The 56688-nt window shown below is 33.4% G+C and carries 64 protein-coding genes, 1 tRNA gene and 2 other annotated features (2 of these 67 only partly in view); of the genes, 54 read left to right on the plus strand and 11 right to left on the minus strand.

Annotation, left to right across the window (positions count from 1 at the left end):
- Together MN581_RS04380 and MN581_RS04385 are read left to right on the plus strand one after the other, a co-directional pair.
- Positions 1-2429: the 3' portion of a YhgE/Pip domain-containing protein gene (locus tag MN581_RS04380; RefSeq protein ID WP_117972478.1), read on the plus strand. 274 nt of this gene lie to the left of the window's left edge; 2429 of the gene's 2703 nt are visible here — the last part of the coding sequence; its start codon lies beyond the left edge, outside the window; the stop codon is at positions 2427-2429.
- Positions 2430-2664: 235 nt separating this feature from the next.
- The gene (locus MN581_RS04385) at positions 2665-3426 is read left to right on the plus strand and encodes a (S)-acetoin forming diacetyl reductase (RefSeq protein WP_117972479.1); all 762 of its coding nucleotides are present in this window, start codon (positions 2665-2667) and stop codon (positions 3424-3426) included.
- A 98-nt stretch (positions 3427-3524) separates the two neighbouring features.
- On the opposite strand, the gene MN581_RS04390 is transcribed toward MN581_RS04385, so the two are convergent.
- Positions 3525-3884 carry a PepSY domain-containing protein gene (locus MN581_RS04390; RefSeq protein WP_117972480.1) on the minus strand — a complete coding sequence of 120 codons (360 nt, stop codon included), beginning with the start codon at positions 3882-3884 and terminating at the stop codon, positions 3525-3527.
- A 175-nt stretch (positions 3885-4059) separates the two neighbouring features.
- Between MN581_RS04390 and pepA the strand changes: the two genes are divergently transcribed.
- The 9 genes from pepA (at position 4060) to MN581_RS04435 (ending at position 8423) form a co-directional block, all read left to right on the plus strand.
- A complete protein-coding gene (gene pepA, locus MN581_RS04395; protein WP_117972481.1) occupies positions 4060-5136 on the plus strand; it encodes a glutamyl aminopeptidase in 1077 nt (358 codons plus the stop codon).
- A gap of 7 nt (positions 5137-5143) precedes the next feature.
- Positions 5144-5455 carry a thioredoxin family protein gene (locus MN581_RS04400; protein ID WP_117972482.1) on the plus strand — a complete coding sequence of 104 codons (312 nt, stop codon included), beginning with the start codon at positions 5144-5146 and terminating at the stop codon, positions 5453-5455.
- A gap of 14 nt (positions 5456-5469) precedes the next feature.
- The gene (locus MN581_RS04405; protein ID WP_117972483.1) at positions 5470-5925 is read left to right on the plus strand and encodes a universal stress protein; all 456 of its coding nucleotides are present in this window, start codon (positions 5470-5472) and stop codon (positions 5923-5925) included.
- Between the two features lie 28 nt (positions 5926-5953).
- On the plus strand, positions 5954-6571 hold the full coding sequence (gene ytpR / locus MN581_RS04410; RefSeq protein ID WP_117972484.1) for a YtpR family tRNA-binding protein: 618 nt from the start codon (positions 5954-5956) through the stop codon (positions 6569-6571).
- Between the two features lie 91 nt (positions 6572-6662).
- Positions 6663-6932, plus strand: a complete 270-nt coding sequence (locus MN581_RS04415; RefSeq protein ID WP_117972485.1) for an IreB family regulatory phosphoprotein — start codon at positions 6663-6665, stop codon at positions 6930-6932.
- Complete coding sequence (ruvX, locus tag MN581_RS04420) at positions 6929-7348, plus strand: Holliday junction resolvase RuvX (protein WP_117972486.1); 420 nt, start codon at positions 6929-6931, stop codon at positions 7346-7348. The genes MN581_RS04415 and ruvX overlap by 4 nt, the downstream gene beginning before the upstream one ends.
- A gap of 68 nt (positions 7349-7416) precedes the next feature.
- Positions 7417-7740, plus strand: a complete 324-nt coding sequence (locus tag MN581_RS04425; RefSeq protein WP_117972487.1) for a DUF1292 domain-containing protein — start codon at positions 7417-7419, stop codon at positions 7738-7740.
- A gap of 87 nt (positions 7741-7827) precedes the next feature.
- The gene (locus tag MN581_RS04430) at positions 7828-7974 is read left to right on the plus strand and encodes a hypothetical protein (RefSeq protein ID WP_158559366.1); all 147 of its coding nucleotides are present in this window, start codon (positions 7828-7830) and stop codon (positions 7972-7974) included.
- A 38-nt stretch (positions 7975-8012) separates the two neighbouring features.
- Positions 8013-8423, plus strand: a complete 411-nt coding sequence (locus tag MN581_RS04435) for a GNAT family N-acetyltransferase (protein WP_199500884.1) — start codon at positions 8013-8015, stop codon at positions 8421-8423.
- Between the two features lie 30 nt (positions 8424-8453).
- Here the strand turns inward: MN581_RS04435 and MN581_RS04440 are convergent, their stop codons facing one another.
- The gene (locus MN581_RS04440) at positions 8454-10643 is read right to left on the minus strand and encodes an amidase family protein (RefSeq protein WP_241699272.1); all 2190 of its coding nucleotides are present in this window, start codon (positions 10641-10643) and stop codon (positions 8454-8456) included.
- A gap of 172 nt (positions 10644-10815) precedes the next feature.
- Complete coding sequence (gene rnhC, locus MN581_RS04445; protein ID WP_241699273.1) at positions 10816-11742, minus strand: ribonuclease HIII; 927 nt, start codon at positions 11740-11742, stop codon at positions 10816-10818.
- Positions 11743-11894: 152 nt separating this feature from the next.
- Between rnhC and zapA the strand changes: the two genes are divergently transcribed.
- The 7 genes from zapA to MN581_RS04480 all read left to right on the plus strand — a co-directional run bounded on the left by zapA (position 11895) and on the right by MN581_RS04480 (position 19322).
- Positions 11895-12365: a cell division protein ZapA gene (zapA, locus tag MN581_RS04450; protein WP_158559368.1), complete on the plus strand. Its 471-nt coding sequence runs from the start codon at positions 11895-11897 to the stop codon at positions 12363-12365.
- 20 nt (positions 12366-12385) lie between these two features.
- Positions 12386-12937: a CvpA family protein gene (locus tag MN581_RS04455; RefSeq protein ID WP_117972491.1), complete on the plus strand. Its 552-nt coding sequence runs from the start codon at positions 12386-12388 to the stop codon at positions 12935-12937.
- Positions 12938-13000: 63 nt separating this feature from the next.
- On the plus strand, positions 13001-15373 hold the full coding sequence (locus tag MN581_RS04460) for an endonuclease MutS2 (protein WP_241699274.1): 2373 nt from the start codon (positions 13001-13003) through the stop codon (positions 15371-15373).
- An 85-nt stretch (positions 15374-15458) separates the two neighbouring features.
- The gene (gene trxA, locus MN581_RS04465) at positions 15459-15770 is read left to right on the plus strand and encodes a thioredoxin (RefSeq protein WP_117972493.1); all 312 of its coding nucleotides are present in this window, start codon (positions 15459-15461) and stop codon (positions 15768-15770) included.
- 102 nt (positions 15771-15872) lie between these two features.
- A complete protein-coding gene (gene uvrC / locus MN581_RS04470; RefSeq protein WP_241699275.1) occupies positions 15873-17654 on the plus strand; it encodes an excinuclease ABC subunit UvrC in 1782 nt (593 codons plus the stop codon).
- 69 nt (positions 17655-17723) lie between these two features.
- On the plus strand, positions 17724-18017 hold the full coding sequence (locus tag MN581_RS04475; RefSeq protein WP_117972495.1) for a hypothetical protein: 294 nt from the start codon (positions 17724-17726) through the stop codon (positions 18015-18017).
- Between the two features lie 96 nt (positions 18018-18113).
- Positions 18114-19322, plus strand: a complete 1209-nt coding sequence (locus tag MN581_RS04480) for an NAD(P)/FAD-dependent oxidoreductase (protein ID WP_117972496.1) — start codon at positions 18114-18116, stop codon at positions 19320-19322.
- Between the two features lie 52 nt (positions 19323-19374).
- On the opposite strand, the gene sdaAA is transcribed toward MN581_RS04480, so the two are convergent.
- Positions 19375-20250 (minus strand): L-serine ammonia-lyase, iron-sulfur-dependent, subunit alpha, encoded by an 876-nt coding sequence (gene sdaAA / locus MN581_RS04485; RefSeq protein ID WP_117972497.1) that lies wholly within the window; start codon positions 20248-20250, stop codon positions 19375-19377.
- Between the two features lie 13 nt (positions 20251-20263).
- Entirely contained in the window at positions 20264-20923 is a 660-nt protein-coding gene (gene sdaAB / locus MN581_RS04490; RefSeq protein WP_117972498.1) for an L-serine ammonia-lyase, iron-sulfur-dependent subunit beta, read from the minus strand.
- A 143-nt stretch (positions 20924-21066) separates the two neighbouring features.
- Between sdaAB and MN581_RS04495 the strand changes: the two genes are divergently transcribed.
- The 9 genes from MN581_RS04495 (at position 21067) to MN581_RS04535 (ending at position 32640) form a co-directional block, all read left to right on the plus strand.
- Positions 21067-22281, plus strand: a complete 1215-nt coding sequence (locus MN581_RS04495) for a CinA family nicotinamide mononucleotide deamidase-related protein (RefSeq protein WP_158559370.1) — start codon at positions 21067-21069, stop codon at positions 22279-22281.
- Positions 22282-22377: 96 nt separating this feature from the next.
- The gene (recA, locus tag MN581_RS04500; protein ID WP_117972500.1) at positions 22378-23436 is read left to right on the plus strand and encodes a recombinase RecA; all 1059 of its coding nucleotides are present in this window, start codon (positions 22378-22380) and stop codon (positions 23434-23436) included.
- Between the two features lie 249 nt (positions 23437-23685).
- Positions 23686-25242, plus strand: coding sequence for a ribonuclease Y (gene rny / locus MN581_RS04505; RefSeq protein ID WP_117972501.1), 1557 nt, complete (start codon positions 23686-23688; stop codon positions 25240-25242).
- Positions 25243-25620: 378 nt separating this feature from the next.
- The gene (gene nrdD, locus MN581_RS04510) at positions 25621-27813 is read left to right on the plus strand and encodes an anaerobic ribonucleoside-triphosphate reductase (protein WP_117972502.1); all 2193 of its coding nucleotides are present in this window, start codon (positions 25621-25623) and stop codon (positions 27811-27813) included.
- A gap of 44 nt (positions 27814-27857) precedes the next feature.
- Complete coding sequence (nrdG, locus tag MN581_RS04515; RefSeq protein WP_117972503.1) at positions 27858-28436, plus strand: anaerobic ribonucleoside-triphosphate reductase activating protein; 579 nt, start codon at positions 27858-27860, stop codon at positions 28434-28436.
- Positions 28437-28540: 104 nt separating this feature from the next.
- On the plus strand, positions 28541-29317 hold the full coding sequence (locus MN581_RS04520; protein WP_241699276.1) for a hypothetical protein: 777 nt from the start codon (positions 28541-28543) through the stop codon (positions 29315-29317).
- Between the two features lie 309 nt (positions 29318-29626).
- Positions 29627-30712 carry a M42 family metallopeptidase gene (locus MN581_RS04525; RefSeq protein ID WP_117972505.1) on the plus strand — a complete coding sequence of 362 codons (1086 nt, stop codon included), beginning with the start codon at positions 29627-29629 and terminating at the stop codon, positions 30710-30712.
- Positions 30713-30885: 173 nt separating this feature from the next.
- Positions 30886-31620 carry an MBL fold metallo-hydrolase gene (locus tag MN581_RS04530; protein WP_241699277.1) on the plus strand — a complete coding sequence of 245 codons (735 nt, stop codon included), beginning with the start codon at positions 30886-30888 and terminating at the stop codon, positions 31618-31620.
- 12 nt (positions 31621-31632) lie between these two features.
- Entirely contained in the window at positions 31633-32640 is a 1008-nt protein-coding gene (locus MN581_RS04535) for a lipoate--protein ligase (protein ID WP_117972507.1), read from the plus strand.
- 49 nt (positions 32641-32689) lie between these two features.
- On the opposite strand, the gene MN581_RS04540 is transcribed toward MN581_RS04535, so the two are convergent.
- The 3 genes from MN581_RS04540 to MN581_RS04550 form a co-directional block, all read right to left on the minus strand.
- Entirely contained in the window at positions 32690-33736 is a 1047-nt protein-coding gene (locus MN581_RS04540; RefSeq protein WP_241699278.1) for a peptidylprolyl isomerase, read from the minus strand.
- Positions 33737-33868: 132 nt separating this feature from the next.
- Complete coding sequence (locus tag MN581_RS04545; RefSeq protein WP_117972509.1) at positions 33869-34249, minus strand: YtxH domain-containing protein; 381 nt, start codon at positions 34247-34249, stop codon at positions 33869-33871.
- Between the two features lie 2 nt (positions 34250-34251).
- A complete protein-coding gene (locus MN581_RS04550) occupies positions 34252-34674 on the minus strand; it encodes an HIT family protein (RefSeq protein WP_241699279.1) in 423 nt (140 codons plus the stop codon).
- 147 nt (positions 34675-34821) lie between these two features.
- On the opposite strand from MN581_RS04550, the gene MN581_RS04555 reads away from it, so the two are divergent.
- From MN581_RS04555 to trmB, 4 genes are all read left to right on the plus strand, one after another.
- The gene (locus tag MN581_RS04555; RefSeq protein ID WP_117972511.1) at positions 34822-35556 is read left to right on the plus strand and encodes an ABC transporter ATP-binding protein; all 735 of its coding nucleotides are present in this window, start codon (positions 34822-34824) and stop codon (positions 35554-35556) included.
- Complete coding sequence (locus tag MN581_RS04560) at positions 35556-36785, plus strand: ABC transporter permease (RefSeq protein ID WP_117972512.1); 1230 nt, start codon at positions 35556-35558, stop codon at positions 36783-36785. The genes MN581_RS04555 and MN581_RS04560 overlap by 1 nt, the downstream gene beginning before the upstream one ends.
- Before the next feature lie 104 nt (positions 36786-36889).
- A complete protein-coding gene (locus tag MN581_RS04565) occupies positions 36890-37669 on the plus strand; it encodes a phosphotransferase family protein (RefSeq protein ID WP_117972513.1) in 780 nt (259 codons plus the stop codon).
- 54 nt (positions 37670-37723) lie between these two features.
- Positions 37724-38368 carry a tRNA (guanosine(46)-N7)-methyltransferase TrmB gene (gene trmB, locus MN581_RS04570; protein ID WP_117972514.1) on the plus strand — a complete coding sequence of 215 codons (645 nt, stop codon included), beginning with the start codon at positions 37724-37726 and terminating at the stop codon, positions 38366-38368.
- A gap of 39 nt (positions 38369-38407) precedes the next feature.
- On the opposite strand, the gene dhaS is transcribed toward trmB, so the two are convergent.
- On the minus strand, positions 38408-38947 hold the full coding sequence (dhaS, locus tag MN581_RS04575) for a dihydroxyacetone kinase transcriptional activator DhaS (RefSeq protein ID WP_117972515.1): 540 nt from the start codon (positions 38945-38947) through the stop codon (positions 38408-38410).
- A gap of 165 nt (positions 38948-39112) precedes the next feature.
- On the opposite strand from dhaS, the gene dhaK reads away from it, so the two are divergent.
- The 10 genes from dhaK to rplT all read left to right on the plus strand — a co-directional run bounded on the left by dhaK (position 39113) and on the right by rplT (position 45597).
- Entirely contained in the window at positions 39113-40102 is a 990-nt protein-coding gene (dhaK, locus tag MN581_RS04580; RefSeq protein WP_241699280.1) for a dihydroxyacetone kinase subunit DhaK, read from the plus strand.
- A 15-nt stretch (positions 40103-40117) separates the two neighbouring features.
- On the plus strand, positions 40118-40696 hold the full coding sequence (gene dhaL / locus MN581_RS04585) for a dihydroxyacetone kinase subunit DhaL (protein WP_241699281.1): 579 nt from the start codon (positions 40118-40120) through the stop codon (positions 40694-40696).
- The gene (gene dhaM, locus MN581_RS04590; protein ID WP_117972518.1) at positions 40697-41065 is read left to right on the plus strand and encodes a dihydroxyacetone kinase phosphoryl donor subunit DhaM; all 369 of its coding nucleotides are present in this window, start codon (positions 40697-40699) and stop codon (positions 41063-41065) included.
- A 15-nt stretch (positions 41066-41080) separates the two neighbouring features.
- Positions 41081-42214 (plus strand): glycerol dehydrogenase, encoded by a 1134-nt coding sequence (locus MN581_RS04595; protein WP_241699282.1) that lies wholly within the window; start codon positions 41081-41083, stop codon positions 42212-42214.
- Positions 42215-42317: 103 nt separating this feature from the next.
- Positions 42318-43307, plus strand: a complete 990-nt coding sequence (gene dhaQ / locus MN581_RS04600) for a DhaKLM operon coactivator DhaQ (protein ID WP_117972520.1) — start codon at positions 42318-42320, stop codon at positions 43305-43307.
- 182 nt (positions 43308-43489) lie between these two features.
- Positions 43490-43690: a cold-shock protein gene (locus tag MN581_RS04605; RefSeq protein ID WP_071456381.1), complete on the plus strand. Its 201-nt coding sequence runs from the start codon at positions 43490-43492 to the stop codon at positions 43688-43690.
- 202 nt (positions 43691-43892) lie between these two features.
- Positions 43893-44084 (plus strand): hypothetical protein, encoded by a 192-nt coding sequence (locus MN581_RS04610; protein WP_158559372.1) that lies wholly within the window; start codon positions 43893-43895, stop codon positions 44082-44084.
- A 177-nt stretch (positions 44085-44261) separates the two neighbouring features.
- Positions 44262-44398: a sequence feature (ribosomal protein L20 leader region), on the plus strand.
- 25 nt (positions 44399-44423) lie between these two features.
- Entirely contained in the window at positions 44424-44945 is a 522-nt protein-coding gene (gene infC, locus MN581_RS04615) for a translation initiation factor IF-3 (protein WP_117972522.1), read from the plus strand.
- 25 nt (positions 44946-44970) lie between these two features.
- A complete protein-coding gene (gene rpmI, locus MN581_RS04620; RefSeq protein ID WP_071456384.1) occupies positions 44971-45171 on the plus strand; it encodes a 50S ribosomal protein L35 in 201 nt (66 codons plus the stop codon).
- A 66-nt stretch (positions 45172-45237) separates the two neighbouring features.
- Positions 45238-45597, plus strand: coding sequence for a 50S ribosomal protein L20 (gene rplT / locus MN581_RS04625; RefSeq protein WP_071456385.1), 360 nt, complete (start codon positions 45238-45240; stop codon positions 45595-45597).
- A gap of 100 nt (positions 45598-45697) precedes the next feature.
- Here rplT and MN581_RS04630 read toward each other — a convergent pair whose 3' ends face one another.
- On the minus strand, positions 45698-47617 hold the full coding sequence (locus MN581_RS04630; RefSeq protein WP_117972523.1) for a fructose-1,6-bisphosphatase: 1920 nt from the start codon (positions 47615-47617) through the stop codon (positions 45698-45700).
- A gap of 141 nt (positions 47618-47758) precedes the next feature.
- Between MN581_RS04630 and MN581_RS04635 the strand changes: the two genes are divergently transcribed.
- Positions 47759-48460, plus strand: coding sequence for an O-methyltransferase (locus MN581_RS04635; protein WP_117972524.1), 702 nt, complete (start codon positions 47759-47761; stop codon positions 48458-48460).
- A gap of 74 nt (positions 48461-48534) precedes the next feature.
- On the opposite strand, the gene MN581_RS04640 is transcribed toward MN581_RS04635, so the two are convergent.
- Positions 48535-48608 (minus strand) — tRNA-Arg (locus tag MN581_RS04640).
- Between the two features lie 270 nt (positions 48609-48878).
- Between MN581_RS04640 and MN581_RS04645 the strand changes: the two genes are divergently transcribed.
- The 12 genes from MN581_RS04645 to MN581_RS04700 form a co-directional block, all read left to right on the plus strand.
- A complete protein-coding gene (locus MN581_RS04645) occupies positions 48879-49493 on the plus strand; it encodes a TetR/AcrR family transcriptional regulator (RefSeq protein WP_158559374.1) in 615 nt (204 codons plus the stop codon).
- A gap of 75 nt (positions 49494-49568) precedes the next feature.
- Positions 49569-49639, plus strand: a sequence feature (ribosomal protein L21 leader region).
- Positions 49640-49659: 20 nt separating this feature from the next.
- Positions 49660-49968: a 50S ribosomal protein L21 gene (gene rplU, locus MN581_RS04650; RefSeq protein WP_071456389.1), complete on the plus strand. Its 309-nt coding sequence runs from the start codon at positions 49660-49662 to the stop codon at positions 49966-49968.
- Between the two features lie 22 nt (positions 49969-49990).
- A complete protein-coding gene (locus MN581_RS04655; RefSeq protein WP_117972526.1) occupies positions 49991-50338 on the plus strand; it encodes a ribosomal-processing cysteine protease Prp in 348 nt (115 codons plus the stop codon).
- Positions 50332-50616 carry a 50S ribosomal protein L27 gene (gene rpmA, locus MN581_RS04660; protein WP_071456391.1) on the plus strand — a complete coding sequence of 95 codons (285 nt, stop codon included), beginning with the start codon at positions 50332-50334 and terminating at the stop codon, positions 50614-50616. The genes MN581_RS04655 and rpmA overlap by 7 nt, the downstream gene beginning before the upstream one ends.
- 118 nt (positions 50617-50734) lie before the next feature.
- Entirely contained in the window at positions 50735-51799 is a 1065-nt protein-coding gene (locus tag MN581_RS04665; RefSeq protein ID WP_117972527.1) for a Xaa-Pro peptidase family protein, read from the plus strand.
- Positions 51800-51836: 37 nt separating this feature from the next.
- The gene (gene efp / locus MN581_RS04670) at positions 51837-52394 is read left to right on the plus strand and encodes an elongation factor P (protein WP_117972528.1); all 558 of its coding nucleotides are present in this window, start codon (positions 51837-51839) and stop codon (positions 52392-52394) included.
- A gap of 24 nt (positions 52395-52418) precedes the next feature.
- On the plus strand, positions 52419-52847 hold the full coding sequence (locus MN581_RS04675) for an Asp23/Gls24 family envelope stress response protein (protein ID WP_117972529.1): 429 nt from the start codon (positions 52419-52421) through the stop codon (positions 52845-52847).
- Positions 52843-53292, plus strand: coding sequence for a transcription antitermination factor NusB (nusB, locus tag MN581_RS04680; protein ID WP_117972774.1), 450 nt, complete (start codon positions 52843-52845; stop codon positions 53290-53292). Before MN581_RS04675 ends, nusB begins: the two co-directional genes overlap by 5 nt.
- Positions 53293-53624: 332 nt before the next feature.
- Positions 53625-54488, plus strand: a complete 864-nt coding sequence (gene folD, locus MN581_RS04685; RefSeq protein ID WP_117972530.1) for a bifunctional methylenetetrahydrofolate dehydrogenase/methenyltetrahydrofolate cyclohydrolase FolD — start codon at positions 53625-53627, stop codon at positions 54486-54488.
- The gene (xseA, locus tag MN581_RS04690; RefSeq protein ID WP_117972531.1) at positions 54485-55834 is read left to right on the plus strand and encodes an exodeoxyribonuclease VII large subunit; all 1350 of its coding nucleotides are present in this window, start codon (positions 54485-54487) and stop codon (positions 55832-55834) included. Before folD ends, xseA begins: the two co-directional genes overlap by 4 nt.
- Positions 55831-56058 (plus strand): exodeoxyribonuclease VII small subunit, encoded by a 228-nt coding sequence (locus MN581_RS04695; protein ID WP_117972532.1) that lies wholly within the window; start codon positions 55831-55833, stop codon positions 56056-56058. Before xseA ends, MN581_RS04695 begins: the two co-directional genes overlap by 4 nt.
- A gap of 2 nt (positions 56059-56060) precedes the next feature.
- On the plus strand, positions 56061-56688 hold the 5' portion of the coding sequence (locus MN581_RS04700) for a polyprenyl synthetase family protein (protein WP_158559376.1). The gene runs 272 nt beyond the window's last position; 628 of the gene's 900 nt are visible here — the first part of the coding sequence; the start codon lies at positions 56061-56063; its stop codon lies off the right edge, out of view.

Here is a 56688-nt window from a genome sequence, read left to right on the forward strand (position 1 = left end):
GCTGGCAATTTGTGTCATCAAAGCAAGAGCTTGATGATAAAGTGAAAACTGGTAAGTATTATGCAGGAATTTATTTACCAAAGAACTTCACTGAGAATCTTTTAAGTTTTACTAAAGGTGAAATTGATTATCCAGAAATTGAATATCAAGTGAACCAAAAAATTAATGCCATTGCACCAAAAATATCTGATAAAGGTGCTGGGACCATTCAAGATACTATTTCAACAGAATTTATTGAAACAGCTAGTAAAACATTATTAGAAGTATTTAATGAGATTGGGTTTAACCTTGATGCCAATTTACCTTCTATTAAAAAAATTACGTCAAAAATTATCAAAGTAGATGAAAATCTTGATGAGATAGATGGCTATACAAAAGAAGTTTTGGAATTACAAACTAAAATGCCAGAATTTAAACAAAAACTAGCATTGGCTAATGAATTTGTTGATTATATTCCTGAATTAAATAAAACAACGGACAAAGTTGTGGCATTAAATGGAAAATTACCTGAGATAGCCCAATATGGTCAAATCGTTTATGATGTTCAAGGAAATATTCCAAAAATTAAAAATGCCGGAACTCAGTTAAACAAAGCTGACAATGACATGGATAAAATTGTGAAGATGATGGATGAGGCCATTAATGAAGCAACAAAAGGGTTAGAAGTCATTGGAACAGCACAAAAAGTGTTACCAGACGTGACAGAGTTGATTAACACAGCTGATGGCATGATTCCGGATTTACAAAAACAATTACAAGAGATAGCAAATGTGTTGCCAACAGTGACAGAAGGATTGACACAAGGATTGGAAGTATTAGATACCTTGTCTAAAGTGTCAGCTAAATTAGCAGCTGATATTGCGGCATTAGATACTGAAACACATACAGCACAAATTCATGCTCAACTTGTAAAACTGGATAACCAATTAAGCACACAACTACAAATTATTCAGTCATTAAAAGAAACATTGACTCAATTATCTACCTTACCAAATGCACCTGATTTTTCTAATGCATTGGCACAATTAGATGATTTAGAATCACATGTGAGTCATGCTCAGGCAAACGTTCAATCTATTTTAGATAATTGGGAAAGCTACGCAGACGCACCTGCTCAATTACAAGCAAAATTAACTGAAATCAGCAATACATTAAATCAGATTGTTGTATCAATCAACCCACAAGAAATTGAAGCACAAGTTGATCAAACATTAAAAAATGTTCAACACATGTTAACGTCAGCCGGAAACATTACTGGTACAATTATTGATAACAATACAATGAAAACGTTGGATAGTTTATTAACAAATACAACAGGTATTATTAATGAAGCAATAGGATTCTTGAAGGATTATCAAAAAGAGATGCCAGCTATTCAAGATGAGATTCATACAGCTAATGTTATGCTAAATGGCAATATGGATTTAATTATTAATGGTATTAATCAAGGTGCTGATTTTTTTAAAAATGATTTTCCTGTTGTTCAAAGTAAAATGAATAAGGCAACATTATTTATTAAAAATGATTTACCTGGAATTGAAAATGATGTAAAAGAGACCATGTCCAAAGTTAATGAAAAGGCACCTAAATTGGAAACAGCTTTAAATGCAGCAGAAGTGATGATTAAAGAAGACTGGCCGAATGTTAAAGAAGGTGTTCAAAAGGCAGCAAATGCCATTAGAAAAGGGGAAAAGGACATTGATTTAGAGGAGGCAGTGAAGTATCTTAAGGGAGATGCTAATGCTGAGAGTAAGTTTATTTCTAGTCCGGTCAAACTTAAAACGAAAGATGTGTATCCTGTTCCAAACTATGGATCAGCAAGTACGCCTTTTTATACAGCACTTTGTTTATGGGTTGGGGCAGTCTTATTTTCAAGTATTGCATCAACTAAATTCCATTTAGACGAGGAACACGTAGGGCGTTTTTCAAAACGTCAACAGTTTTTAGCTCGTATGGGAACATTCTTGGTAGTAGGTTTCTTCCAAGCGTTAATTGTAACAGTTGGAAATCAATTACTCCTTGGAACCTATACAAAAAATCCAGTATGGAATGTGATATTTGCTTTAATTATTGATTTAGCCTTTATGATGATGGTGTATGTGCTAGTTGCTTTATTTGATAATCTTGGTAAAGGAATTGCCATTATTATCTTGGTTCTTTCTATTTCAGCAGGTGGAGGAAACTTCCCAATTGAAATGTCAGGACCGTTCTTTAGAGCAATTAACCCTTATATTCCTTTTACCTATGCTGTAAACTTATTAAGAGAATCAGTGGGTGGTATTTATTGGCCGTCAGCACTTAAAGCTATCACTATTTTGATTAGTATAACAATCGGATTCTTCATTGTTGGGTATATTTTGTATCCAAAAGCAGAGAGAATCTTTAAAAAAGTAGGAGATAACCTTAAAGAAGGACGAATTCTTCATTAACATTAAATTATATAAAAAAGAATCTAGAATAACTCTAGGTTCTTTTTTGTTATAAATAAAACAATAATGTATTTATGAAAAGGTTGACAAAGCATAAAATGTGGGTATTTAGCAATAAATTAAATAACAATAAAAAGTAATTTGCAACAAATTAATAGTAGCAGTATACTAAACAAGAAAAAATAAGGATTGTTGATTGTCACAATAGACAACCCGCTAAAGGGGAGATAGAATTATGAGTAAAGTTGCGATAGTTACAGGAGCAGGACAAGGAATTGGTTTTGCTATTGCAAAACGATTATATGACGATGGCTTTAAAGTAGGTGTGATTGATTATAATAAGGACATCGCACAAAAAGCGGTTGAACACTTAGGAGAGAATGCTTTTGCTGCAACAGCTGATGTTTCTGATAGAGAACAATTAGCTTCAGCTATTCAAGTGATTGTTGAAACATTTGGTGATTTGCATGTTATGGTAAATAATGCTGGGATTGCTCCAACAACACCAATTGAAACCATTACGCCAGAACTTTTCAAAAAAGTTTATGACATTAATGTTGGTGGAGTATTATGGGGAACTCAAATCGCAACAGAAATGTTCCGTAAATTTGGTCACGGCGGTAAAGTGATTAACGCAACATCTCAAGCCGGTGTTGTAGGAAACCCTAATTTAATGCTTTATAGTTCATCAAAATTTGCGGTTCGCGGAATGACTCAAATCGCGGCACGTGATTTAGCTGAAGAAGGAATCACAGTAAATGCTTATGCTCCAGGTATTGTTAAAACACCTATGATGTATGACATTGCTCATCAAGTTGGTAAAAATGCAGGAAAAGATGATGAATGGGGAATGCAAACTTTTGCTAAAGATATTGCAATGAAACGTTTATCTGAACCAGAAGAAGTAGCAAGTGTGGTATCATTCCTTTCAGGACCAGACTCAAATTACATTACTGGTCAAACAATTATTGTAGATGGTGGAATGCAATTCCATTAATATCTAGTCATAAATTAAACTCTCTCGGGAACATTTCTGAGGGAGTTTTTTTATACGAAAAAAAGAGTGCTGATAAAAAATCAACACACTCTTATCTATTAATCTTCAATTTTATGGATATCAATGATTGAACCAGTATGAGCATCTGCTGTAAATTCATATTGAACAAGTTGTCCTTCTTCAACACGAGAAATACCACCTGTATAGACATCTGTTTTAATAGCAAATTTGTCTAAAGGTTCCTTTTTAAAGTGAATCCAAGAGCCTTCGATTGGGCCATCTTGTAGAAAATCAGATTTTACTTGCTCTAAAATATCGTCTGCTGAAAGAACTTTATTTTCTTTGTACCATTTTGTGACTAAAGCACCAGCAACGGCACCCATTGCTAAACCAATACCTAAACCAGTCGTTAATCCATGATGATAAACTTCTTTTGTTTTTTGTTTTTTATGAAACATGTCGTTACCTCCTATGGTAATACTGATGTTATTATTGTAGCATAAATGATTAAAATGGAAAGAAAAAAGAAGTTAAAAAATCAAGTGATTGGTTTTTGACTAAGCTTTGCTTATGTTATAATTAAGTGAAGAAGAAAGAGAGGTGAACTACTAATTATATAATTAGTAGATAATCATGGATGATAAATTATTTAATCGTATAAAAACATTAACTGAAATTCAAAGTGTCAGTGGCTTTGAAGACAACATGCGACGGGTTATGGCTAAAGAAATGACACCATTTGTTGATAAAGTAGAATATGATGGATTAGGTGGTGTGTTTGGTATTCGTAAAAACAAATCAAACGAAGCACCACGTATCATGTTAGCGTCTCACATGGATGAAGTTGGTTTTATGGTGAGTCAAATTTTAGAAAATGGATTGTTTAGAGTCGTCCCTTTAGGTGGATGGAATCCTTACACTGTATCGGCACAACGATTTACGTTACAAACAAAAAAAGGTGACTATCCAATTATTTCGACATCAGTTCCACCGCATTTATTAAGAGGAGCAAATAAGCAAAAGGGAATAGATGTTGCGGATATTTTATTTGATGCAGGATTTGTATCAAAAGAAGAAGCAGAAGAATTTGGCGTACGTCCAGGAGACGGGATTGTTCCTCAAGCTGAAACAATTAAAACAGCAAACGGTAAACGACTCATTTCAAAAGCGTGGGATAATCGCTATGGTTGTACACTGGTGTTAGATGTTTTAGAAGAATTATATGGTCAAGAATTACCAAATACCTTAATTGCAGGAGCAAACGTGCAAGAAGAAGTTGGGTTACGTGGAGCAAAAGTATCGACTCACAAATTTAAACCTGATTTATTCTTTGCAGTGGACTGCTCACCAGCTGATGATATGTCAGGTAAAAAAGATGCAAACGGTCAATTAGATGAAGGATTCTTATTAAGAATATTTGATCCAGGAATGATTATGTTAGGTCGCATGCGTGAATATATCCTTGAGTTAGCAGAAGATAATAACATTCCCTATCAATACTTTGTTTCAAAAGGTGGAACAGACGCAGGTGCAGCACACTTAGTCAATGACGGGGTTCCAAGTGCGGTAATTGGTGTGCCAGGTCGTTATATCCATACTCATCAAACCATGTTTAGTATCAAAGACTATGAAGCTGCAAGAGAAATGGTCTTGAAATTAATCACAACATTAGATAAAACAGAAGTTGATACAATAATATACGGAAAGTAGTGAAGAGATGTTAATCCCAACAACGTATGAAGAATTAGCTAAACCACTTGAAGAAGGAAAAACCATGCTATTTTTTACAGCTGATTGGTGTGGTGATTGTGTCTTTATTAAACCAGACATGCCAGAAATTGAAGCGAGTTTTCCTGAATACACGTTTGTCCAAGTGGATAGAGATGTGTTTATCGATATTTGCCAAAAATGGGAAATACTAGGCATTCCAAGTTTTGTAGCAATCAAAGACGGTAAAGAGCTAGGTCGTTTTGTTAGTAAAGACCGTAAAACGAAAGAAGAAATTATGACGTTTATCAGTGAATTATAAAAGGAGGAGATAGTATGTTAGAATCACAAGAATATCGTTCAATATTAGTTGGAACAGATGGTAGTGAACAAGCCCAACAAGCATTTGAAAAGGCTGTCGCTGTGGCAAAACGTAATAATGCAGATATCGTTGTAGCACATATCATCGAAAATAAATTATACGGCGGGACTATGGCGTTTTCTACTTTTTCTCCAGATATTGTTCAAGAAGAAACTAATCAAGCAAAAGAGTTGCTCGAGAGCTATCTCCAGATAGCAAACGATTTAGGTTATGACCGAGTAAAAGCAACCTTAGAGTTTGGTTCCCCTAAAGTGATGATGGCAACAGAACTGCCAGAAAAATATGATACAGATTTAATTATGGTTGGACAATCAGGATTAAATGCGGTAGAACGATTAGTTATGGGAAGTGTGAGTGATCATATTATACGAACAGCACCATGTGATGTCTTAGTTGTTCGACCTGAGTAAAACAAAAAGAATGGTGAGGAAAAAATTAATGATTGTTAGTTATAATTTAGAAGCAGTTGGTGACACGCTGATTATTGTTGTAGCAAAAGGAAATAGTAAAGAAGTATCTGTTGTTAAAAAAGATAATGTAGCTTGTATTATAGAAAATGAAACAGATCACATTTTGGGTTGGAATATTTTTGATGCGTCAGATCATATTACTAATTTAAATGGAAATGGCCAAATCGAGTTATCATCATCACAAATTACTGAGCTTAATTTGACATTAAAAGAGGCAGGATTTTCTCATGAGTTTGAAGTAGATCATTCGCCAAAATTTGTTGTGGGATATGTTCATACATGTATACCACATGAAGATTCTGACCACTTAACGGTAAACGACATTGAGGTTGATAATGGTGAACATCTACAAATTGTATGTGGTGCACCAAACATTAAAGCTGGTTTAAAGGTAGTTGTTGCAAAAGTAGGTGCTATGATGCCTGATGGCTTAATTATTTGGCCTGGAGAATTACGTGGTGTGAAAAGTTTTGGTATGGTTTGTTCTGCAAAAGAATTACACTTACCAAATGCACCAAAAGAAAAAGGAATTTTAGAGCTAGATGATAGCTATGAAGTGGGAAGTCGCTTCAATTTACCTCAATAATTAATACTTTGTAAAAGTTTGAGTTATTAATTGTTGTTTCAAACACTATGAGTTAAAATAACATAGAGACATATTAAAGGGGGGAATTGCAATGAGTTTTGTTGATGAAACAGTCCAATTTGATTTTGGGGATGCCAATAAACGTGAAGTAAGTGAAACATTAGCGATTGTTTATATGGCGCTAAAAGAAAAAGGCTATAATCCTATTAATCAAATTGTTGGTTACTTATTATCAGGAGACCCAGCCTATATTCCGCGTTATCAAGATGCTCGTAATTTAATTCGTCGTCATGAGAGAGACGAAATTATGGAAGAATTGGTAAAAAACTATTTAGTGCATAATGGTATCGATCTATTATGAGAAAAATGGGATTAGATGTAGGATCTAGAACTGTTGGTGTTGCCGTAAGTGACTTACTTGGTTGGACAGCCCAAGGGTTAGAAATTATAAAAATTAATGAAGATGAAGGCGAGTTCGGTATTGAACGTGTAGCAGATTTAGTCAAACAATACGAAGTTGAAGAATTTGTGGTTGGCTTACCTAAGAACATGAATAATACGATTGGTCCAAGAGCAGAAGCAGCAATAGCTTATGGTGATTTATTAAAAGAAACCTTTAATTTACCAGTCGTTTATCAAGACGAGCGATTGTCAACTGTCGCAGCTGAGAGAATGTTAGTTGAGCAAGCTAATACGTCTCGAGCCAAGCGAAAAAAAGTGATTGATAAATTAGCTGCTGTAATGATTCTTCAAAATTATTTGGATAAAAAGGTTTAATAGCCTTTTTATCTTTTTTTTTGTATAATGAAGAGGAAGCAAAGATGAACAGAAAAGAGGAATAAATGATGACAGATAAACATGTACACACAGATGACTGTAACCACGATCATGAACATGAGGCAGATGATTTAATTACGTTAATTGATGATGAAGGAAATGAAGTATTATTTCGTATTCACTTAACAATTGATGGTAAAGAACAATTCGGTAGAGATTATGTATTATTATATGATGCAAGTACACCAGAAGGTGAAGAAGTTGAATTATTAGCTTATGCTTATGAGCAAGAAGATAACGAAGCAGAAGGTCGTTTAATGGAAATTGAAACAGAAGCTGAATGGGATATGATTGAAGAAGTTTTCAATGCATTCGAAGCAGAAGAAGATTAAACATCTTAAAATAAGAGCTAAACCCTTGATATGATTGGGTTTAGCTTTTTTTGTAGAGTTTTGGAAGTTTGAGAAGAGGGAAAGTAAATGAAAAAGTATAAAGGAAGCTATACTGTATTATTTTTAAGTCTTCTAATCGGGATTGTTTTGGGAAATGTTATAAAAGATATGACATTAGGTATATTAATTGGGATTTTAACTTATCCATTGTTTTCTTTCATGCAAAGATATTAGGAAGGGATGCTAAGATGATCACTAAATTAGAGGTTTTAATGGAAAATCAATTACAAGATATTATGTCGATTTGGCTTGATACTAACAAAAAGGCCCACTCCTATATAGCTAATTCATATTGGGAAGACAATATAGAGTTTGTAGAAAAAGAGCTACCTAAAGCAGATATCTATATAGCAACAGATGAAAATGGAAAAATTATTGGCTTTTTAGGTATTTTAGAAAGCTATATAGCGGGATTATTTGTATCGTCTGATTATCAAAGGCAAGGTATCGGAAATAAACTAATAGAACGAGCAAAAGTTGATTTTGAAGAATTATCTTTAACTGTTTATGAAAAAAATAAGCAAGCAGTAAATTTTTACACTAAAGAAGGATTTAAAATTAGTGAAACTCAAATTGATGAGGACACAAATGAAATTGAATTAGTTATGGTATACAAAAACTGACAGTGAATAAATCAACTGTCAGTTTTATGTTTATTGTTTTTTCTTTTTCATATACCAAAAAATAGCTGCTAAACCAATGATTAGAATTCCTATGAATGGCAGATATTTTTGAACAACCTCTCCTGTTTTAGGAAGACGAGATAAAGAGTTTAGTTCTTGATTATCATTGTTTACTTTTTTATTTTTAGAAACTGTTTTCTGAGAATTAGTGTCTGTCTGGCTACTTGTTTCACTAGTCTCTGAACTGGCTGATTGACTTGATTGTTTACTAGAACTTATTTCTGTACTATCAGTTGTTTCAGGAGCAGGAGTGACTAAAGTATTATCATCTTCAGTTATTAGAGTAGAAGAGGATGACGTAGAACTTGATTCTTGTTGACTACTACTTACTGTTACATCTGTTGTCTCGGAAGTACTAGTGGTAGAATTCTTTGATTCGTCACTTATCGTTTGAGTTGTAGAGTCAGTATTACTTTCTGAAAGTATTGTATCTGTTACGCTAGTTGTTTCTTGTGTCGACTCATTTTCAGATTGACTGATAGTGTTATTTGTCTGACTTGTTTCACTTTCGCTACTTAAAGAAGAACTAGACTCAGTTTCTGTTGTCGATTCAGTAGAGGACGTCATTGTATCGCTTGTTTCAGGAATGACTACATCTTTTTTAGTGTGTAGTTGCTTAAATTGATTATTTTCTTCAAATAATTTTCCTATTTCTAGTAAAAGTCTATCTTGATTTGTCGCAGCATTAAATTGTATTCCTAAAGGTAAATTACCTTTGCTGACATAAGTTGGTAAACTAATAGCAGGTTGGCCAGTTAAATTTGCTAACTGAGTAAAAGGTGTGTAAGCCAATGAATTTAACCATTGATCGTAGACAACTTTCATTCGTTCATCTTTTGTTTTTAACTCATCAATATGTTTAATTTGTTCAGCGTATTCTGGTGTTAGTAAAGATTCAGTTAGCCCTGGAGCAGTTGAAGCCGTAGTTGGCGTTAATATTAAAGGATAGTCTTTGTACAAAGCTTCCATTGTTTCTTTAACCTCATCGTTATAAGCATTGACTTTTTCTAAGTCTTCTTTATGAACCAATTCACTCGCTTGGTAAAGAGCCCACGTAACTGGATCAACATCGTCTATATGTAAACTTCTTTTTAATGTTTGCTTAGCTAAAAAGTTGGCTAAACTACCTGAAGCAGTTGCCATCTCATAATAACCATGCATTAGTTTAATCCCATCAACTGGAATAGAGATTTCTTCAGTGACAAATCCTTTTGAATTTAAAAAGTTAACAGCGTTCATAACAGCTTGTTTAGCATCATCACTGACAGGTGTCCCAACAGGTGAAGTAGTGGTGTAACCTACTTTTATACCAGTAAGATTAGCCGGTGTAGGATTAATATCAGATGTTAATAGATTCTCAAACAAAGCTGTTGTGTCTTCCATATTTTTAGCAAGTGGGAAATTGACGACTTGTCCAGTTTTAGCATTTCCTGAAATGATGCCTCTAGAAGGTTTTAATCCGACAAGACCATTCCATGATGCTGGAATTCTGATAGAGCCACCAGCATCACTACCAGACGCAACAGGCACCACACCAGATGCCACGGCAGCACCAGAGCCACCAGAAGACCCACCGGCTTGATAGTTAGGATTCCAGGGACTTCCAGTAGGGCCATAAAGAGTCGAATCAGTCACATTTTTCAATCCTAATTGGGGGTAGTTACTTTGACCAATGATAACAAAGCCTAAATCTTGTAATGATTTGGCAATACGCCCGTTAAATTTTGTTGTGACATGTTTGTTAAAATCTAACCCATTGGAGTTACTTCCACCAACGATACTATGACCTAATCCTTTCATTACAATAGGGACACCAAAAAATGGTTGACCGTTATCGACCATCTCGCTTGCTTCTTTTAAAGCAAGGTCTTTTCTTGTTGTAATTAAAGCATTTGTTCGTGGGTTTTCTATGTCATTGACTTGAAAAGCTAAATCAATTAATTCTTCGGTTGTAACTTTTTTCTCTCTTACTAGCTTAGCTAAATCAGTAGCGCTCATAGAAATGTACTCATCAGTTGTTAGATTCGTGTGTTGTGGTGTATCAGTAACGATGGTTGAACTACTAGTTGTAGCGACAGGAACCTCTACGGCATGAGTATGTATACCAACAGATAATACTGCTGTGGCAAGTAATAATTTTATATGATTTTTTATCGGCATATTTTTTCTCCTTTTTACAAACTTCTTCAAGTGTAATCAAAAACGATCAAAAAAGAACGACGTAAATTTTTTACGTCGTTCTTTTACTGACGGAAAAGACGAAAATGTGTAATTTTTTATAAAATACCACTACTAGAAGACATATTCCAAAATAAACAAAACAATTTTGTATTTAACGATTAATTAAATGGTAGGCTTTTTGCGTATTGGCAAAATGAACTTTTGCATATTGTTCTAAAAGGGGCATGCCACCTTTTTTGATGATGTTAGCAGCAGCTATATCTGATTTTTGTCCAGCACCTGAAGGCATAGTAAATCCAAGTTCTTGACTTGCTTTTTCTAAACTAGTTAAAAATTCTGCTCGGCAGATAATAGAAGCTGCAGCAACAGACAAATGATATTGCTCACCTTTCGTTGTAAAGTAAAGAGGTTTAGTCACCCGATTTTGCTCTTTTGATAAGTATTTGCGATAGTTTGATTCAGGAGTGAATTGATCAATTAGTATACCTTTAGGGGTAATTGGGCTGATATCTTGCATTAAAAGATAGATGGCTTGATTATGTAAGGCAACTTTCATTCGATTGACATTGTATTCTGGTTGGATTTCATTATATTTTTTTGGTGTTAATACTAGTTTTCGGTAAGGTATGACATGGATGATTTCTTTGGCAATCCGTTTAATGTCATGATCCGTTAACATTTTTGAGTCTTTTACGCCTAACTCTTTTAATAGTGGCATATGTGTGTCATCAACATAAGCAGCACAGACAACAACTGGTCCAAGATAGCTACCATTTCCAACCTCGTCACTCCCCACAACGTTCCATGAAGCAAAATCTTTTGGCAACGAGTTTGAAGAACTAGAAGATTGTTTTTTTTGCGTCGTATTAGCTCCACGCTTTTCCCACATAGCGGCTTCTTTTTCAGCGTTGACTCCTTGAAAGACAACTTTTTTTGATTGATAAGCTGTGATAACTACTCCAGGAATTTTGGCTTGAAATAATGCGTATGGGGGTGTTTTTTGGAAATATGATTCATAAGCTGTTGTTAGTTCACTGATTAGCTTGTCAGAGGCTAATAATGTTATAGTTTGTTGCATATTCAACTTCCTTTTTAAAAAATTTATGTTAAGTATAACATGTTTTTATCATGAATGATTCTTAAGGTACAACTTGCTGAATTGTCAATTAAAAGAAAGTCATATATAATTAAGTTGCTTCTTTTAGTGAAGGATTTATGGGAGGATTTAAAATGGCTTTTGAAGAGAACAAACGATATAAAGCAACCATTGCTGGTAATACATATACAATCATAGGAAAAGAAAGTCATCATCATATGGATATTGTTAATCAGTTGGCAAACGAGCAGCTTGAAACAATTATGAAACATGCTCCTAAGCTATCAACAGAACAGGCTGCTATCTTATTAGCGATTAATACACTATCTGTTCAAATAAAACAGCAGGAAACAATTTTAAACTTAAAAAAAGATATTAGTGAATTAGAAGATGAACTAGAAAAAATGAAGAAGTTAGAAGAACGTCTTGATAAAATCGAGTCAAGAGAAAAAGAAACACGAAAAAAAGTGATACAAGAAAATCGAGAGTTAACAGATGAAGAGATGTTGAATCAGATTGAGATTCAAAAAATTGTGAATGAACAAGCAAAAGAAAAAATTAAACGCAACAATCATCAGAAGAAAAAACAACAATCAAACAAATAAAAAAATAAGTAGGTTTTTCAATGGTTATAACAATAATTAGTATTTTAGTATTATTGACAGGATTTTATGCAGGCTATCGACGAGGTTTTACTTTACAGTTGGTTTATTTTGTGGGCTATTTGTTAAGTTTTTTTATGGCAAAAAGCATGTATCAATCTGTAGGAAAAAAAATTGAACTATTAATCCCTTATCCTGCGCCAACAAAGACAACGAAACTAGCTGTTTTTGATAATCAGCTGATATTTGATTTAGATAAAGCTTTTTATGCAGCATTTGGCTTTTTAATTGTTTTAGTCGTAGGCTATTTGGTAACAAAATTTGTCGGTATGTTGTGTTACAGATTAACTTTTATTCCATTGCTTCATAAAAGTAACCAGTTAGTTGGAGGATTAATTAATCTTGCTTTAACCTATATTGGATTAGTCATCGTGTTAACGATAATAAGCATGATACCACTAGGTTTTATTCAAAATGCTTTTGCTAGTTCAGGTGTTGCTAGAGCGATGATTGAACATACCCCAATACTGTCATCTAGTTTGTATCAGTGGTGGATTAAACAAATTATTTTATAAAAGAAGAGCCTAGTAAAATGGGCTCTTTATTTACATAAGTCGTATTTTAGGAAGTGAAATAGAATGAAAAAGACAATAGAAGACATTTTAGAATTTGATAAAGTGAAACAATTATTATCACAACATATTGTGACAAAATCAGGATTAGAGCATGTGAGTGAGTTAAAGGCTTCTCATTCATATGATGAGATAGAAGAAGCGTTAATGGAAACGGAAGATGGGATGACAGTTCTACGTTTGCGTGGTGGGATTCCTATGCCGATTTTAGAAAATATTAAACCACATATGAAACGAATTGAAATAGGTGCCATGCTTAATGGGGTTGAGTTAGCTCAAGTTGGACGTGTGCTAAGAACAGTATTAGAGATTCAATCCTTTTTTGATGATTTAAATGATGCTGAGGTTGCTTTACATCGATTATATGATTGGTCAGAAAAAATGATTGCGTTACCTGATTTATCAAAAATCATTCGATTATCAATTGATGAAGATGGTCATGTAACAGATGACGCGTCACCTGAATTAAAACAAATTAGACAAAGTATTAGACGGTCAGAGCAAGCAGTTAGAGAACAGCTTGATGGCATACTTCGTGGAAAAAATTCAAATTACTTGAGTGATACGATCGTGACAATGAGAAATGATCGCTATGTTATCCCAGTAAAAAGTGAGTATCGCAGTCATTTTGGTGGTGTTGTTCATGATCAAAGTGCATCTGGTCAAACAGTTTTTGTTGAGCCAAGGCAAGTAGTTGAATTAAATAATCGTTTAAGACAACACCAAATTGCTGAAAGAAAAGAAATCGAGCGTATTTTAGCTGAGCTTTCTAATGAATTAGAACCTTACAGACAAGATATTTTACAAAATGCCTATGTTTTAGGTAAACTAGATTTCATTAATAGTAAAGCATTATTTGGTAAACAATTGAAAGCTGTTGTGCCAAGATTGAGCGAGGACAAGGATGTTAACCTTAAACAAGCTAGACATCCACTAATTGATGAAGATGTTGTGGTACCAAATGATATTGTAATTGGTAAAGAGTATCAAGCTGTGGTCATCACTGGACCGAATACAGGTGGTAAGACGATTACGCTTAAAACATTAGGATTACTTCAATTAATGGGGCAATCAGGGTTACCAATTCCTGTTGGAGAAGAAAGTAGTATTGGAATCTTTTCAAATATTTATGCAGATATTGGGGACGAGCAATCAATTGAACAGAATTTATCAACGTTCTCTTCACATATGACAAATATTGTGTCAATTTTAGATAATCTTGATTCAGATAGTTTGGTATTATTTGATGAGTTAGGAGCGGGGACAGATCCACAAGAAGGAGCAGCATTGGCTATTTCTATTCTAGATAAAGTGGGAGAAATCGGCGCCTATGTTATGGCAACGACTCACTACCCTGAGTTAAAAGTTTATGGCTATAATCGTCCAAATACAATTAATGCTAGTATGGAATTTGATGTTGATACACTTAGTCCAACATATCATTTGTTAATTGGAATTCCTGGTCGAAGTAACGCGTTTGAAATATCAAAACGTTTAGGGTTATCACCTGATATCATTGAGCAATCTAAACAACTTATTGACGGAGAAAGCCAAGATTTAAATGATATGATTTCTGATTTAGAAAATCAACGGAAAATGACGGAAACCGAATATTTGGAAATGCGTCACTATGCTGATGAGGCGGAAAATCTTTATCATGATTTAAAAGAAGCGTATGAACGATTCTTTACTGAACGTGAAAAAGAGATGAATAAAGCGAAAAAAGAAGCAAATGAAGTCATCAGTAAAGCGCAAGAAGAATCGGAAAAAATGATTAAAGAGATTCGTCAAATGCAACTAAGAACAGGGAATAATCAATCCGTTAAAGAACATGAATTGATTGAAGTTAAATCAGGATTAGAAAATCTAAAACATGATGAAACGCACTTGAAGAAAAATAAAGTCTTGAAAAAAGCGAAAGAGAAAAAAACATTTAAAGTTGGTGATGATGTTTTAGTTGAAGCATTTGGTCAAAGAGGAACATTGATTGAGAAAGTTGGCAATAAAGAGTGGCAAGTTCAATTAGGTATTCTGAAGATGACTGTCTCAGAAGATGGCATGACACGAATTGCACCAGAGAAAGAATCTCGCATGCGTGTATCAACGGTGAAAAGTGATGGTGGCGGTAGTCGTCAATCAGTTTCAACTCAACTGGATTTACGTGGTAAACGTTATGAAGATGCCTTAGCAGAAGTTGATCAATACATTGATGCAGCATTACTTGCAGGTTATCCTCAAGTAACAATTGTTCACGGACGTGGAACAGGTGCTTTAAAACAAGGGGTACAAGAGTACTTGAAAAATAATCGTCGAGTAAAAAAATATAATTTTGCTCCTAGCAATCAAGGTGGAGACGGCGCGACAATTGTAACTTTCTAAAAAGTGAGCAGATTGTTAGTTCTTTACTACCCCCGATGGTATAATCAGTTTATAAAATAAAAGATGATTTAGGAGATGAATGAATATGGTAGAAAATATTACAGATGCAAATTTTGCAGCAGAAACAGATGAAGGATTAGTATTGGTAGACTTTTGGGCACCTTGGTGTGGACCATGTCGTATGCAAGGACCTATTTTAGATGGTATTGCAACAGAATACCAAGACAAAGTAAAAATTGTTAAAGTAAATGTGGATGAAAACCCTCAAACAAGTCAAGCACACGGAATTATGAGTATTCCAACATTACTACTTAAAAAAGATGGTCAAGTTGTTGAACAAATGGTTGGTGTCCAACAAAAACCACAATTAGAACAAGTATTTAATAAATATCTTTAAAATTAAAATCATTCTATGGTGAATAGTCACTGTGGAATGATTTTTTTTTCAACAAATTGTATACTTGACTTGATAAAGAGAGAGTACAAGGAGATTGAACTAGTGAACGAAAGAATAAAAAATAAATTAGCTTTGTTACCGGATCAACCAGGCTGTTATTTGATGAAAGATAAACATAATACCATTATATATGTTGGTAAGGCGAAAATTTTAAAAAATCGTGTGCGGTCTTATTTTACAGGGACGCATGATGAGAAGACACAACGACTAGTTAGCGAGATTGTAGATTTTGAAACGATTATTACAGAGTCGAACACGGAAGCTCTATTGTTAGAAATTAATTTAATTCAAAAAAATATGCCGAAATATAACATCATGTTAAAAGATGATAAGAGCTATCCCTTTATTAAAATTACCAATGAAAAAGCACCAAGACTGCTTATTACTAGAAAAGTATTGAAAGATAACGCCATTTACTTTGGCCCGTATCCTGATGTCAAAGCAGCCAATGAAACCAAGCGACTACTAGATAAAATCTATCCACTTAGAAAATGTAAAAATCTACCAAATGAAGTATGTTTATATTATCATATGGGACAATGTTTAGGACCATGTGTGAACCCAGTGGTAGAAGCGAAGTACAAAGAGATGGTAGAAGAAATTAAAAAGTTTTTAAATGGTGGTTATACCGAGATTCAAAAAGAAATTGAAGGAAAAATGATAAAAGCCTCTGAAAATATGGAGTTTGAAAAAGCGGCAGAATATCGTGATCAAATTCAGTCTATTCAAAGTGTGATGACCAAACAAAAAATGACGAATGCAGATTTTGTTGATCGCGATGTTTTTGGTTATTATGCAGATAAAGGATGGATGGTTGTTCAAGTCTTTTTTGTTAGACAAGGTAAACTTATTGAAAGAAATGTGTTCGATTTTCCCTTTTATAATGAGCCAGAAGAAGATATGCTGACATTTATCGGCCAGTTTTATCAAGAAAATCATCATTTTATTCCGAAAGAAATTTTACTACCAAAAGAATTGGATAAGACGCTTGTAGAAGCAATGATTCCAACTAAAATATTACAACCTCAACGTGGTGAAAAAAAAGATTTAGTCGAATTAGCTAATAAAAATGCCAAAATTTATTTGGAAGAACAGTTTAATTTGATTGAACGAAAAGAAGATAGAACGATTGGGGCGGTAGAAAAGCTAGGACAAGCAATGAATATTCCAATACCTAATAGAATAGAAGCATTTGATAACTCGAATATCATGGGAGTAGATCCTGTTTCTGCGATGGTAGTTTATATTGATGGAAAACCATCAAAAAAAGACTATCGCAAATTTAAAATTAAAACAGTTGAAGGTCCAGATGATTATGCCTCAATGAAAGAAGTGATTTATCGAAGGTATTCGCGAGTAATAAAGGACAATTTACCAATGCCAGATTTAATCTTAATTGATGGTGGGAAAGGACAAGTACATGCAGCTCAGGATGTGTTAGATAATCAATTAGGTTTAGATATACCAATTGCAGGATTAGCAAAAAATGATCAACATAAAACAAGTGAGTTATTATTTGGTCCAGATTTGGAAGTTATTCCGTTAAAACGTAATTCATCTGAATTCTTTTTGCTTCAGCGCATACAAGATGAGGTCCATCGATTCGCTATTACGTTTCATCGTTCAACACGTAGTAAAACAAGTTTTGCCTCTAAATTAGATGGTATAGATGGTCTTGGACCAAAGCGTAAAAAACAATTATTGACAAAATTTAAATCGATGAAAAAAATTGAGGAAGCAAGTATTCAAGATTTGATTAAATCAGGCTTACCTCAACGAGTCGCAACTAATGTATACCAACATTTTAAAGCAATAAAAAAATAGTCAAATGATAAAAAAAATGTTACAATTTAAAGCATGTTTTTTTAATTCGATAATAGAGGAGCCTTAACTATGAATTTAATTATACAAATCGTTACGTTACTTATCATTTTTGTCAGTATGTTTATTTATTATCGTCAAGTAAGTAAAGCAAAAAAAAATCAGTTGGGTTTAGAAGTATTAGCTAAATCATCTCAATTAACCATGAGTGGGTTTATTTTAGGATTAGGTGTTATTTTAACTGAATTAAATTCATTTGGACTTTCAAGAAGTGAATTTGTGAATCATCTATTGATATACGGTGCATTTGTGAGTTTAGTGACAATTATTAGTATTTGGTACTACTCTAGAACGCTAAAAAAATAGAAACATGTTTGTTTAAAAAGTCACAGTCAAAAAAATTGACTTTTTTGTGAAAAAATCATATAGTGTCGATGGACTAAAAGTTGGAGGGAATAAAAAATGAGCAGACCAAGAGTCGTTATTTTGGGGGCAGGCTATGCAGGCCTAAAGACAGCTAAAGAATTGAGCAAGAAAAATGTTGAGGCGGATATCGTTTTAGTGAATAAAAATGATTATCATTATGAATCAACGCAATTACACGAAGTAGCTGCTGGAACAGAACCAGCAAGTAAAATAACATTTAATATTGTGGATGTTATTGATACAAAAAAAGTTGAATTTATAAAAGATACTGTTATTAAGGTTGAAAAAGATGATAAAAAAGTATTGTTAGAAAACAATGGTGAGCTATCATATGACTATTTAGTAATGGCATTAGGTTTTGAATCAGAAACATTTGGCATTCCAGGTGTAGATGAATTTTCTTTGCCATTAGTAAATATTAAAACAGCAGAAGCAGCACAAGCACACCTAGATAAAATGTTATCTAATTATCAACAATCTAAAAATGAATTAGATTTATCAATAGTAGTATGTGGTGCTGGTTTTACAAGTATTGAATATTTAGGTGAGATTACAAACCGTATTCCAAAATTGGCGAAAACAATGAATTTCCCAATGGATAAAGTGAAAATTACTTGTATTGAAGCAATGCCAACCTTATTGCCAATGTTTTCAGAAAAACTTGGTCAATTTGGCATTGACGTATTAAAAAAACGTGGTGTGACATTTAAAGTTGGCACACCAATTAAAGAAATTAAAGAAAATACAGTTGTTTATGAAGAAAATGGTGAACTAAAAGAAGTTCATGCACATACAATTATTTGGACAACAGGGGTTAAAGGAAGCCATGTTGTTGGAGAATCTGGATTTGCAGAACGTCGTGGACGTGTGATGGTGGAAAAAGATTTACGCGTTGAAGGTTACCCTGATATCTTTATGATTGGTGATGTGAGTGCCGTAATGGATGAAGAATCTGGTCGACCATTTCCAACGACAGCTCAAATCGCAATTAAACAAGGTGAAGCAGCTGCAAACAACTTAGCTCGCTTATTGAACAACCAACCTACTGAAGCCTTTACTTTTAAATCTTTAGGAACGGTAGCTTCAATTGGTAATAATGTTGGGATGGGCCAAATCCTTGGTGGAAAAGAAGTTAAAGGATATATGGGATCAATTGTTAAGAAAAGTATTATCAATAAATCTCTTCTTGATGTTGGGACTGCAGGAACACTTCTTAAAAAAGGCCGTTTTGATTATTATCATTAAAAATAAGAATAAAGAGCACCTTATTAGATTGAAGTCTAACAAGGTGCTTATTTTATTTAGGTTGATTATTGTAAAGTTGATGCATAATTTTTTTACCTGTTTTAGTTGCTGCTAATCCACCTTCAGCAGTTTCTTTAAAAGCAGAGGGCATTTGCATTCCGACTTGATGCATCGCTTCGATTACTTCATCTACAGGAATAACACTTTTAACTCCTGCTAAAGCCATATCAGCAGAAATAAATGCTTGGGAAGCACCTAAGGCATTTCTTTTAATACAAGGTATCTCAACTAACCCAGCAACTGGGTCACAGATAAGACCTAGCATATTGATAAGGGTTATTGCAACAGCATGAGATGCTTGTTCAGGTGTTCCACCACACGTTTCGACTAAAGCACCACTTGCCATAGCACTAGCTGATCCAATCTCTGCTTGGCACCCACCAGCAGCACCACTAATTGAAGCATTATTTGCAATGACTAAACCGATAGCACCAGCTGCAAATAAAAAGTTGATTTGTTGTTCTTTTGTTAAATCACGTTTATCTGTTAAAGCAGATAATACTCCAGCAGCAACTCCAGCGCTACCAGCAGTAGGTGTGGCACAAATTAACCCCATTTCAGCGTTAACTTCATTAACTGCTATGGCATTTTGTACAGCACGTAAAATAGTTTCACCACTTAAAAAGTTTCCTTGATTGACATAGTCATTCATCCTAGGAGCATCTCCACCAGTTAAACCGGTTACAGAAGTAACACCTTTTACCCCTTTTTCAATTGAGGCTAACATAATAGAAAGATTTTTTTCCATATGAGCGATAATCACATCACGTGGTCGCTGTGAAACATCTATTTCTGTTTGGATCATAGCTTCGGCAATTGAACCATGTTCATTTGCTAAAGTAATTAATTCTTCAATTGTTTCAAACATGTTTGTCTCCTTTCTAGTTGAAAAAATCAACCGCATCAATATGTTCAATTTGTCTCAGAGAATCGAGTAAGCCATCCACACGATTATCTACCTCGATAATCATCATAGCTTTTTCTCCTTTGGCTTCTCTTGTTAATGTCATGGTGCTGATGTTAATATTTTTTTCAGATAACAGTCGCGTTACGTTAGCAACAACTCCTGGTTTATCCTGATGGAAAGTAATGTAGGTTGGTGTTGAAAAATCTAAATTAATTTTAAAACCATTAAGTTCAGAAATTTGAATGGATCCACCACCAATAGAGATACCAGTACATGTCATGCTACGATCTTTTGTTTTTAATATCATTTTAACTTGATTAGGATGGTCAGCTTTTTCAATTTTAGGTATAAAAGCTACTTCCATTCCTTTTTCATGAGCGATTTCCAAGGATTTGGCTAAACGGTCATCATCTGGATCCATCCCAAGTAACCCACCAACTAACGCGATATCAGTTCCATGACCACGATAAGTTTTTGCAAAAGACTCATATAAATAGATATCAACAGAAAGTGGCTGTTCACCTAAAATACGTCGGATGACTTTTCCAATTCTTGCAGCACCAGCAGTATGTGAACTGCTAGGTCCTATCATGACTGGTCCAATGATGTCGAAAACGCTATTATATTGCCCCATGATTTACCTCCGTATATATTATTATTTGATTTTAGTTTATCATGAAAGGTTGATTTTATTGTAAACTTAGTCTTTTTTTTATTTAAATATAATGTGATAAAATAGGAAAAAGCGTATTTTAATTTATGAGTGGAGGAATAAGAATGAAAACAGAACTGATTGTAGTAGGAACTGAATTACTGTTGGGGCAAATTATTAATACAAATGGCGCTTTTTTGTCGAAAGAGTTAGCTGATTTAGGTTATGAAGTTTATTTTGAAACAACAGTTGGAGATAATAAAAAACGTTTAATAGATACCTTGAATTTAGCTTCAAAAAGAAGTGAGTTAATTATTTTGTGTGGAGGGTTGGGGCCAACAACAGATGATTTAACAAAAGAAGCAGTGAGTGAATTTATTAATGAACCGTTAGAATATGATAAAGAATCTCTAGAAAAGATTTACCATTTGTTTTCATCGACAGATAAAGTCATGCCAGAAAATAATAAAAAACAAGCACTTACCTTTAAGAAAGGCATAACATTAAAAAATCCAACAGGTTTGGCATGTGGTGCTTTTATTGAAGTGAATGGTGTTAATTATCTACTTTTACCAGGGCCACCAAGTGAATTAACGGCTATGTTTGAACAAGAAGCTAAACCTCTACTCAGAAAACTATCTCCACACCATAAGGAATTGGTATCGCGTTATTTACGATTTATTGATATTGGCGAGTCGCAGTTAGTAACAGATTTATCAGACATTATCGATGCGCAAACTAATCCAACAGTAGCACCTTATGCTAAGTCAAATGAAGTGATGTTAAGACTTACGGCACAGAGCTCAAATTTAGATACGGCTAAAGAGTTATTAGATGAAATGGAAGAAAAAATATTAGATATTGAAAAGCGTTATTTTTATGGTTATGGAGAAGAATTAACCATTCAAGAAGTTGTTATTAACCAATTAAAGAAACAAGGAAAAACATTATCAGTGATTGATCTATTAACGGATGGTCGTTTTTTTACTGTAGGGACTGAGGTAGCTGGTGGGGAACAAGTTGTAAAAGCAGGATTCAACGTCAATAGTAAGAGCATGTTATCTTCTATATTTAATCAAACAATTGAGGTAAGTGACGATAACACGCTCGGGAAAGAGTTAGCAAAATCAGGATTAGAGATGTTTCAAACAGATTATGTAATGGTGTTATTAGGAGATGTGAGTCATGGAAATGATGAATTACCTGAAGGGATTATTTGGTTTTTCTTGGCTAATAAAGAAGATATTATCTGTAAAAAAAGAATATTTAAACGTCACTTATCTTATATGAAAGACGGTGCTATAAAGCATGGATACAATTTTATACGATTAAATAGTTAATCGGGAACGCGAATATTTGTTCGCTTTTTTCTTGCTTTTTTGATTAAAAAAAAGTATATTAAAGAGTGAAGAGATAAAATAACTGGAGGTACATACATGGCAGATAATCGTAAAGCAGCCTTAGATGCTGCGTTAAAAAAAATAGAAAAAGATTTTGGTAAAGGTTCAGTAATGAAATTGGGAGAGAAAGTGGATACACAAATTTCAACAGTATCTAGTGGCTCTCTTGCTTTAGATTCTGCCTTAGGTGTTGGCGGATACCCACGAGGAAGAATTGTGGAAGTTTACGGTCCAGAAAGTTCTGGTAAAACAACGGTTGCACTACACGCTATTGCTTCAGTTCAAAAAGCTGGCGGGACGGCTGCCTTTATCGATGCAGAGCATGCATTAGATCCTAAATATGCAAGCGCGTTAGGAGTTAATATTGATGAGCTATTGTTATCACAGCCGGATACTGGAGAACAGGGGTTAAATATTGCGGAAGCACTAGTTTCAAGTGGAGCAATTGATATTGTTGTAGTCGATTCTGTTGCAGCACTTGTACCAAGAGCTGAAATTGATGGAGAAATGGGAGATTCACATGTTGGTCTGCAAGCTCGTTTAATGTCTCAGGCTTTAAGAAAATTATCAGGAACAATTAATAAAACCAAAACCATTGCTATCTTTATTAATCAAATCCGTGAAAAAGTTGGTGTGATGTTTGGAAATCCAGAAACAACACCAGGTGGGCGTGCATTGAAATTTTATGCAACAGTCCGTTTAGAAGTTCGTCGTGCAGAACAATTAAAATCAGGGACCGATATCATTGGTAACCGTACAAAAATTAAAGTCGTTAAAAATAAAGTGGCGCCACCTTTTAGAATAGCAGAAGTAGATATTATGTATGGTGAAGGAATTTCGCAAGAAGGCGAATTACTGGACATGGCTGCAGATAAAGACATCGTCAATAAAAGTGGTGCCTGGTATTCTTATCAAGATGAACGTATTGGTCAAGGCCGTGAAAATGCGAAAAAATATTTGGCTGAACACTCAGAGATGATGGAAGAGATTTATCAAAAAGTACGTTTAGCTTATAATATGGATGGTGTAAAACCTGAAGAGGTAGAAGAAGAAAATGAAAAATTAGAGGAAATGTCTGTCGAATCCGAAGATTAATTGTATAATAAACTACTGTTTAAAGTAATAATAACGAATTATGTTATTCTATTAATTTAGACAGTAGTTTATTTTTTTATGCTTTGTTGTTTAGCCTCTTTTTTAAGTTGACACTCCTTTTAACAAAGATTAGAATATATAATGTATAGTTAAATATATACACTCATATTTTATATATGATTTAAGTCATAGTAATATGTTTTACATCTACGAATAACACAATAATAAAGATAGTATGGAGGTGTTTTTATGGCTGCTACAATACTCCTTGCTATCATCGGTTTAATTGTAGGTCTAGCAATTGGCTATTTTATTGCCATGACTCGACATAAGAGGTCTATAGAGGGTGCGAATAATACTGCCACCGGAATTATTCGACAAGCCAAGAAAGAGGCTGAGACTCTAAAAAAAGAGCATTTGTTGGAAGCAAAAGAACTGAATCAACAATACCGATTCGAAATCGAAAGTGAGCTGAAGGAAGAAAGAGCTGAATTAAAAAATCAAGAAAATAGACTGTTACAAAGGGAAAACAATCTTGATCGAAAAGATGACTCTTTAGAAAAACGCGAACGTTCACTTGAAGAAAAAGAGGAAAAACTTGATTCAAGGAAACAATTGATTGATGAGCGGGAAAAAGAGGTATCGACCTTAATTGAAAAACAAGAGATAGAATTAGAGCGTATTGCCAGTCTATCTAAAGATGAAGCACAAAACATTATCATGAACGACATGAAAGCAGAATTGTCACATGATCGGGCAATGTTGATTAAAGAAAGTGAACAACGTGTAAAAGATGAAGTAGATCGTAAAGCACGTAATATGTTAGCTTTAGCGATTCAGCGAAGTGCTGCTGACCAGATCTCTGAATTGACAGTGACAGTTGTTACATTACCAAACGATGATATGAAAGGTCGAATTATCGGACGAGAAGGCCGAAATATACGAACACTTGAAACATTAACAGGTATTGATTTGATTATTGATGATACACCAGAAGCAGTCGTCTTATCTGGATTTGATCCAATTAGACGAGAAATTGCTCGAATGACATTGGAAAAATTAATTCAAGATGGTCGTATTCATCCAGCTAGAATTGAAGAGATGGTGGAAAAATCTCGTAAGGAAATGGATGAACGGATTCGCGAGTACGGTGAGAACGCAGCATTTGAAGTGGGAGTTCATTCATTACACCCTGATTTAATTAAAATACTTGGTCGTTTAAGATTTAGAACAAGTTATGGTCAAAATGTTTTAAATCACTCAATCGAAGTAGCAAAACTAGCTGGTGTCTTAGCTGAGGAATTAGGAGAAGATGCAACGTTAGCACGTAGAGCTGGATTACTACATGATATTGGTAAGGCTTTAGATCATGAAGTAGATGGCTCTCATGTTGAAATAGGAACAGAGTTAGTAAGTAAATATAAAGAAAATCCAGTAGTAATAAATGCTGTTGCCTCTCATCATGGTGATGTAGAAGCAACTTCTGTAATCTCTGTCTTAGTTGCAGCAGCAGACGCTTTATCAGCTGCTCGACCAGGAGCAAGAAGTGAGTCATTGGAAAACTATATTAAACGTTTAGAACGTTTAGAAGGAATTGCTAATGATTTCCCTGGTGTTGAAACAAGTTTCGCAATACAGGCTGGTAGAGAAATTAGAGTTGTAGTGAAACCAAGTGAAGTGACAGATGACGAAGCCGTTATATTGGTTCATGACATTCGTAAGAGAATAGAAGACGAGCTTGAATATCCTGGACACATTAAAGTAACGGTTGTTCGTGAAGTTAGAGCAGTTGATTATGCTAAATAACGTTTACCAATAAGAAACAAAAAACAGATGGAGAAATTCATCTGTTTTTTTATTTACAAAATTTAATAAAGGTAAACGACTATTTGTTATTGCAGCATTTTTAATGACGATTAGATTTTTTATAAAAAATGAAAAGTAAGAAATGATAGATAAAAAAATGGAATATTCTTTTAATACAGAATAGTTCATTTTTTTATGATTAAGTGAATAAAAAAACAAAACAACTATTGACAAATAAAAGATATTATCAAACCAATATTTATACTATATATAGTGTTTTTAAATCTTTTGTAACAAAAATATATACTATATATAGTTGAAAAAAGACTTTCGTTGGGATAAGATATTAATTGAATATATTAAGGGAGTTAGATGATAATGATAGAAACAGCAGAACCAAGCGAAAAAATGAGCAAAATATCAGAAGAAATTGATACGATTAATGTCATTAAAAGAGATGGACGTACGGTTGATTTTGACATTGCAAAAATAACAGCGGCACTACTGAAAGCAGAAAATAAAATAAATGGTCCAATTGATGATTTATCTATTAGAAAAATTGATGAATTAGTATTTAAAATTGTTTCTGAGATTACATCTCGTTTTTCTAAAGATGTGAAAATTTATGAGATTCAAAATATCGTCGAACATATACTTCTTGAAAATCGTGAATATTCTTTAGCTCAAGAATATATAAATTATCGAACTAAGCGGGATTTTGAACGAGCAGAATCAACAGATATTAATGTGACAATTGAGAAATTACTAAATAAGGATCAACGTTTAGTAAATGAAAATGCGAATAAAGATAGTGATGTATTTAACACCCAAAGAGATTTGACTGCAGGAATTGTTGGAAAATCAATCGGTTTGAGAATGTTGCCTCCCCATGTGGCAAATGCTCATCAGAAAGGTGAAATTCATTATCATGATTTAGACTATCATCCCTATTCACCTATGACAAATTGTTGTTTAATTGATTTTGAGAGTATGTTGAATAATGGATTTAAAATTGGAAATGCTGAAGTTGAGCCTCCTAAGTCAATTCAAACGGCAACAGCACAAATTTCACAAATTATTGCTAACGTAGCATCTAGCCAGTATGGTGGCTGTTCAGCTAATCGAATCGATGAGTTTTTAGCACCATTTGCGAAAAAAAATTATGAAAAACATTTAGAAGATGCTAAGCAATGGATAGATGATGAGTCTAAACACGATGAATATGCAAAACAAAAAACAAGTAAAGATATTTATGATTCTATGCAAAGTTTAGAGTATGAAATTAATACATTATTTACTTCTAACGGCCAAACGCCATTCACTTCATTAGGATTTGGTCTTGGAACGGATTGGTTTGAGCGAGAAATTCAACGAGCAATTTTTTTAAATCGTATTAAGGGGCTTGGAGGAGAACATCGTACAGCGATTTTCCCAAAATTAATTTTTACGATTAAAGATGGTGTTAACTTGAAACCAAGTGATCCAAATTACGATATCAAAGAGTTAGCGTTAGAATGTGCGACTAAAAGAATGTATCCTGACATATTGAATTACGATAAAATTGTTGAGTTAACTGGTAGTTTTAAAGTACCAATGGGATGTCGATCATTTTTACAAGGTTGGAAAGACGAGACAGGCAAAGAAGTTAATGCTGGACGTATGAATTTAGGCGTAGTGACATTGAATTTGCCACGCATCGCGTTGGAAGCTAAGGGTCACATAGAAACATTTTGGTCAATGTTAGATGAGCGTTTATCTATTGCTAAAGATGCTCTGATTTTTCGTGTGAAAAGATGTAAAGAAGCAGGACCAGCTAATGCGCCTATTTTATATATGTACGGTGCATTTGGCAATAGATTGAACAAAAATGAGTCAGTTGATGAATTATTTAAAAATAAACGAGCAACTGTATCACTTGGTTATATCGGGTTGTATGAAGTGGCTTCATCATTTTTTGGTGGAGAATGGGAAGATAATCCTGAAGCAAAAGAATTTACTTTAGAAATATTGAAATATCTAAAACAACATACTGATGCATGGGGCGATGAGTATGGTTATCACTTTAGCGTATATTCAACACCTAGTGAAAGTTTAACGGATCGTTTCTGTCGTTTAGATAAAGAAAAATTTGGGGAGATTGAACATATTACAGATAAAGAATACTACACAAATAGTTTTCACTATGATGTGAGAAAAAATCCTACGCCATTTGAAAAATTAGATTTTGAAAAAGATTACCCTAAATATTGTTCAGGAGGGTTCATTCATTACTGTGAATATCCAGTCTTGCAACAAAATAGAAAAGCATTAGAAGCGGTGTGGGATTATGCTTATGATAAAGTTGGGTATTTAGGTACTAATACCCCAATTGATCATTGTTATGAATGTGGTTTTGAGGGGGATTTTAACCCAACTGAACGTGGTTTTGAATGTCCACAATGTCACAATAATGACCCAAAAACATGTGATGTAGTAAAACGAACATGTGGCTACTTAGGTAACCCACAAGCAAGACCAATGGTTCATGGTCGTCATAAAGAAATTTCATCACGAGTAAAACATATGAAATAAAAAAGAGTATCACACTCTTTTTTATTTTTTAAAGGAGTATAGAAATGAGAAATCCAAAACCAAAAGAGTGGGACTCTGCTAAATATAGTAAAGGATACATTGCTGACTATAAACCCTTTATGTTTGTAGATGGAGAAGGTGTTCGTTGCAGTATTTATGTTAGTGGTTGTTTATTTGCTTGTAAGGGATGTTTTAATCGAGCCATCCAAAATTTTAGATATGGAACACCTTATACTAACGAACTAGAAGATAGAATAATAGAGGATTTATCACATGATTATGTACAAGGATTAACATTACTTGGGGGAGAACCTTTCTTAAATACAGAAGTATGCTTGTCATTAGTTAAACGTGTTAGAAAAGAATTTGGTCACACAAAAGATATTTGGTCGTGGACAGGCTATACATTTGAAGAACTCTTGGAAGAAACAGATGATAAATTAGAATTACTGAGCTATGTGGATGTGTTAGTTGATGGTCGATTTGAGTTGGAAAAGAGAGATTTAAGTTTGCAATTTCGAGGAAGTAGTAATCAACGAATTATCGATGTCCCACAATCCCTGGTTGAATCTAATGTGGTGATTTGGGAAAAATGTTTAGATAAAGAAGCCTATTTCCGTTGAAATGGATGAATGCGTATAGTATTCATCTTTTTTTTATGATTTTATCCTTAAAAAGTTAAAAGTATTTGTGATAATTAACGTATCAAACATTAGGGGTGGGTCATATGATAGTCTCAGTTAATTTATTTCAACAACAAACACCAGAAGTACAGCAAAAAATAGCGGAACAACAAAAAGTAATGGAACATTTATATCCAATATTAAATGATGTGCCAACGTTAGTATTTTTTACTGATGATAGTCAAGTGGATTCTTTATTTGAGCAACAGTTTATCCAGCTGAATGACCAACCAAGTATTTTATATAGCCATGATGAACAAGATTATCAAACATTAATTGAAGGAATAGGAGCAATTGTATTAACTGCAGATAAAGTGGATAATACACAAATGATGTGTCAATCCTTATTAACAAAAGTAACTGATAATCAACGTGTTGTATTTGATGGTTGTGACGATATACTTAAATTAGTGCTGAGTGGGGATAGTAAGCCTTATGCCATTTGTGTACAAGAAAATAGATTGTCAAATCTTCTTTCGTTATCAAAAGAGACTATTTCAACGATGTTGCCCTCAGAAATTATGACAGATCCATTATTTGAGGATGTTCCGTTTGTTTTTATTTATAATGAAGCAGGTATTGGTTATCTCAATCATACTGACGAATTGTATGATGTCTCTATTGAACACTTGGACGTTAGCAAATTAAATCATACTGGTATGTTATTAGGATTGGCTAAAGGATTGAGTGATGAGGAAAAATCGACAGAAGAAATTGTAACAGACGGGATTGTTTGTGCGATTTCTGCTATAGAAAATCAGGATGTTGTATTTGACAAACATTTTTATAAAGATAAAATAAATGTGATTAAACTAGCATGAAAGGGGCTTACTAGCCTCTTTTTTTTGTGTTAAGGAATATAATACTCTTGTTTAATCTTTGTTTTAATAACATAATTAACACCCCAATTTTTCATTTTTACTTAATCAGATGGAATCATTTTTGCTTCGTTTGGTTTAATAAACGTTGACGATTTCTTTTGTTTACTTGATAGGTTTATTGAAAAAAATGAGCATATATCTTAAAATTAAAAAAATGTCAGACTTTTTCAATGAATTAATTCTCATCTTTTTATATTTCGGTTAAAAATGTTATACTAAAGTTAATGAAATTAAAAAGAGGTGACTAGTTTGTTAGATAAACAAGAAGAATTATTTTTAAAAGAATTAACAGATGCAAAAGGCGTACCTGGTAATGAAACACAGGTGACAGAACTATTTAAAAAATATGCTGAGCCATATGCTGATAAATTATTGTTTGATGGGTTAGGTGGGATTAATGCACGTCACATTGGTGAAAAGGAAGGCCCACGTGTCTTAATTTCTGGTCATATGGATGAAGTTGGATTTATGGTGACTAAAGTCACTGATAAAGGCTTTATTGAATTCCAAACATTAGGTGGTTGGTGGGGACAAGTCATGCTGGCTCAACAAGTGACTATCACAACATCTAATGGAAAAGAAATTCATGGTGTAATTGGTTCAAAACCACCACATGTTTTGTCTGCTGAAGCAAGAAAACAACCATATGATATTGCAGATATGTTTATAGATATTGGCGCAACAAGTAAAGAAGAAGCAAATGAGTGGGGCATCAAACCAGGAGATATGGTGACGCCTTACATTGAGTACAAACGATTAAATGATTCAAAATATTTATTAGCAAAAGCATGGGATAATCGTATTGGAACGGCCGTGTCATTAAAAGTACTAGAAAATTTAGCTAAAGAAGGTCATCCAAATATTTTATTTGCAGGAAGTAATGTACAAGAAGAAGTTGGATTACGTGGTGCCAGAACAAGTACTCATTTAGTTAATCCTGATATTGCATTTGCTCTTGATACAGGGACTGCAGGAGACACACCAGGTATGACACCAAAAGAAGCGGATTCTGTGTTAGGTGAAGGACCACAAATTTTAATTTTTGATGCGTCAATGATTCCACACAGAAAATTGCGTGATTTTGTCATTGATGTGGCAGAAGAACTGGATATTCCATTCCAATATACTGTTATCACAGGTGGAGGAACAGATGCTGGAATGCAACATTTAACACGTAATGGCGTGCCATCACTTGCGATTACAGTGGCAACTCGTTACTTACATTCGCACACATCTATTATTCATGAAGATGATTATTTAAACACTGTTAAATTAGTGACAGAAGTAGTGAAACGATTAGATGCTGATAAAGTAAAAGAATTAACATCTTACTAAATGAAATGAACAGGTACGTAAAAGTATCTGTTTATTTTTTATAAAGAACAAAATTGTTTTAAAAAATGATTTTTATTGAATGATTTTAGGAATTAGTTGATAATATTACCAAAGTATTTGTATCTTTTATTGACTAGTCGTAGGATAATATTGTATGGAAAGGAAGTCGTATTATGGATATCACTGTATTAGGCTATTGGGGAGGTTACCCTTATCAAGGGGAAGGTACAACATCATACCTTGTTCAATCAAATGATTTTTCATTGTTATTAGATGCTGGAAGTACAACACTTGTTAGGTTAGAGGAAAAGTTAGATCCTTTGACGTTAGATGCTGTTCTTTTGACTCATTATCATCATGACCACATGGCAGATTTAGGCGTTTTACAATATTTACGCCAATTAAAACCAACAAAACCTGTGGAAGAATTGCTGATATATGGTCATACTGAAAATATGGAAAAATTTAATGAGCTAACCATGACAGGTATTTCAAAAGGTATTGCCTATCATGAAACACAAGAGCTTGAACTGGGTCCATTTCTAATAACGTTTAAACGTACGGTTCATCCTGTTCCTTGTTTTGCAACAAGAATTGTCGAAAAAAGTACAGGCAAAGTGTTTGTGTTTACGGCAGATACAGGCTATTTGGAAGGGCTATCTGATTTTTGTCAAGAGGCTGATTTGTTAATTACTGATACTTATTTTTTAGAAGGTAATGAGCATCATAAAGCTCATCTAACAACCAAAGAAACTGGTGAATTAGCTAAACAAGCTAATGTTAAACAAGTAATCATTAGTCATTTAAATCAATCCCTTGATTTAGATGAAGTTTTAAAACAGACTCAATATTATGCTGGAGATATTCCAATTCAACTTGCAAAAATTAATTTAAATAAGACATTATAAGGAGATGTATCGATGATTTATGTATCAAATGAAGAAATAACAGACCCACGTATTAACTTAGCTATTGAGACATTTTTATTACAGGAAATGCCAGTAGATGAGCCAATTTTATTATTTTATATTAATGAGCCATCAATTATCATTGGACGTAACCAAAATACGATTGAAGAAATTAATATGGATTATGTTGAAGATAATGGTATTCATGTGGTTCGTCGATTAAGTGGTGGGGGAGCAGTTTATCACGATGAAGGAAATTTAAACTTTAGTTTTATTATGCCAGATGATGGAGAATCCTTTAGAAATTTTGCGAAGGTGACTCAACCGATTATTGATGCCCTTCATGAGCTAGGAGTTGAAGGAGCAGAATTAAAAGGAAGAAATGATCTAGTCATTGACGATAAAAAATTCTCAGGAAATGCGATGTATGCAACAAATGGTCGTATGTTTGCTCATGGAACATTGATGTTTGATAGCGATGTGAATGAAGTTGTAAATGCATTAAAGGTGAGAAAAGATAAGATTGAGTCAAAAGGAATTAAATCAATTCGTTCTCGTGTCACTAACATCAAACCTTTTTTATCTGATGATTACCAATATATGTCAACAAAAGATTTTAGAAAAGAAATTTTATTAAAAATCTTTGAAACAACAGATATTAATGATGTAAATGAATATAAATTAACAGAAGAAGACTGGAAAAAAATCAATGCTATTTCTGATAAATTATATCGTAATTGGGATTGGAACTACGGTCGTTCGCCTGAATTTGATATTGTACGACGTAAAAGATACCCAATTGGTTCAATTGAAGCAAAAATGAATGTATCCGATGGTGAAATTAAAGAGATTCGTATTTTTGGTGATTTCTTTGGATTAGGTCAAATTGCTGATGTGGAAGATATTCTTACTGGAATCAAATATGACAAAGAATCAATATCAAAAGCTGTTGAAAAAATTGATGTTAAAAAATACTTTGGAAATATTGAAGTAAGTGATTTAATTGAATTATTGTATTAAATAAAAGACGTGCATCTCATTAGGAGATGCACGTTTTTTATTATTAGCATTATTTAGTTGATTCAGTGGTTTCTTCTTTACTAGATTCAGTTGATTTAGATTCTGAGGATTTACTTGTTTTAGAATCTGAAGATTTACTTGTTTTAGACTCTGATGTTTTGCTATCACTTGTTTTTGTTTCTTTTTGTGGTAAGTATGGTGTTAATATATTTTTATACTGATTATCTTTAATATTTACATTTGCTTTTTCTAATTCTTTTCCAATAACTTCTTGTTGGAAAGTAGGATCAGATATTTTAGTTTGTTCAAAAATGTCTTTTAATTCTTTTTCATAAGGTTTGTAATCATTACCTTTTTGTTTATTTTTAACCATTTTTACAATGTAATAAACATCTGTACCAGTTTGTTGGTTTTGAACAGTGATTAAATCAGATACCTTACCGTCTTCTAATTTGTATGCAGCTTCTTTTACTTCAGTAGGAACTGTTACACCAGCAGGATCAGTTGTAGCAGTTGAGTCAAACTTCACTTTACCACCATCTTCTTTAGTGACAGTATCTTGAGAGTCACTTTTCGCTACTTTAGCAAAATCATCACCATCATTGATTTTTTTCAATGCTTTTTCAGCGTTTTCTTTAGAGTCAAATGACATAATTTGAGTTTCTACTTGTGGGTGATATGTTTTCCAAGTTTCTTTAAGATCAGCATCTGTTACTTTGATGTGAGATTTCAACATTTCTTTGAAGGCCAAACTTTGTTTAATATTATCTTTAAATTGTTTAGCTGTCATGTTGTTTTGTTTCAGTAGGGCTTCAAAAGATTTTTTACCACCATTTTGTTTTTCATAAGTAGAGTATTGTTTATCAATTTCTTTTTGGTCAACTTTACTACCGTAATCGTCTAAAGTGATTTTTTGAATAATCATGTTAACCAATGTTTCAGATGAAGTAGGGCTTTTCTTCAATTCATCGAAAAATTGAGTATCAGTAATTTTTCCACCTTTCATTGTAACGATATCTTTACCGCCAGAACAACCTGCTAAAGTAATCATACTTAATAGCGCGACAGCGGCTAATTTTAATTTTTTGTTTTTCATGTTAATTCTCCAATCTAGTTTTCAATAAATATTATGGATGATTCATAAGCATGTTTATTATTATACCATAAAAAGAATGAAACTAAATAGTTATCTAAAAAGTTAATAATAATTTATAAATAATTTAAGACTTTATTGTTCAAGAGTGTCTTTAAATTCAGTGATATCTTGTTCAATTTTTGCTAATTGTTCTTTGATTTGTTCGATCCTTGGTTTGGCTTTAAATTTAAATTTTTTAAGACTTTTTAATGTTTCTTGTTCAAAGACAGGTAATAATTCTTGTGATAAGGTTACTAATTGATTAGCTTGTATTTTGGTAGTATCAATTTGATTACTTAGTGATAGAAGAAAATTGATATCTGTTTCTATTTTATTAGTGATTGATTGTTTGGTTTCTTTTCCAGATCGTGGAGCTAGTAAGAGAGCAGCCCCCCCACAAATAGCTCCTCCGATTAAAAAGCCTTTAATAAATTTTTTTCCTGAAAAAGAGTTATTTTTCTCTTTTTTTTTCATTTTTAAATCTCCTTGTTAATGGACTGAGCAATGGATAGCATATCTTCTTTTGAGTATTTTGAACCATTATCTGCAAAGGTCATTGAAAAATCGTCCTCTTTCCCATATCTTGGAATAAGATGGACATGTGAATGAAAGACACTTTGATAAGCCGCTTCTTTATTATTATTAACCATATTTAATCCAACCATATCGGGGAAGGCTTGTTCAATAGCACGTGCAATTTTAGGGATTCTAGTAAAAACATCTGATGCTAACTTCTCATCATACTCAAAAATGTCAGTAACATGTTTTTTTGGAATCACCAAAGTATGTCCTTTAGTGGTCTGAGTAATGTCTAAAAAGGCATATACCATATCATCTTCATATACAGGGTAACTAGGTATTTCTTTTTCTATTATTTTGCAAAAAATACAATCAGTCATGCTTTGTTCCTCCTATGTTTATTAGCTTTCTGTTTTAGTGTAACATTATCACAATTGAATGAAAAGCTAGGACAATGAATATTAAAATAAGTAAGTAAACGAACGATATATGATATAATCAGTCTAGTATATATTGGAGGAAAAATAATGAGTTTAAAAATAGAAAATCTAACAGGAGGCTATGGTCATGTTCCTGTTTTAAAATCAGTTAATTTTGAAGTGAAATCTGGTGAGATGGTTGGGTTAATCGGTCTTAATGGCGCAGGTAAAAGTACAACCATAAAACATATTATTGGGTTACTTAATGCACAAAAAGGAAAAATTACCATTGATGATGAGACCATTTTTAATGCCCCTGAATTTTATCGAAAAAAAATAGGCTTTATACCAGAAAGTCCAATATTGTATGATGAATTGACATTAAGGGAACATATTGAAGTGACGGCGATGGCGTATGATATTCCTAAAGAAGAAGCTTTAAAACGTGCGGAGTATTTATTAAAATTATTTCGTTTAGAAAATAAATTAGATTGGTTTCCCACTCACTTTTCAAAAGGAATGAAACAAAAAGTTATGGTATTGTGTGCTTTTTTAACAGAGCCAAGTTTATATATCATAGATGAGCCATTCTTAGGCTTAGATCCATTGGCTATCAATGCTCTTCTTGAATTGATGAATGAAATGAAACAACAAGGTGCTGCTATTTTGATGTCCACTCATATTTTAGCTACAGCTGAAATATATTGCGATCGTTTTGTGGTCTTGCATAATGGTGAAGTTAGGGCGAATGGGACAATGGAGGAATTACGTGAGGAGTTTAATTTACCAGATTCTTCTTTAGATGATATTTATTTATCTCTTACTAAAGAGGAGGGGAAATAATGGCAGAATTTTATAAATTACGTCTTACTAAACATCGAAAAAAAATGCTTCGCTATTTAAAATATGTGATGAATGATCATTTTATTTTAATTTGTATGGTTGGACTAGGAGGTTTTGGTTATTACTATTCCGAATATTTAAAAACATTGACTCCATTGGTTACGTGGGTACCTTTTATGGTGCTGCTGCTTTGGATTATCAGTCTATTTATTGGACGATTGAGTACCTTGATGCAAGAAGCAGATATGGTATTTTTACTGCCAAAGGAAAGAGCGATGATGACTTATTTGAAACAAAGTTTAAGATATTCGACTATTTTACCAATGATTAGCTTATCTCTAATTGTCGGAGTGACGTTTCCTTTAGTAGCGGCAACAACATCGGTGACTCTTTCTATGGCATTATTCATAATTGCAAGCTTGATTTCATTAAAATATGCAGATTTATGGATACAGTTAGAGTCACTTTATCTTAATACAGAGAAAAAGGTGATAACGCATCGATTTGTATGGTGTATTGGAGCTTTAATTGGTCTTTCTTCAAGTTTATTTTTATCATTTTATATTGGAACAGTCATTTCAATTATTGTGAGTACCTTGCTAGTGGTATTAGCAAAACAAACGTTAGAAATAAGTCAATTGAATTGGGAAAAGAGTATTAACATGGAGAGAAAAAGAATGAAACGAATTTATTCATTCTTTAATTTATTTACGGATGTTCCGGGCTTGTCATCAGATGTTAGAAGACGGAAATATTTAGATGGCTTACTGAATAAAGTTAAGAAAACCTCAGAGAATACTTATCTTTATCTGTATGCAAGAGTTGCTGCAAGAAGTTCTGAGTATAGTAGCTTAACATTACGATTGGTTGCTGTAGGCGCGATTCTTTTATTTTTTACTCAGTCATTTTGGTTAATGGCTATACTAGGTAGTTTGTTTATCTATTTGTTGGGATTTCAATTAATTCCAATGTATCATGCATTCGACTATATGTTGATGATTAAGCTGTATCCTGTTTCTCCTAAGAAAAAATCTGGTGCAGTTTTATCTATAATAAGAAGTGTATTAATTATCATGACAATTATTTATGGCATAATTGTGTTGATTGTATTACCTAATAAAGTAGAGGCAATGCAATTATTTGGGATATTTGTGGTGGTATGCTTAGTATTCTCGTGGGGGTATCTTCCTTTGAGACTAAAAAAAATTGAAAAAAATGCAAATAGATGAAAAACTTTAATAGAAATGTGTTATACTAAATTTTCGTAATCCCGTAGTGGAACAGTGGAATGATGGTAAAAGTGAGTAAAGGACAGTTATGGAGAGTAATAGACATGTTTAATTTTGATAAAAACTGGAATCTCCAACCAATAAAAGGAGATACCGGGAAAGCTTATAAAGGTATGAAAGAAAATGAGAGGGTCTTTATTAAGCGTAATTCTACTCCTTTTTTAGCCGCATTATCTCGTGAAGGTTTGACGCCGAAATTACTTTGGACAAAAAGAACAAGTAATGGGGACATATTAACTGCACAAGAATGGTTAGAAGGACGACAATTAGAGGTAGATGAACTCCCTGAGAGTGAAGATGTTGCACATATGTTGCGTTATCTTCATCAATCAGAGTCATTAAAATCAATGCTTAAAAGAATGGATGGTGCAGAAAAATCAGTCTTTGATTTTTTGAAAGATTATATAACTGATTTACCTAAGGAATTGAAAAACGACGATTATTTAATGCGTATTTTTCGTTATTTAGAAAATCACTTACCATCTTATGCATCAGTTGAATTTGTTGCGTGTCATGGAGATGCTATTCATAATAATTGGATGTTAGCATCAAATGGAGAATTATATTTGGTTGATTGGGATTATTCTGTTTTAGCTGATCCAGCTTATGATTTGGGGACTATATTAGGGCAATATGTTTCTAGAGAGGATTGGCCTAATTGGTTAGAAATGTATGGTATACAAGTTGATGATGAAGTGTTGGAGCGTATTAATTGGTACGCAGGCATGAACTTGTTGCAGCAAATTAAAAGAAGTTATTATCGAGAAGAATACAAACAAATGTCAAACTATGTTTCATTATTAAAAAAATTATATGAGGTATGAGTAGCTCTTTGACTTAAAAGTCAAGGGGCTATTTTATAGAGAAAGGAATACGTTATGCGATTAAGAAACAAACCAGGTGCAATGGAGACAATTAAAGACAATCCACAATATATTTTAACTGATGGTAGCTTGTGGAAAGGTAAATGGCAAGAACGTTTTGCAAAAGAACAACCCATCCACATAGAAGTGGGGAGTGGAAAAGGGCAATTTATTGTCGAAATGGCAAAAGCTCATCCTGATATTAACTATGTTAGTATTGAACTGCAAACAAATGCTATGATTTCAGTATTAGAAAAACAATTAGTTGAGCAGTTACCTAATTTGCAATTATTATTAGTCAATGGAGCAGATTTAACTGATTTTTTTGAAGAAGGTGAAGTGTCTCAAATTTATTTGAATTTCTCTGATCCATGGCCAAAGAAGAAGCATGCTAAAAGACGGCTAACGTATAAAACATTTTTAAAAACCTATGAAACTATCTCAAAGTCAGGTGCACAACTTCACTTTAAAACGGATAATCAAGGTTTATTTGAATATTCATTAGCTAGTTTGTCTCAATATGGTATGGTTTTAAATCAAGTGTGGCTTGACTTGCATGGTAGCGATTATGAAGGCAATATTATGACAGAGTATGAAGAAAAATTTTCTTCGAAGGGACAACCAATTTATCGATTAGAAGCAACTTTTAAAGAGAAATAGTAAAAACATCTTTGCGGATAAAAAAACGCAAAGATGTTTTTATTTTTCTCTGATGAGAAAAGATAGTTGAGTAATAATAGATGAGGTAAGTTGTTCTTTTGGTGTTTGGCAATCATAAAACAACCAATTTTTAATGACGCCTGTCACAGCAAATGCATAAAAATCAGCCGTTTCTTCAAGTTTGATTTGTTTTATCGTTTCTTTTTTTTGATGGGTGATTAGGTATAAAATAAATTGTTGTAGTTGAGTCGATAACTGAGCATCAAAAACATAGGATTCTAGTAGCGTCTTTTGGTAAAATAATTTATTTTTTTCGAAATAATCAACCAATCGTTTAATAATCACTGTCCAGTGATCATAGTTGATAAAATGCTCCACAATTTCAGTGAGTTCTTGTTGATAAATCCAAATAATCAGATCTTCTTTGTCTGTAAAATGATCATAAAAGGTTTGTCTACGATATTCAGCATGAGACATAATATCTTTGATGGATATTTTTTGATAGGGAGTTGTCTTTAATAAATCTTTTAACGAATAGGCGATGACTTTTTTTGTGATTAAAGAACCAGTTGACGCCATGAGAGACCTCCTTTAGTTGACCTTGTCTATAGAATAACAAGCTAAAACGAAAAAGACAAATATGATTCATTTTTGAAAGCGGACACATTTTCAAAACTGTCCATTACGAAGAAAGCCTTTTCTTTATATAATACAGACATAGATAAGAAAACGGAGGAAGCGACGATGAAAAAAATAATTAATCAAACAGATGATATATTAAATGAAATGCTTGAAGGACTCTCTTACGCTTATAGTGATTTAGTAACACGAGTTCCAGGAACAAACGTTATTGCTAAAAAGACTATTTCTGGTAACAAAGTCGGTGTCGTAAGTGGTGGAGGAAGTGGTCATGAACCTGCACATGCTGGATTCGTTGGAAAAGGAATGCTGAGTGCCGCTGTTTGTGGAGAAATTTTCACATCACCTACTCCAGATCAAGTACTAGAAGGAATTAAAGCAGCCGATGATGGTGCTGGAGTATTACTTGTCATTAAAAATTATTCTGGTGACGTGATGAATTTTGAAATGGCAAAAGATTTAGCCGAAATGGAAGGCATTGAAGTTGAAACAGTTTTAGTTGATGATGACATTGCGGTTGAAGATAGCACATACACAGCTGGAAGACGTGGTGTTGCTGGAACTATTTTCGTTCATAAAATTTTGGGTCATGCCGCAGAAAATGGTAAAACATTAGCTGAGATAAAAGAAATCGGGGACAAATTAGTTAAAGACATTAAAACACTAGGTGTTGCTTTAACCGGTGCAACAGTTCCTGCTGTAGGGAAACCAGGATTTGTTTTAGAAGAAGACGAAATTGAATTCGGTGTGGGAATCCATGGAGAACCTGGTTATCGTAAAGAAAAACTACAATCATCAAGAAAACTAGCTGAAGAATTAGTTGGGAAACTAAAAGATGAATTTAACTGGAAATCTGGTGATAAATATGGTGTGTTAGTGAATGGTTTAGGTGGAACACCATTAATGGAACAGTTTGTTTTCATGAATGATGTGAAAGCGCTATTAGAAGAAGATGGATTAATTGTTGACTTCAAAAAAGTTGGTGATGTGGTGACATCAATTGATATGGAAGGATTATCGTTAACGATGATTCACCTAGATACACCTGAATGGACAGAAGCATTGAAAGCACCTGTTACAACAATTGCGTGGTAAAAAGGAGAAAATTGTATGGAAGCAGAGAAAATTATAAATTGGTTACAACTTTTTACAGATAAAGTTGGCGAAAATAAAGCGTATTTAAGTGATTTAGATACACCAATCGGAGACGGTGATCATGGTGCTAACATGGCTCGTGGAACGAGTGAAATGATGAAAGTTATCGAAGAAAAAAATCCAGAAACACCAACAGATGTCTTTAAGTTAGCGGCTATGACATTGATTAGTAAAGTCGGTGGGGCTTCTGGTCCTTTATATGGTTCTGCTTTTATGGGAATGACAAAAGCATCAATGAAATCAGATGATTTGGTGACAATTTTAGAAGGTGGCATGAGTGAAATTCAAAAACGTGGCAAAAGTGAGCCAGGCGAAAAAACAATGCTTGATACTTGGTCACGTGTCATTGAATCCCTCAAAGACGGTTCTTTAACAGAAGAAAAAGTGAAAGAAATTGCCGAAGAAACAAAAGAGATGAAAGCAACAAAAGGACGTGCCTCTTATTTAGGTGAACGTTCAATTGGACACATTGATCCAGGTGCTATGTCAAGTAGTTACCTATTTGAAGCTATGATAGAAGTAGGAGTGAAATAGATGAGTTTAGGAATCGTATTAGTATCACATGTATCAGAGATTACAACAGGTATTACTCGTTTAATCAAAGAAGTAGCCAAAGATGTTTCGATTACAACAGCTGGCGGTTTGGAAGACAACGGTATTGGAACTAGTTTTGATACGATTATGTCAGCATTTGAAGAAAATGAAGCAGACACTATCCTGGCTTTTTATGACTTAGGAAGTGCTAAAATGAACTTGGAATTAGCAATGGACATGACAGATAAAAATGTCATTTTATATGATACAGCATTAGTGGAAAGTAGTTATACAGCGGCCGCGTTAATACAAGCTGGTGCTGATTTAAAAACCATTGAAGAACAATTAAGCGAATTAAAGGTAAAATAACTAGGGGGAAAAATCATGAGAAAAGCATTTATTAGTCCATCAAAATATGTACAAGGCGAAGATGAATTACTGAACTTAGGTTATTATGTTAAAACATTTGGAAAGACAGCTCTTTTAATCGCACATCAAGATGATATTAATCGTGTGCAAGAAAAACTAGACAAGACAGCAGAAAAATTTGGTATCACATTTATTCCAAGTCATTTCAATGGGGAATGCTCACGTGGTGAAGTAGCAAGGTTACAAGCATTTGCTAAAGAAAATGAAGCCGATTGTGTGATTGGTTTAGGTGGTGGTAAAGCCATTGACACATCAAAATGTGTAGCTGAAGGAGATCACTTAATTATCGTGCCAACTATTGCTGCAACTGATGCACCAACAAGTCATTCAGCTGTTTTATACACTGAAGATGGTGAATTTGATGACTATGCTTACTTTAAACAAAGCCCAAGTGTGGTCATGGTTGATACAACGATTATTGCTAATGCACCAACCAGATTTTTAGTATCAGGTATGGGGGATGCGTTATCAACATTATTTGAAGCTCGTGCAACAGCGAATTCATTCTCAAATGTTAATGCCGGTTTACCAAATGGGTATGTGACAAAAGAAACAGCTCCTGCTAAAAATACGATTGCAGCTTACACATTAGCTAAAGTATGTTATGAGACATTACTTGAAAATGGCTACAGTGCCAAAATAGCATGTGACAATAACATCGTGACACCAGCGTTAGAAAATATTGTTGAAACCAATATTTTATTATCCGGTTTAGGATTTGAAAGTAGTGGTTTAGCTGCTGTTCATGCAATCCATGATGGATTAACTGCTTTAGAAGGAACTCATTCATATTTCCATGGCGAAAAAGTTGCCTTTAGTGTGATTTGTCAATTAGTCTTAGAAAATGCCTCACAAAAAGAATTACATGAAGTACTTGATTTTAGTTTATCTATTGGCTTACCAGTTTGTTTAGAAGACATTGGCGTAGAAAGCATTACGTTTGAAGAAGCAATGGAAGTGGCTAAAAAGGCTTGTATTCCAGAAGAATCAATTCACTCTATGCCTTTCCCTATTGTTGAGGAAGAAGTTGCGGCTGCCATTATTGCAGCAGATAAGATTGGTCGTGATTACAAAGCGAAACATAAATAATGATTTAAAGGTTTCAAACAGCCAGAATGCTCTATGATCTGGCTGTTTATTGTTTTATATACTTATGTTAGACTAGGGAGGAAAAAGAAGAAGGGGGGATGTTATGACGCGGATTATCAATAAACCAAACGATACTGTTTCACAAGTTTTAAATGGTGTGGCATACATTCATCAAGATATCTTACAAAGAATTCCTAAAACAGGTATATTATTACGAAAAAGCAGTATACCAAACAAAGTTTCAATCATTAGTGGTGGGGGAAGTGGCCATGAACCAGCACATTTTGGGTATATTGGAGAAAATATGCTTGATGCTTCGGTGAGCGGCCCCGTATTTATTCCACCAACAGCTGAAGAGGTATTTAAAGCCATTCAGAAAACAGATCAAGGTGACGGCGTTTTATTAGTCATAAAAAACTTTGAGGCTGATGTCAGTAATTTTTTACAAGCAGAAAAGCAAGCGAAAGACGCGGGTCATAAGGTTTCTCACGTGATTGTCAATGATGACTGTTCAGTTGAAACCGGAAGTTTTGAAAAAAGACGTCGAGGTGTTGCTGGAACTATTTTTGTACATAAAATACTGGGAGCGGCAGCTAGTGAAGGGAAAACATTAGATGAATTAGTTTCAATAGGAGAAAAAGTCATCAACTCAATGAATAGTCTAGGGGTGGCTTTGTCAAGTGGGACAAGTTTAACTGGAGAAACGTCTAACTTTACCTTAGAAAAAGATATGATTTCCTTTGGTATTGGCATTCATGGTGAAGAAGGATATCGAAGTGAACCCTTTCATTCGTCAGAACACTTAGCCAATGAGCTATTAAATAAATTACTCGTTCAGTATGATGATCATACTAATAAAAGATTTGCAATCCTTATAAATGGTTTGGGTACAACGACGGTAATGGAGCAGTATGTTTTTTCAAATGATGTCAAAAGGCTGTTAGAGTTAGAGGGTGTAACGGTTGTTTACGCTAAAACAGGAAATTATATGACATCAACTGATATGGCTGGAATTTCGTTGACTCTTTTAGAAATTATCGAAGAAAGTTGGTTAGAGTATCTCGAAAAACCAACTAATGCTTTTGCTTGGTAAAAAATTAATTATTTGAAAAAAAGGTTGTATTTAAATGAAACTTATGATATATTAATAAGCGTAGTATATTTGATTCGTTTTAGGAAAATTAACGTTCTGTTTACATTTCTCCTATTAAGCGTCACATTTATTGCAACAAAATATGCGTATATGATTACGCGATAATAAGGAGGAAACACAACATGGCAAACGGAACTGTAAAATGGTTTAACGCTGAAAAAGGTTTTGGTTTTATCACTCAAGAAGGTGGAGAAGATGTATTTGCACATTTCTCAGCTATCCAAGGTGACGGATTCAAAACTTTAGAAGAAGGTCAAGAAGTGACTTTTGATGTTGAAGAAGGTCAACGTGGACTTCAAGCAACTAACATCGTTAAAGCTTAATCTAACTTTTAATTAAACAAAACCACTTAAGTTAATTCTTAAGTGGTTTTTTATTTGTTTGAATCAAATGGCTTGTCTATCACCATACTAAGGGCTAAACCGATGCTAATCATTTTATCCATATTTACAATAAGTCCTTGGATTAAGTCCTTGGATTTTATCAGGAGAAAAGTGGATCTGTTCAAAGTGGCACGTAGAAAGATTGAGTGAATCAAGAGATGTATTTAACCAGGTTGTATTTTCAAGAGTACAATCATCTATTTTAAGTTGTTTCCAAGTGGTATCAGAAAATTCAGATGATAATGGATTGCAAGATAAAAAATGTGTCAGGCGTATTTTAGAAAAATTAAATGGTGTATGGGGCATAGTACAGTTGGTAATTGACAATGGTTAAGATGGGAATTAACCCCATAGATGACACTCTTTAAACATAACACGATGGAAGGAGCTGTTCATCCTTTCTGATAGATATCATACATAATGTTTAGAACAAGTATAGAATACTACGTTATTAAATGATAAAAAAGTTGTTGACTTTTTTGTTTGATTCTTATACAATTAAGAAGTTGAGAAATTAAAGCAGAAGCACCCGCTTCTCGCCTTAACAATAAAAAATTGTTGGGCTAGATAACGTTTAGTTTTGATATAATATCAAATACTATTTTGGTGCGGGGTCTTTATTTGTAAAGAGCTCGTTTTTTTCTGTGTTTTTCTCTAAAAAATTCGGAGGTGAATGACCATAGCAAAAGATAATATGGTGAATGACGGCATTCGTGCAAGAGAACTACGTTTAATTGCAGTAGACGGAGAACAGCTAGGTGTTAAATCTAAAGTAGAAGCTTTAAGAATTGCTCAAGAAGCAAATCTTGATCTTGTTTTAGTATCACCAAATGCTAAACCACCAGTTGCAAAAATTATGGATTATGGAAAATTCCGTTTTGAGCAACAGAAAAAGGAACGCGAAGCCCGTAAAAAACAAAAAGTCATTAATGTGAAAGAGGTTCGTTTGAGCCCAACAATCGATGTCAATGATTTTAATACCAAATTGCGTAATGCGCGTAAATTCCTTGAAAAAGGTGATAAAGTGAAAGCTTCTATCCGATTTAAAGGTCGTGCGATTACCCATAAAGAAATTGGTCAGAACGTCTTAAATCGCTTAGCAGATGAAACAAGTGATATCTCAGTTGTTGAGCAAAAAGCGAAAATGGATGGTAGAAGTATGTTTATCATGCTTGCACCAAAAACAGATAAGTAGGTAAGAATCTGAGGAGGAAAATAACATGCCAAAAATGAAAACACACCGTGGATTAGCAAAACGTGTAAAACGTACTGGTGGTGGAGGTCTTAAAAGACATCGTGCATTTACTAGTCACCGTTTCCATGGAAAAACTAAAAAACAACGTCGTCAATTACGTCGTCCAGCAATGGTATCAAAAGGCGATTACAAACGTATTCGTCAACAATTGACTCGCATGAAATAATTTTTAGTTCCTGATAATAGCTAAAAATATATATTGAAATAATGAACAACTCAAGGAGGAATTATCATGGCACGTGTAAAAGGTGGAACAGTAACTCGCCAACGTCGTAAAAAAGTGCTTAAGTTAGCTAAAGGCTACTATGGCTCAAAACATACATTATATAAAACAGCAAAAGAACAAGTGATGACTTCTTATACATACGCATTTAGAGATCGTCGTCAAACAAAACGTAACTTCCGTAAATTATGGATTGCTCGTATTAACGCAGCAGCTCGTATGAATGGTTTAAGTTATTCTAAATTCATGCATGGTTTAAAATTAGCAAACATTGATATGAACCGCAAAATGTTAGCTGATATTGCTATTCATGATGCAGAAGCATTTACAACATTAGCTGACCAAGCAAAAGCTGCTTTAGCTAAATAATAAGAGTTATTAATCTAGAGAATGTATGTTTTCTAGATTTTTTATATGAAAAACACATGTTTTTTAGGTGAGATAAATCTAAAAAGCATGTGTTTTTTTATTAATAGTTTAAATAATTCAATAGTTTATTTAGGTCATTGATTTGTTCTTGTAAACTTGCTCCAATAGTCGTATCTCTTACGTATTTTCTATCCACAGGTCTATCCACAATTCGTTTGACTGAAGCAATATCATCGTTTTGTAAAATAACTTCTTCTATAGAGGAAAAAGGTTTATGAGCAACTAATTGCATGCCGTAAGAATTATATAAAAGAGTATATCCGGCGATACCGGTTGTTTTTTGATAAGGTTTTGAAAATCCTCCATCGATTACTAACATTTTTCCTCCTGCTTTAATAGGTGTTTCTCCCTTAATCTCTTTAACAGGAGTATGACCATTTATAAGGTGGCTATCTTTCTTGTTTAGACCAAATTCAGAAAGAATAAAAGAAATCGTTTCTTGATTCTCTCTAAGTTTATAATAAGCATTTTTTTCTTCTATGTGAGTTTCCTTGTCTTTAATGAAATATCGTTCAAAAGTAGTCATTTCTTTTTTTCCGAATAATGACGAATTTTCTCCTGACCATAAATACCAAAGTAAATCTGTGTCGATATCGTTATGACTATGTGGATTAGCGTAAGCTCTTCTTAAGCTGGTTTCAAAAAAATCTAATAGATATTTCCCTTTATACGCGTGTCCGTTGATATGGAAAGCTTTTAATGAACCATCTTGGTTTAAAGGAACGCAACCGTGAATAAGTAAGTTATCATTGTAGACCAGGTACATATTTCCTCTTCTTACTAAAAAATCAGTATGGCGTTTTAATTTTTCTGAATGGATAAAGTTATGCATTAAACGTTCAATAATATCTTCTTCTTCCAATGTTAATTTAGTGGGATTATTAGGATCTACTGTCATGAAACAGGTGTTGGTTAAAGTATACTTTTTTCCTTTTAGGTGAACCGATAAGTCAGTGTAGTCGACAGTTGTTAAAAATTTTCTATGATCCATATTAAACTCTTGTCGCCTAGAAACCAATTGTTCCTCTAATTTGAATTGTAAAATAGCGGCTGCTTGATGTATTTTGGTTGTCTCTAACAGCTCTTCTTTTGAAGATATCGTTTCAGGTGTTGTTTTCGGTTGAAATACTGGATTATCTAGGTAGTACTTTTCTGCATAAGTCAGTAACGGTCGTAAGTTGATACCATAAGTATCTTCAATAATATCTAAGTTATTATATCTTGCTGAAATGCGAATGATATTCATCATACAAATAGGAGAACCTGCTGCTGCACCAATCCAAATGATGTCATGATTTCCCCATTGTATATCGACTGAATGGTAATTCATTAAAGCGTCAATAATTTTATCTGGTGCAGGTCCTCTATCATATATATCGCCGACAACGTGTAAATGGTCTATAACTAAACGTTGGATAGTGTAACACAGGTCAATAATTAAAGCGTTTCCTTGTTTGAGCGTCAAAATATTAGAAATGATTTGATTATAATATTCTGCTTTATCAGCATTAGTTTTTACTTGATAAAGTAGCTCCTCAATGATATATGAAAAACGTTTTGGTAAAGATTTTCTTAATTTTGAGCGAGTATATTTACTCGCACTAAATTTTATTAAACGAATTAATTGATCAATTGTTTGTCTATACCAATTAGCGTTAATTTGTTTTTCAAGATGTTTTAATTTTTCCTCGGGATAATAAATAAGTGAAGCAAGGTTCTGTTTTTCATTAAAAGTTAATTCATTATTAAAGACATCATTTATTTTTTCTTTTACATTACCCGATCCATTTCTTAATAAATGTTGGAAAGCATTGAACTCCCCATGTAAATCACTAACAAAGTGTTCAGTGCCTTTTGGTAAGTTTTGAATCGCTTTCAAATTTATGATTTCGCTAATAATGTTTTCTTCATTTTCATACTGTTTATAAAGTAAATCAAGATATTTATTTTGTTCTATCATATAATCTAAACCTTTTCTTTTTACCTTAATAGTAGTCTATCATACATTATTAGTCAATATATACCAATTAGTAAAAAATACCTAATTGTCAAACGATAAAAAAATTTGTATAATTTGTAAGGATGGGGTAGGTGATAAAAAATGAGAAATGAAATGATGTATCGTCCAGTTTTAAAAGATGAAATAATAGAATTACTTAGGCATAGACAACCGGAAATGAGCGGTAAAGTAGGAAAAGTCCAAGAAGAAGCTAAAGAAACAGGAGTACCAGTTATTCCAAATGAAACAGCGACGTTTTTACGATTTTTCTTAAAACAAATTAAAGCAAAAAATGTTTTGGAAATTGGCACTGCTATTGGTTTTTCTGCTAGTTTGATGATAGAGGCTATGGGAAAAGATAGTCATGTGACGACGATTGACCGATTTGACGTTATGATTAGGCGAGCAAAGAATACATTTGAACAATTAGAAATTGAAGATCAAGTAACTTTACTAGAAGGTGACGCAAAAGATTTATTAGGAACTCTTGATGGGCCATATGATTTTATATTTATGGATAGTGCAAAATCAAAGTATATTGAGTTTTTACCAGAATGTTTAAGGTTAGTAAAAACAGGTGGCGTGATTATGATCGATGACGTATTTCAAGCGGGAACAGTCATGCATGATATAAAGGATATACCTAAGAGCCAGCGAACTATTTATCGAAAATTAAATCAATTATATGATACCGTACTAGGAAATGAAGACTTATCTGTCACGATTCTTCCCTTAGGAGATGGCGTATTAATGATTTCAAAAGAAGTGGATAATGTACACTTAAAAAGTGACAAGGGAATGTGATAGAGTCACATTCCTTATTTTTTATTAAAATAAAAAACCCAACTGATAAATAAATTAACAGTTGGGTTAAATAACGTCGCAGGAGGGATTCGAACCCCCGACCGTTCGCTTAGAAGGCGAATGCTCTATCCAGCTGAGCTACTGCGACTGAATGAATAAGTAGTATTGGTTGTTTCAAACAACAGAATAATCATAAACAATTTTCACAGGATAGTCAACTGTTTTTTTATAAAAATTTATTTTTTAAAAAAACCTATGTAAAAGGAAAAACAGAAGAAAAAATGGATGATAAACAAACGGAATTTTAAAAAACTAGACAAAAAGTAGAAGTATGATGTATACTTACAAAAGTATTGTTGATATTATGGGGAAATTAAACAATATAACAATTAATTTATGTGTAAGGGGAATATACAATATGGGGAAAATCGATCCACGAGTCATTAAAACTCGTAAAAAATTAAGACAAGCTTTTCTAGATTTGTTAAAAACACGTAGTTTGAGTGAAATGAACATCAAAGATTTAACAAATCAAGCAGGTGTTACTAGAGGTACTTTTTATTTACATTATCGAGATAAAGATACATTTATTGAAACCATTATGGAAGAAATCATTGAAGATTTCTATGAATCAGTGGTGGAGTACATTCCTTATCAAGGTGATGAAGAAAAACAAATTCCACGAATTGTTTTAGATCGTGTGTTTGCTTATATTGGTAACTCACCAGAATTTTTTGTTACGTTACTAAATGAAAACGATGCAGAAGATTACCGCGTATTATTTAGTGAACGTTTATATGACTACGTATTAGCTCATGTGAACTATGGTAACTCTATCCCAGTTAGAAAAATGCCAAAAGAATTGGTAAATAACTTTGTTGTATACTCGTTGCTAGGTATTTCAAATGCGTGGGTTAGTGAAGGTCAGATTTACGCGAATCATTATATTGCCGCAATGGTATCAAAAATGTATCGCTCTGAATTGTTTATTGAAGTTGGGTTGTCCGACTTTTTTGTATCTGAAACACTCTAATTTATAGAGAATGGTCAAAAGTTATTGACCGTTCTCTTTTTTTTTGGTAGAATGTTAATGTTGTATTTGTGTGCACCACAACTACAACCGCACGAAACAAGTATTAAGAACGCAAGTCGCTTGTAACGGCGAGTCTAAGTATAGAAGAAGGAGGTGCGGAACAAACATGTACGCTATTGTAAAAACTGGTGGAAAACAAGTTAAAGTAGAAGTAGGTCAAGCCATTTACGTTGAAAAATTAGACGTAGAAGCTGGCGGTAAAGTTGTGTTTGATGAAGTCGTTTTAGTAGGTGGAGAATCAACAAAAGTTGGAACACCACTTGTTGAAGGAGCAACTGTTGAAGGAACTGTTGAAAAACAAGGAAAACAAAAGAAAGTTGTCACTTACAAATATAAACCTAAAAAAGACAGTCATCGTAAACAAGGTCATCGTCAACCTTATACAAAAGTTATGATTGAAGCAATTAATGCCTAATTTTTAGAAAGTAGGTATGCTTGTGATACAGGCTAAATTTAAGCAAACTGAGACCGGTGACTTTTTATCATTTGAAATGGATGGACATGCTGAATCAGGTCCTTATGGATACGACATAGTGTGTGCAGCAGCATCTGCTTTGTCAATTAATACGATAAATAGTATTAACGAACTAGCAGACTATATGCCCATTTATGAAATGGAGTCAGGATATCTTTATTTTGAAAGATTGGATTCTTTATCAGATAAACAAATTGATATAACAAATTTATTGGTTCACAGTTTATTAATTGGGCTACGCTCAATTGAAGCTGATAATCAAGCATTTATACAAGTTAAACTCAGTCAAGGAGGTGCAAATCCATGTTAAAAATGAATTTACAATTATTCGCCCATAAAAAAGGTGGAGGTTCTACTACTAACGGTCGTGACTCAAGATCAAAACGTTTAGGTGCTAAACGTGCTGATGGTCAAACTGTATCAGGTGGATCAATTTTATACCGTCAACGCGGAACAAAAATTTATCCAGGTGAAAATGTTGGTCGTGGTGGAGATGATACATTGTATGCAAAAGTGGACGGAGTTGTTCGTTTCGAACGCAAAGGTCGCGAAAAAACACAAGTATCAGTTTATCCAGTGGCTAAATAATTAAAACTCTAAAGCAGCTTATTCGTTGGGATAAGTTGCTTTTTTATTTTGTTTGATTTTATTTCCTTGATAAGTTTGTTATAATAAAAAGTAGCATAATGAAAAGAGGGCGACGTAAATGATGGAACGTGTAGAAAAATTACGAAGTAAAATGGTGGAACGTGGAATAGATAGTTTTTTAATTACAAATTCATATAATTTAAGATATTTAACAGGCTTTACTGGAACAACAGGTATTGCGTTAATCACTCTAGACAAAGCATATTTTATTACAGACTTCAGATACACTGAACAAGCAAGTGAACAATGTGTAGGATATGAAATTGTTAAAAATGTTGAACCAGCTTTTAATGTTGCTGCTGATCTAGTGAATCAATCTAAAGTTCAAAATATGGCATTTGAAGAACAAACAGTATCGTTTTTCCAATACACTGTGTTAGAAGAATTAGTAGATGTTGATTTAATACCAGTAACAGGAGTGATTGAAACTTTACGTGAAGTAAAAGATATCGCTGAGATTGAAACCATTCGTAAAGCTTGTCAAATTGCTGATGCTGCCTTTGAACATATTTTAACTTACATCAAACCTGGAATGACTGAAATACAAGTAGCAAATGAATTAGACTTTTATATGAGAAGTTTAGGAGCAAGTGGTGTATCATTTGATACAATTGTCGCAAGTGGATTACGTTCAGCTATGCCACATGGTGTTGCAAGTGATAAAGTTATCGAAGTTGGCGATTTTATTACGATTGATTTTGGTTGTTATTATAATGGGTATGTTTCTGATATGACAAGAACGATTTCTTTAGGTGAACCAAGTGAAAAATTGAAAGAAATCTATCAAATTGTTAAAGAAGCACAACAATTGGTTTTGGATACAGCTAAGCCAGGTATGACTGGTATAGAATTAGATGCAGTAGCAAGGGATTATATTGCTGAAAAAGGATATGGTGATGCTTTTGGTCATTCAACAGGACATGGAATTGGTTTAGAAATTCATGAAGGACCAAATGTTTCTAAATTAGCTGAAAAAATGTTTGTTCCAGGAAATGTTATCACAAATGAACCAGGAATTTATTTGCCAGGAATTGGTGGGGTTCGAATTGAAGATGATATGTTAGTGACAGAAGATGGTATTGACCGATTGACACATTCTCCAAAAGAGCTTATTATTTTATAGATAATTCATGTGAAAAATAGTATTTTAGGAGGCCGTTATGATATCAGTTAATGATTTAAAAACAGGCTTAACAATTGAAGTAGATGGTAATATTTATCGTGTCATTGAATTTCAACATGTTAAACCAGGAAAAGGTGCAGCGTTTGTTCGAACAAAATTAAAAAATTTACGAAATGGAAATACTGCTGAAAAAACATTTCGTGGTGGAGAAAAAGTCGCAAAAGCTCAAATAGATAATAAAAAAATGCAATATCTTTATGAATCTGGAGGCAGTTATGTCTTTATGGATATGGATACTTATGAGCAACTAGAGTTACCACAAGAACAGATAGCAGAAGAATTAAATTACTTATTGGAAAATAGCGAATGTCATATTATGATGTATGGAACAGAAACTATTGGAATAAATCTTCCAAATACGGTAGAATTAGAAGTCAAAGAAACAGAACCAGGAATTAAAGGAGATACATCATCAGGGGGATCAAAACCTGCTGTTATGGAAACAGGGTTAGTTGTCCAAGTACCATTCTTTATTAATGCTGGTGACCGTTTGATTATTAATACAACTGATGGGTCATATGTTTCTCGTGCATAGTGATAAACTAAAGGAGGAAGTTTAATGTCAGAAAATAAAAATTTGGTATTAAGTAACCAAAATCAAGCGATTGATGGAGAAATTGTCGTTGCTCCTGAAGTCATAGAAGTTATTGTTGGTATTGCTGCATCCAAAGTATCTGGTGTTTATGGTATGCGCGGTAACTTAGCATCTAACGTTGCTGAACTGTTTGGAAGTTCTGTTCATGACAAAGGTGTGTATTTAACAAATGATGCTGGCAAGATTAAAATTGACCTGTATTGCTTCTTGAATTATGGTGTATCAGTGCCTAAAACAGCTATTGATATGCAAGAAAAGGTGAAACAACAGGTTCTTTATATGACAGATTTAGAGATAGCAGAAGTAAATGTCCATGTTGTTGGCGTTGTTCCTGAAAAAACAACATTGCCAGATTTAAATGAATTATTTGATTCAGAAGATGAGGAAGATTAGAGTGGGATTAACAAGACACCAATTAAGAGAAGTAGCTTTTCAAACAATTTTTTCAATGATGTATCAAGAAGATGCTGCAATTATTGATTCCATTAGTTATACACTATCACTAATGGATGAGAGTTTTGAGTTAGAGGAAGAAGATTTAGTGATTCCTACTTATTTAGAAGTGGTTGTAACTGGGATTACGGAAAAACAAGACATACTTGACGAAGTGATTGAAAAACATTTGAAAGGATGGAAAATTAATCGTTTAGCTAAAGCTGATTTGATTATTTTACGTCTAGCCATTTTTGAAATGCTATATTTAAAAGATATACCTAACAAAGTATCATTGAATGAGGCGCTTGAATTAGCTAAAACGTATAGCGATGACGAATCGAAACGTTTTATTAATGGTGTTTTGTCATCAGTATTAGAAGATATAGAAACAGAAACTGTTTAATCATAAAAGACAAAAAGATTAATTTCTTTTTGTCTTTTTAAATAAGCTACTAGGAGTTTTTGTAAGTAAGTGTTAATGGCTAGTTTAATATGTTTATGTATAAAAATAAAGTAGATAATGTCTTCAACTAACGTAAATAGAAATGAAAGTATTCAGTAATTTTTATTGTTGAAATATAAATTCATAGTATAATAAGAACTAATTATGATAAGATGACCTTTAACTAAGGAATATTATCATAATTAGTTTTTTTATTAAACGAGATGATATTTTTTATCAAAAATAGCTTATGATACAATAGAACGAAATGAAAAAATGAGGGGATGGAGACTATGACAGTAATTTTAGACGGGAAAGCATTAGCAAATAAAATGCAAGAAGATTTAGCCAATGAAGTGGCAGAATGGAAAACTAAAGGTTATCGTATACCAACACTTGTGGTCATTTTAATCGGAGAAGATAGTGCAAGTAAGGTATATGTTAAAAATAAAGAGAAATCAGCACAAAAAATAGGATTTAATTCAATTGTGAGACGATTAGATACAACGATTAAAGAAGAAGATCTTTTATCAATTATTGAATCATACAATCAAGATGATTCAGTAGATGGTATTTTAGTTCAACTACCGCTACCAAAACATATAGATGAAGAAAAAGTATTATTAGCCATTGATCCTAGAAAGGATGTGGATGGTTTCCATCCTTTAAATGTTGGAAAATTATTTGTAGGAGATCCAGACATGCATCCATGTACTCCATATGGCATTATTACTTTGTTAAAAGAGCATAATGTTCAACTTGCTGGGAAAAAAGTTGTGATTATTGGTCGAAGTAATATCGTCGGTAAACCATTGATGCATATGATGTTGAATGAAGATGCGACTGTGACAATTGCTCATTCAAAAACAAAAAATTTGAAGGATGAAACGCTAACGGCAGACGTGTTGGTAGCTGCAATTGGACAAGCTGAATTTATCACATCAGATTATGTGAAAGAAGGAGCTGTTGTGGTTGATGTTGGAATGAATCGTAATAGTGAGGGCAAATTAGTTGGAGATGTTGATTACCAAGATGTATTGCCAAAAGTTAGTGCCATCACACCTGTTCCAGGAGGCGTTGGACCAATGACTATAACGATGTTAATGGAGCAAACCATGAACCAGGGAAGAAAGTATTGTGGTGAAGAAAAAGAATGACGGGAAAAAATTATTTAACAGTAACAGCCTTAACAAGGTATTTAAAACGAAAATTTGAAGCAGATCCTTATTTGGAGAAAGTTTATTTAACTGGAGAAGTATCAAATTTTAGACCTAGAGCAAACAGTCATCAATATTTTAGCTTGAAGGATGAAAAAGCTAAATTATCTGCGGTGATGTTTAAAGGTGCTTATCAAAAATTAAAATTTCAACCAGAAGAAGGCATGAAAGTTTTAGTAGTTGGTCGAATTTCGCTTTATGAAGCATCAGGAAATTATCAAATTTATATTGATCATATAGAACCAGATGGTGTAGGAGCGCTTTATCAAGCTTATGAACAGCTTAAAAATTCGCTAAATCAAGAAGGGCTATTTAAAGAAAGTCATAAACAACCATTAGTTAAATATCCTAAACGCATTGCTGTTGTCACTAGTCCTAGTGGCGCGGTAATTAAAGATATTATCACAACTATTCAAAGACGTTATCCGATTGCACAACTCGTTTTATTTCCAACAAAAGTTCAAGGAGACGATGCCTCTAAAGAAATTGCTCAACGGATTAGAGAAATTAATGAGATAGGAAGTTTTGATACCATGATTGTTGGTCGTGGTGGAGGTTCTATTGAGGATTTATGGTCTTTTAATACGGAGGAAGTTGTAAGAGCGGTATTCGAATCCAGAACGCCTGTTATTTCATCTGTCGGGCATGAAACAGATACGACACTGACTGATTTAGTGGCCGATGTTAGAGCGGCAACACCTACTGCAGCTGCAGAATTAGCAGTTCCAGTATTAAAAGAAGAGTTAATAAAAATTCGTGAAAAACAAATGCGTTTATACAATGCATTAAATAATCAGTTGAAACATAAACGGGCTAACTATGATAAATTGAGTCAGTCAGTGATGTTTAAGCAACCGAATAGATTATACGAAGCCTTTTACTTACAATTAGATGGTTTAGACAGACGTTTGAAACAAACCATTATAAATACATTGCATGAAAAACAAACGCAGTGGCAAAAGCAATCTGAAAAATTAATGCTTAAAAATCCTTCAGAACAAATAAAAAGACGTCATCAAGAGCTTACTTTTTTTGAGCAATCACTTAATCGTTCGATGCAACAGCTGTTACTTAATAAAGAAAAGCATTTTTATCAAGCTACTGAATCACTTGATTTATTAAGTCCTTTAAAAACAATGAGCAGAGGATATAGTTATGTTACGAAACAACAACATATTGTAAAAAGCGTATCAGATGTTAAAATTGAAGATGAAGTGACGTTAAATGTATCAGATGGTAAAATAATAACAATTGTAAAAGAAATAGAAAGCGATGGGATGATATGACCAAAGAAAAACAAACATTTGAAGAATCAATGGAAGAGTTAGAAACGATTATTAAAGGGCTTGAATCAGGGGATGTTCCGTTAGAAATAGCTTTAGAAAAATTTCAACGTGGTGTAGAATTAAGTAAGCAGTGTCAAGAAACATTAGCTAATGCCGAAAAGACCTTAACAAAAGTCATGAGTCAAGATGGTCAAGAAATAGAGTTTGAAGCTAAAGGAGAGTAATGATGACAAATTATTCTGATTTTGTCGCAATGAATGCACCAAAGATTGAACAAAGTATTTGTGAATTTATTCGGGAAGAAACGATTGGAGAAGAATTAACTAAATCAATGATTTATTCTATTAAAGCGGGTGGAAAAAAATTTCGTCCACTTCTTTTTTTAGCAACGTTAGATTTATTTGATTACTCTATTACACAGTCTGAATATGATGTGGCAAGTTCACTTGAAATGATTCATACCTATTCGTTGATTCATGATGATTTGCCAGCGATGGATGATGATGACTTACGTCGTGGAATGCCAACAAATCATATTGAATTTGGAGAAGCGTTAGCTATTTTAGCAGGAGATGGGTTGTTAACTGAAGCGTTTCACTTATTATCTTTGGCTGATATTGAGTCTGAAAAGCTAGTTAAAATCATGGAGATATTATCAGCTAGTGCTGGTACAAAAGGAATGATTGCAGGACAAGTAGAAGATATACAGGCTGAGAATAAACCAGTTTCTTTGGAAGAGTTGCAGAAAATTCATGAGAAAAAAACAGGAGCATTAATAAAAAGTGCTGTCGAAATGGCGTGTATTATAGCGGATGTTAATATCTTTGTTCAGGATAAACTAGAACAGTATGCAA

This window comes from Vagococcus sp. CY53-2 (genome assembly GCF_022604695.1).
Lineage (GTDB): Bacteria > Bacillota > Bacilli > Lactobacillales > Vagococcaceae > Vagococcus.

What these genes read in the sequence shown, in the direction of transcription:
- MN581_RS04385 (WP_117972479.1), top strand. Translation starts at nt 2,665, where the DNA reads ATGAGTAAAGTTGCGATAGTTACAGGAGCAGGACAAGGAATTGGTTTT.
- MN581_RS04390 (WP_117972480.1), bottom strand. Translation starts at nt 3,884, where the DNA reads ATGTTTCATAAAAAACAAAAAACAAAAGAAGTTTATCATCATGGATTA.
- pepA (WP_117972481.1), top strand. Translation starts at nt 4,060, where the DNA reads ATGGATGATAAATTATTTAATCGTATAAAAACATTAACTGAAATTCAA.
- MN581_RS04400 (WP_117972482.1), top strand. Translation starts at nt 5,144, where the DNA reads ATGTTAATCCCAACAACGTATGAAGAATTAGCTAAACCACTTGAAGAA.
- MN581_RS04405 (WP_117972483.1), top strand. Translation starts at nt 5,470, where the DNA reads ATGTTAGAATCACAAGAATATCGTTCAATATTAGTTGGAACAGATGGT.
- ytpR (WP_117972484.1), top strand. Translation starts at nt 5,954, where the DNA reads ATGATTGTTAGTTATAATTTAGAAGCAGTTGGTGACACGCTGATTATT.
- MN581_RS04415 (WP_117972485.1), top strand. Translation starts at nt 6,663, where the DNA reads ATGAGTTTTGTTGATGAAACAGTCCAATTTGATTTTGGGGATGCCAAT.
- ruvX (WP_117972486.1), top strand. Translation starts at nt 6,929, where the DNA reads ATGAGAAAAATGGGATTAGATGTAGGATCTAGAACTGTTGGTGTTGCC.
- MN581_RS04425 (WP_117972487.1), top strand. Translation starts at nt 7,417, where the DNA reads ATGACAGATAAACATGTACACACAGATGACTGTAACCACGATCATGAA.
- MN581_RS04430 (WP_158559366.1), top strand. Translation starts at nt 7,828, where the DNA reads ATGAAAAAGTATAAAGGAAGCTATACTGTATTATTTTTAAGTCTTCTA.
- MN581_RS04435 (WP_199500884.1), top strand. Translation starts at nt 8,013, where the DNA reads ATGGAAAATCAATTACAAGATATTATGTCGATTTGGCTTGATACTAAC.
- MN581_RS04440 (WP_241699272.1), bottom strand. Translation starts at nt 10,643, where the DNA reads ATGCCGATAAAAAATCATATAAAATTATTACTTGCCACAGCAGTATTA.
- rnhC (WP_241699273.1), bottom strand. Translation starts at nt 11,742, where the DNA reads ATGCAACAAACTATAACATTATTAGCCTCTGACAAGCTAATCAGTGAA.
- zapA (WP_158559368.1), top strand. Translation starts at nt 11,895, where the DNA reads ATGGCTTTTGAAGAGAACAAACGATATAAAGCAACCATTGCTGGTAAT.
- MN581_RS04455 (WP_117972491.1), top strand. Translation starts at nt 12,386, where the DNA reads ATGGTTATAACAATAATTAGTATTTTAGTATTATTGACAGGATTTTAT.
- MN581_RS04460 (WP_241699274.1), top strand. Translation starts at nt 13,001, where the DNA reads ATGAAAAAGACAATAGAAGACATTTTAGAATTTGATAAAGTGAAACAA.
- trxA (WP_117972493.1), top strand. Translation starts at nt 15,459, where the DNA reads ATGGTAGAAAATATTACAGATGCAAATTTTGCAGCAGAAACAGATGAA.
- MN581_RS04475 (WP_117972495.1), top strand. Translation starts at nt 17,724, where the DNA reads ATGAATTTAATTATACAAATCGTTACGTTACTTATCATTTTTGTCAGT.
- MN581_RS04480 (WP_117972496.1), top strand. Translation starts at nt 18,114, where the DNA reads ATGAGCAGACCAAGAGTCGTTATTTTGGGGGCAGGCTATGCAGGCCTA.
- sdaAA (WP_117972497.1), bottom strand. Translation starts at nt 20,250, where the DNA reads ATGTTTGAAACAATTGAAGAATTAATTACTTTAGCAAATGAACATGGT.
- sdaAB (WP_117972498.1), bottom strand. Translation starts at nt 20,923, where the DNA reads ATGGGGCAATATAATAGCGTTTTCGACATCATTGGACCAGTCATGATA.
- MN581_RS04495 (WP_158559370.1), top strand. Translation starts at nt 21,067, where the DNA reads ATGAAAACAGAACTGATTGTAGTAGGAACTGAATTACTGTTGGGGCAA.
- recA (WP_117972500.1), top strand. Translation starts at nt 22,378, where the DNA reads ATGGCAGATAATCGTAAAGCAGCCTTAGATGCTGCGTTAAAAAAAATA.
- rny (WP_117972501.1), top strand. Translation starts at nt 23,686, where the DNA reads ATGGCTGCTACAATACTCCTTGCTATCATCGGTTTAATTGTAGGTCTA.
- nrdD (WP_117972502.1), top strand. Translation starts at nt 25,621, where the DNA reads ATGATAGAAACAGCAGAACCAAGCGAAAAAATGAGCAAAATATCAGAA.
- nrdG (WP_117972503.1), top strand. Translation starts at nt 27,858, where the DNA reads ATGAGAAATCCAAAACCAAAAGAGTGGGACTCTGCTAAATATAGTAAA.
- MN581_RS04520 (WP_241699276.1), top strand. Translation starts at nt 28,541, where the DNA reads ATGATAGTCTCAGTTAATTTATTTCAACAACAAACACCAGAAGTACAG.
- MN581_RS04530 (WP_241699277.1), top strand. Translation starts at nt 30,886, where the DNA reads ATGGATATCACTGTATTAGGCTATTGGGGAGGTTACCCTTATCAAGGG.
- MN581_RS04535 (WP_117972507.1), top strand. Translation starts at nt 31,633, where the DNA reads ATGATTTATGTATCAAATGAAGAAATAACAGACCCACGTATTAACTTA.
- MN581_RS04540 (WP_241699278.1), bottom strand. Translation starts at nt 33,736, where the DNA reads ATGAAAAACAAAAAATTAAAATTAGCCGCTGTCGCGCTATTAAGTATG.
- MN581_RS04545 (WP_117972509.1), bottom strand. Translation starts at nt 34,249, where the DNA reads ATGAAAAAAAAAGAGAAAAATAACTCTTTTTCAGGAAAAAAATTTATT.
- MN581_RS04550 (WP_241699279.1), bottom strand. Translation starts at nt 34,674, where the DNA reads ATGACTGATTGTATTTTTTGCAAAATAATAGAAAAAGAAATACCTAGT.
- MN581_RS04555 (WP_117972511.1), top strand. Translation starts at nt 34,822, where the DNA reads ATGAGTTTAAAAATAGAAAATCTAACAGGAGGCTATGGTCATGTTCCT.
- MN581_RS04560 (WP_117972512.1), top strand. Translation starts at nt 35,556, where the DNA reads ATGGCAGAATTTTATAAATTACGTCTTACTAAACATCGAAAAAAAATG.
- MN581_RS04565 (WP_117972513.1), top strand. Translation starts at nt 36,890, where the DNA reads ATGTTTAATTTTGATAAAAACTGGAATCTCCAACCAATAAAAGGAGAT.
- trmB (WP_117972514.1), top strand. Translation starts at nt 37,724, where the DNA reads ATGCGATTAAGAAACAAACCAGGTGCAATGGAGACAATTAAAGACAAT.
- dhaS (WP_117972515.1), bottom strand. Translation starts at nt 38,947, where the DNA reads ATGGCGTCAACTGGTTCTTTAATCACAAAAAAAGTCATCGCCTATTCG.
- dhaK (WP_241699280.1), top strand. Translation starts at nt 39,113, where the DNA reads ATGAAAAAAATAATTAATCAAACAGATGATATATTAAATGAAATGCTT.
- dhaL (WP_241699281.1), top strand. Translation starts at nt 40,118, where the DNA reads ATGGAAGCAGAGAAAATTATAAATTGGTTACAACTTTTTACAGATAAA.
- dhaM (WP_117972518.1), top strand. Translation starts at nt 40,697, where the DNA reads ATGAGTTTAGGAATCGTATTAGTATCACATGTATCAGAGATTACAACA.
- MN581_RS04595 (WP_241699282.1), top strand. Translation starts at nt 41,081, where the DNA reads ATGAGAAAAGCATTTATTAGTCCATCAAAATATGTACAAGGCGAAGAT.
- dhaQ (WP_117972520.1), top strand. Translation starts at nt 42,318, where the DNA reads ATGACGCGGATTATCAATAAACCAAACGATACTGTTTCACAAGTTTTA.
- MN581_RS04605 (WP_071456381.1), top strand. Translation starts at nt 43,490, where the DNA reads ATGGCAAACGGAACTGTAAAATGGTTTAACGCTGAAAAAGGTTTTGGT.
- infC (WP_117972522.1), top strand. Translation starts at nt 44,424, where the DNA reads ATGACCATAGCAAAAGATAATATGGTGAATGACGGCATTCGTGCAAGA.
- rpmI (WP_071456384.1), top strand. Translation starts at nt 44,971, where the DNA reads ATGCCAAAAATGAAAACACACCGTGGATTAGCAAAACGTGTAAAACGT.
- rplT (WP_071456385.1), top strand. Translation starts at nt 45,238, where the DNA reads ATGGCACGTGTAAAAGGTGGAACAGTAACTCGCCAACGTCGTAAAAAA.
- MN581_RS04630 (WP_117972523.1), bottom strand. Translation starts at nt 47,617, where the DNA reads ATGATAGAACAAAATAAATATCTTGATTTACTTTATAAACAGTATGAA.
- MN581_RS04635 (WP_117972524.1), top strand. Translation starts at nt 47,759, where the DNA reads ATGAGAAATGAAATGATGTATCGTCCAGTTTTAAAAGATGAAATAATA.
- MN581_RS04645 (WP_158559374.1), top strand. Translation starts at nt 48,879, where the DNA reads ATGGGGAAAATCGATCCACGAGTCATTAAAACTCGTAAAAAATTAAGA.
- rplU (WP_071456389.1), top strand. Translation starts at nt 49,660, where the DNA reads ATGTACGCTATTGTAAAAACTGGTGGAAAACAAGTTAAAGTAGAAGTA.
- rpmA (WP_071456391.1), top strand. Translation starts at nt 50,332, where the DNA reads ATGTTAAAAATGAATTTACAATTATTCGCCCATAAAAAAGGTGGAGGT.
- MN581_RS04665 (WP_117972527.1), top strand. Translation starts at nt 50,735, where the DNA reads ATGATGGAACGTGTAGAAAAATTACGAAGTAAAATGGTGGAACGTGGA.
- efp (WP_117972528.1), top strand. Translation starts at nt 51,837, where the DNA reads ATGATATCAGTTAATGATTTAAAAACAGGCTTAACAATTGAAGTAGAT.
- MN581_RS04675 (WP_117972529.1), top strand. Translation starts at nt 52,419, where the DNA reads ATGTCAGAAAATAAAAATTTGGTATTAAGTAACCAAAATCAAGCGATT.
- folD (WP_117972530.1), top strand. Translation starts at nt 53,625, where the DNA reads ATGACAGTAATTTTAGACGGGAAAGCATTAGCAAATAAAATGCAAGAA.
- xseA (WP_117972531.1), top strand. Translation starts at nt 54,485, where the DNA reads ATGACGGGAAAAAATTATTTAACAGTAACAGCCTTAACAAGGTATTTA.
- MN581_RS04695 (WP_117972532.1), top strand. Translation starts at nt 55,831, where the DNA reads ATGACCAAAGAAAAACAAACATTTGAAGAATCAATGGAAGAGTTAGAA.